The sequence below is a fragment of the Alteromonas lipotrueae genome (assembly GCF_019249255.1).
Taxonomy (GTDB): Bacteria; Pseudomonadota; Gammaproteobacteria; order Enterobacterales; family Alteromonadaceae; genus Alteromonas; species Alteromonas lipotrueae.
Map to the genome: position 1 here is coordinate 1 of NZ_JAESDJ010000015.1, position 57671 is coordinate 57671.

At 44.1% G+C, this 57671-nt stretch carries 42 protein-coding genes, 2 tRNA genes and 2 pseudogenes (1 of these 46 running past the window's edge); 26 read left to right on the forward strand and 20 right to left on the reverse strand.

The genetic code is table 11. The features are described 5' to 3' along the window. Positions 1-368 (forward strand): helicase-related protein (locus tag KYS23_RS16860; RefSeq protein ID WP_274608570.1); only part of this gene is annotated, 368 nt, incomplete at its 5' end. Between the two features lie 102 nt (positions 369-470). Here the strand turns inward: KYS23_RS16860 and KYS23_RS16865 are convergent. Both KYS23_RS16865 and KYS23_RS16870 read right to left on the reverse strand, forming a co-directional pair. Beyond that, entirely contained in the window at positions 471-803 is a 333-nt protein-coding gene (locus tag KYS23_RS16865; protein WP_013783016.1) for a hypothetical protein, read from the reverse strand. A 113-nt stretch (positions 804-916) separates the two neighbouring features. Next, the gene (locus KYS23_RS16870) at positions 917-1360 is read right to left on the reverse strand and encodes a DUF3010 family protein (protein ID WP_159532568.1); all 444 of its coding nucleotides are present in this window, start codon (positions 1358-1360) and stop codon (positions 917-919) included. 217 nt (positions 1361-1577) lie between these two features. On the opposite strand from KYS23_RS16870, the pseudogene KYS23_RS20975 reads away from it, so the two are divergent. Further along, positions 1578-1628: pseudogene (locus KYS23_RS20975) on the forward strand (hypothetical protein); the annotation flags it as partial. 111 nt (positions 1629-1739) lie between these two features. After that, on the forward strand, positions 1740-2867 hold the full coding sequence (locus KYS23_RS16875; RefSeq protein WP_218419513.1) for a toxin-antitoxin system YwqK family antitoxin: 1128 nt from the start codon (positions 1740-1742) through the stop codon (positions 2865-2867). Between the two features lie 84 nt (positions 2868-2951). Here the strand turns inward: KYS23_RS16875 and KYS23_RS16880 are convergent, their stop codons facing one another. Beyond that, the gene (locus KYS23_RS16880; protein ID WP_159532572.1) at positions 2952-6509 is read right to left on the reverse strand and encodes an ABC transporter permease/M1 family aminopeptidase; all 3558 of its coding nucleotides are present in this window, start codon (positions 6507-6509) and stop codon (positions 2952-2954) included. Positions 6510-6521: 12 nt separating this feature from the next. Further along, the gene (locus KYS23_RS16885) at positions 6522-7403 is read right to left on the reverse strand and encodes an ABC transporter ATP-binding protein (protein WP_218419515.1); all 882 of its coding nucleotides are present in this window, start codon (positions 7401-7403) and stop codon (positions 6522-6524) included. A 277-nt stretch (positions 7404-7680) separates the two neighbouring features. Between KYS23_RS16885 and KYS23_RS16890 the strand changes: the two genes are divergently transcribed. The 4 genes from KYS23_RS16890 to KYS23_RS16905 all read left to right on the forward strand — a co-directional run bounded on the left by KYS23_RS16890 (position 7681) and on the right by KYS23_RS16905 (position 9929). Continuing rightward, the gene (locus KYS23_RS16890; RefSeq protein ID WP_218419516.1) at positions 7681-8862 is read left to right on the forward strand and encodes an MFS transporter; all 1182 of its coding nucleotides are present in this window, start codon (positions 7681-7683) and stop codon (positions 8860-8862) included. Further along, a complete protein-coding gene (locus KYS23_RS20610; RefSeq protein ID WP_220100334.1) occupies positions 8855-9115 on the forward strand; it encodes a hypothetical protein in 261 nt (86 codons plus the stop codon). Before KYS23_RS16890 ends, KYS23_RS20610 begins: the two co-directional genes overlap by 8 nt. 282 nt (positions 9116-9397) lie before the next feature. After that, complete coding sequence (locus tag KYS23_RS16900) at positions 9398-9565, forward strand: DUF1328 domain-containing protein (protein ID WP_159532578.1); 168 nt, start codon at positions 9398-9400, stop codon at positions 9563-9565. Between the two features lie 118 nt (positions 9566-9683). Further along, positions 9684-9929, forward strand: coding sequence for a DUF4235 domain-containing protein (locus tag KYS23_RS16905; RefSeq protein ID WP_159532580.1), 246 nt, complete (start codon positions 9684-9686; stop codon positions 9927-9929). Between the two features lie 238 nt (positions 9930-10167). Here KYS23_RS16905 and KYS23_RS16910 read toward each other — a convergent pair whose 3' ends face one another. After that, on the reverse strand, positions 10168-11505 hold the full coding sequence (locus KYS23_RS16910) for an MATE family efflux transporter (protein WP_159532582.1): 1338 nt from the start codon (positions 11503-11505) through the stop codon (positions 10168-10170). A 236-nt stretch (positions 11506-11741) separates the two neighbouring features. Here KYS23_RS16910 and KYS23_RS16915 point away from each other — a divergent pair, with 236 nt between their 5' ends. Continuing rightward, positions 11742-11978, forward strand: coding sequence for a hypothetical protein (locus KYS23_RS16915; RefSeq protein WP_232370664.1), 237 nt, complete (start codon positions 11742-11744; stop codon positions 11976-11978). A 134-nt stretch (positions 11979-12112) separates the two neighbouring features. On the opposite strand, the gene KYS23_RS16920 is transcribed toward KYS23_RS16915, so the two are convergent. Continuing rightward, entirely contained in the window at positions 12113-13378 is a 1266-nt protein-coding gene (locus KYS23_RS16920) for a helix-turn-helix domain-containing protein (RefSeq protein ID WP_159532584.1), read from the reverse strand. A gap of 273 nt (positions 13379-13651) precedes the next feature. Between KYS23_RS16920 and KYS23_RS16925 the strand changes: the two genes are divergently transcribed. The 8 genes from KYS23_RS16925 (at position 13652) to KYS23_RS16960 (ending at position 28935) form a co-directional block, all read left to right on the forward strand. Next, positions 13652-16162: a glycoside hydrolase family 95 protein gene (locus tag KYS23_RS16925; RefSeq protein WP_218397456.1), complete on the forward strand. Its 2511-nt coding sequence runs from the start codon at positions 13652-13654 to the stop codon at positions 16160-16162. 61 nt (positions 16163-16223) lie between these two features. Continuing rightward, positions 16224-19124: a TonB-dependent receptor gene (locus KYS23_RS16930; protein WP_218419518.1), complete on the forward strand. Its 2901-nt coding sequence runs from the start codon at positions 16224-16226 to the stop codon at positions 19122-19124. Between the two features lie 99 nt (positions 19125-19223). Next, positions 19224-20927 (forward strand): DUF5597 domain-containing protein, encoded by a 1704-nt coding sequence (locus KYS23_RS16935; protein WP_218397453.1) that lies wholly within the window; start codon positions 19224-19226, stop codon positions 20925-20927. A 26-nt stretch (positions 20928-20953) separates the two neighbouring features. Further along, positions 20954-23884, forward strand: a complete 2931-nt coding sequence (locus KYS23_RS16940; RefSeq protein ID WP_232370665.1) for a glycoside hydrolase family 31 protein — start codon at positions 20954-20956, stop codon at positions 23882-23884. A 160-nt stretch (positions 23885-24044) separates the two neighbouring features. Further along, positions 24045-25343, forward strand: coding sequence for a putative glycoside hydrolase (locus tag KYS23_RS16945; RefSeq protein ID WP_218419520.1), 1299 nt, complete (start codon positions 24045-24047; stop codon positions 25341-25343). Next, entirely contained in the window at positions 25333-26535 is a 1203-nt protein-coding gene (locus KYS23_RS16950; RefSeq protein WP_218419521.1) for an SGNH/GDSL hydrolase family protein, read from the forward strand. Before KYS23_RS16945 ends, KYS23_RS16950 begins: the two co-directional genes overlap by 11 nt. Positions 26536-26613: 78 nt before the next feature. Beyond that, positions 26614-28356 carry a glycoside hydrolase family 43 protein gene (locus KYS23_RS16955; protein WP_218419523.1) on the forward strand — a complete coding sequence of 581 codons (1743 nt, stop codon included), beginning with the start codon at positions 26614-26616 and terminating at the stop codon, positions 28354-28356. Positions 28357-28497: 141 nt separating this feature from the next. After that, positions 28498-28935, forward strand: a complete 438-nt coding sequence (locus KYS23_RS16960) for a Gfo/Idh/MocA family oxidoreductase (RefSeq protein WP_218419530.1) — start codon at positions 28498-28500, stop codon at positions 28933-28935. Between the two features lie 93 nt (positions 28936-29028). Here the strand turns inward: KYS23_RS16960 and KYS23_RS16965 are convergent, their stop codons facing one another. The 7 genes from KYS23_RS16965 to rtcR form a co-directional block, all read right to left on the reverse strand. Continuing rightward, entirely contained in the window at positions 29029-29769 is a 741-nt protein-coding gene (locus KYS23_RS16965) for a 3-keto-disaccharide hydrolase (RefSeq protein WP_218419532.1), read from the reverse strand. 143 nt (positions 29770-29912) lie between these two features. Further along, entirely contained in the window at positions 29913-30182 is a 270-nt protein-coding gene (locus KYS23_RS16970; RefSeq protein WP_218419533.1) for a hypothetical protein, read from the reverse strand. Then, positions 30179-31084 carry an NHL repeat-containing protein gene (locus KYS23_RS16975; protein ID WP_218419535.1) on the reverse strand — a complete coding sequence of 302 codons (906 nt, stop codon included), beginning with the start codon at positions 31082-31084 and terminating at the stop codon, positions 30179-30181. The genes KYS23_RS16970 and KYS23_RS16975 overlap by 4 nt, the downstream gene beginning before the upstream one ends. Before the next feature lie 38 nt (positions 31085-31122). Further along, complete coding sequence (locus tag KYS23_RS16980) at positions 31123-31710, reverse strand: DUF7133 domain-containing protein (protein ID WP_218419537.1); 588 nt, start codon at positions 31708-31710, stop codon at positions 31123-31125. Next, the gene (locus tag KYS23_RS16985; protein ID WP_159532606.1) at positions 31707-32600 is read right to left on the reverse strand and encodes a c-type cytochrome; all 894 of its coding nucleotides are present in this window, start codon (positions 32598-32600) and stop codon (positions 31707-31709) included. The genes KYS23_RS16980 and KYS23_RS16985 overlap by 4 nt, the downstream gene beginning before the upstream one ends. A gap of 85 nt (positions 32601-32685) precedes the next feature. Further along, positions 32686-33714 (reverse strand): hypothetical protein, encoded by a 1029-nt coding sequence (locus tag KYS23_RS16990; protein ID WP_218419539.1) that lies wholly within the window; start codon positions 33712-33714, stop codon positions 32686-32688. A 728-nt stretch (positions 33715-34442) separates the two neighbouring features. Beyond that, positions 34443-36041, reverse strand: a complete 1599-nt coding sequence (rtcR, locus tag KYS23_RS16995; RefSeq protein ID WP_269748501.1) for an RNA repair transcriptional activator RtcR — start codon at positions 36039-36041, stop codon at positions 34443-34445. 255 nt (positions 36042-36296) lie between these two features. On the opposite strand from rtcR, the gene KYS23_RS17000 reads away from it, so the two are divergent. From KYS23_RS17000 to KYS23_RS17035, 8 genes are all read left to right on the forward strand, one after another. Then, positions 36297-36368 (forward strand) — tRNA-OTHER (locus tag KYS23_RS17000). A 1-nt stretch (position 36369) separates the two neighbouring features. Further along, positions 36370-36441 (forward strand) — tRNA-OTHER (locus tag KYS23_RS17005). A 266-nt stretch (positions 36442-36707) separates the two neighbouring features. Further along, a complete protein-coding gene (locus KYS23_RS17010; protein ID WP_232370667.1) occupies positions 36708-37880 on the forward strand; it encodes a slipin family protein in 1173 nt (390 codons plus the stop codon). Positions 37881-38004: 124 nt separating this feature from the next. Then, a complete protein-coding gene (locus KYS23_RS17015) occupies positions 38005-39231 on the forward strand; it encodes an RtcB family protein (protein ID WP_159532612.1) in 1227 nt (408 codons plus the stop codon). A 3-nt stretch (positions 39232-39234) separates the two neighbouring features. Beyond that, positions 39235-40272, forward strand: coding sequence for an RNA 3'-terminal phosphate cyclase (gene rtcA, locus KYS23_RS17020; protein WP_159532614.1), 1038 nt, complete (start codon positions 39235-39237; stop codon positions 40270-40272). Positions 40273-40291: 19 nt separating this feature from the next. Continuing rightward, positions 40292-41098, forward strand: coding sequence for a nucleotidyltransferase domain-containing protein (locus tag KYS23_RS17025; RefSeq protein WP_159532616.1), 807 nt, complete (start codon positions 40292-40294; stop codon positions 41096-41098). A 231-nt stretch (positions 41099-41329) separates the two neighbouring features. After that, positions 41330-43174, forward strand: coding sequence for a hypothetical protein (locus KYS23_RS17030; RefSeq protein WP_218419541.1), 1845 nt, complete (start codon positions 41330-41332; stop codon positions 43172-43174). A 90-nt stretch (positions 43175-43264) separates the two neighbouring features. Continuing rightward, positions 43265-45739 carry an NACHT domain-containing protein gene (locus KYS23_RS17035; protein ID WP_218419543.1) on the forward strand — a complete coding sequence of 825 codons (2475 nt, stop codon included), beginning with the start codon at positions 43265-43267 and terminating at the stop codon, positions 45737-45739. Between the two features lie 40 nt (positions 45740-45779). Here KYS23_RS17035 and KYS23_RS17040 read toward each other — a convergent pair. Further along, a pseudogene (locus KYS23_RS17040) lies at positions 45780-46219 on the reverse strand (transposase); the annotation flags it as partial. Positions 46220-46531: 312 nt separating this feature from the next. Between KYS23_RS17040 and KYS23_RS17045 the strand changes: the two are divergent. Both KYS23_RS17045 and KYS23_RS17050 read left to right on the forward strand, forming a co-directional pair. Then, on the forward strand, positions 46532-48856 hold the full coding sequence (locus tag KYS23_RS17045) for a molybdopterin cofactor-binding domain-containing protein (protein WP_159532622.1): 2325 nt from the start codon (positions 46532-46534) through the stop codon (positions 48854-48856). A gap of 3 nt (positions 48857-48859) precedes the next feature. After that, complete coding sequence (locus KYS23_RS17050) at positions 48860-49333, forward strand: (2Fe-2S)-binding protein (protein ID WP_159532624.1); 474 nt, start codon at positions 48860-48862, stop codon at positions 49331-49333. A gap of 235 nt (positions 49334-49568) precedes the next feature. Here KYS23_RS17050 and KYS23_RS17055 read toward each other — a convergent pair whose 3' ends face one another. The 6 genes from KYS23_RS17055 to KYS23_RS17080 form a co-directional block, all read right to left on the reverse strand. Then, positions 49569-50270 carry a hypothetical protein gene (locus tag KYS23_RS17055; RefSeq protein WP_159532626.1) on the reverse strand — a complete coding sequence of 234 codons (702 nt, stop codon included), beginning with the start codon at positions 50268-50270 and terminating at the stop codon, positions 49569-49571. A 234-nt stretch (positions 50271-50504) separates the two neighbouring features. Then, on the reverse strand, positions 50505-53402 hold the full coding sequence (gcvP, locus tag KYS23_RS17060; RefSeq protein WP_218419545.1) for an aminomethyl-transferring glycine dehydrogenase: 2898 nt from the start codon (positions 53400-53402) through the stop codon (positions 50505-50507). Between the two features lie 143 nt (positions 53403-53545). Then, positions 53546-53935: a glycine cleavage system protein GcvH gene (gene gcvH, locus KYS23_RS17065; RefSeq protein WP_129739833.1), complete on the reverse strand. Its 390-nt coding sequence runs from the start codon at positions 53933-53935 to the stop codon at positions 53546-53548. Positions 53936-53961: 26 nt separating this feature from the next. Next, positions 53962-55041 carry a glycine cleavage system aminomethyltransferase GcvT gene (gene gcvT, locus KYS23_RS17070; RefSeq protein WP_218397423.1) on the reverse strand — a complete coding sequence of 360 codons (1080 nt, stop codon included), beginning with the start codon at positions 55039-55041 and terminating at the stop codon, positions 53962-53964. A 227-nt stretch (positions 55042-55268) separates the two neighbouring features. Next, a complete protein-coding gene (locus tag KYS23_RS17075) occupies positions 55269-57497 on the reverse strand; it encodes an alpha-N-acetylglucosaminidase (RefSeq protein ID WP_218419547.1) in 2229 nt (742 codons plus the stop codon). Positions 57498-57575: 78 nt separating this feature from the next. Beyond that, positions 57576-57671: the final stretch of a TonB-dependent receptor gene (locus KYS23_RS17080; protein WP_218397418.1), read on the reverse strand. The gene runs 2550 nt beyond the window's last position; 96 of the gene's 2646 nt are visible here — the last part of the coding sequence; the start codon falls outside the window, past its right edge; it ends in the stop codon at positions 57576-57578.

The following is a 57671-nucleotide window of genomic DNA, read 5'->3' on the forward strand; positions in this document are numbered from 1 at the left end:
CTATTAAAGTACTTATTGGAACAGACCTAGCCGCTAGAGGCATTGATATTCAGCAATTGCCATGCGTGATTAATATTGACCTCCCCTATGTAGCTGAAGACTATATTCATAGAATAGGACGCACGGGTAGAGCATCGTCAAAGGGCTTAGCGATATCACTTTTCAGCGACGATGAAGCCAAACAATTGAAATCAATCGAACGTCTTCTTGGCAGGCAATTTAAAAAGACATTTATTACTGGGTTTACGCCAAAGCCAAAACCTAAGCCTCCTGCTGCTAAGGTAGAAGAAGACTTATACGGAAATTTTGAAGCTGACGATAAACCAAAGGGTAAAGGCCGTTCAAAAGGTCGTAGAAAGCGCCGCTAGTTCAGGAAAAGGAAATAATGGAGTCTGAGTACGTTAAACAGATAGTACACTTTAGATAACCTACGTTAAGGAATGTCCCCTGCCCCCATTATTTCAGCACTTTCATCGCTCAAAAAACACATCAACTAAATCGGCAAGGGTCTCTTCCAACTCTTCTTCGAAAACATCAATATCGATATCAAAACTATTCATATACTTGTCTGCATTCTCACGCGACACAGTAATGTTTTTCATTTGAAATTCTAGCTCAGGAAGTGACTTATCGTAACGGGGTTTCACAACCCAACGCAAACAATGACCGCGGTTGTCTTTCAGTTTTTGTTTTGCAAAAACACAAAATTCCTCGACATAGTCTGCTCCTTGCGGGCCAAGGCAGCCAGGTTCAATACGACACATCACCAACAATTTTTTGTACAGAGGGAGTCGAGTTTCCATTATATCTTTGAATAGTTTAAAAATTTGATTATCAGCAAATTCAGACCATATTGCCAGTGTAAATAAAGGAGTCGAATATTTTTGAAAAAGTAATGTACCCGGCTCCTTTTATTCTATTCTGCTTGCGAAGCGTATTCGTTATGCATTAACCATGCATAAGCGGTAGTGAAGGCAGGTTCTTGAAACTGCTTCAAACCCGTTTCGGCAAAAGGCACTGCAATTGGGTTTCTGCGTATAGACTCTTTAATATCAGTTGAGCTAAATACAACAACATCTAACCCTTCAATCAATTCAATAACCGCTTCTAATTTGAAGCCAATAGCGCTTCCAGCAAATTTACCTTTGCTTTGACGCTGGCGAATTATCACAGCATCAATTTTGTAGTCGGCAACAAGTTTAGCGAAAGTACTTTGAAAGCTTTTGAGCCCTTTAGCACTGGTATCGGCTAACGTTAACCGGCGTGTACGGCAGTCGGGAACATGAAACAAACCATCTATTAACGACAATAGACACACATTCGCTTCGTTACCTTTTAAATCTACACCACAGACTTTCATATTCATTCCTATTTACATTTATCAGCCATTATAGCGTGTTTTGCTAATGATATTTATCAACACTCAGCTTTCTTTGCCAACATCATAATTTTTGCTATGAAAATGGCAGCAGATGGCTTCCTATCAAATCACTTACTCGCTCAATTTTAAAATCATAAATGGGTTTGAACGTTTATTAAGCTGTCTTTAAGACTGTTTTACTTACGCGCAAGAAGTAGAAAGGGAATACCATGATAATGGTCAACTCCAGTTCGAAGGATTTTATATAGAAAAAAATGACGATATTATAGCCAACTACAGAAGATATTTTGAAAACGGTGAACTAGAAACTCGGTTAGTTACCGTTCCTGAAAAACCGGGGTATGAGAACTTCACAGTAGTGGATTATGTCGCCCCCGGTTTACTGTCGAGAAGCTTTACCATTGAAAATGGAAAGTTTCTGGGTGACTTCGTATTTAATGAGTATTATGAAAATGGCGATATACACACACGCATTACAGGGTCGTCAACGTTGCCGCAATTTACTTTCAAGGAATATTACAGCAACCGTAAAATTAAAACTGAAGGTACAATAGAGTTTGATAATGAAAGAAAACATCTTCATTACATCATGTATAACGCCGAGATGTTTGCCGAACAATTTATCAGTCAAAATACATCAGGCACCTTCGTTGACTATCATCCAAACGGTAATATCGCTGTTAAAGGCAGTTTTGTTGATGGGGAGGAAGAAGGGGAATTTCTGTATCTAACGCCTAACAACGAAATTTTAAAAAAATACACCGTCAAGAACGGAGAAGAAATTGGCCCAGGCGAGGTGAACACGTTTTACAGCAATGGCCAACAAAAAACTCATACAGAGACCTACAACGGCTTAAAAAGCGGCCTTTATGTAAAATTCTACGAGGATGGCCAATTAGCAGAGCGAGGATACTATTCTCAGGAAGACTTCGATGGCAACGGCCTTATAAGTTTCAAGAAGGGTATTTGGAGATATTATGAGTACCATTCAAATGGTAACTTAGCCGAAGAAACTACCTATATAAATGAATACAAGTCAGGAAAATATCAAAAGCTCGATGAAAATGGCAGAATTTTAAAAGCAGGAAAGTATTTAGCCAATGAGATGCACGGCGTGTGGCAGCTATATGATGAAGCACATGGAAAAACAATTTATGGGAAATACGACAACGGTGAGTTAATCAAAGCAGCAAATAACCTTTTCAATACGATAAAAGTGAAAAATTTATGCGATGAAACTTTATCTGTTCTTACTTTTGTAGAGGACGATTGGCAAATCGAAGGCTGGATAAGCATAGCTCCCAACTCAACTAAAAAGATTTTAGAAACCCAAGCCAGTGCTTACTTCGTTTATCTCGAAACTAATACGTTCAATTGGTCTGGCTCAGTGGAAAGACGGTATCAGGATGATGAATATGGATTCTCAGAAGTGGCGCTAGAGGACGAGTTTTATAAAGATTATACGCAAGTTATTAATTGTGATTAATGAAAAAATGGCGTCGAAAAAATAGGGGCAGAGTACTTTTTTATTAGTAATGTACTCTGCCCCCTTTTATTCCACATCTATTACTTAAAGTTGAATTACGTTATCGCCGCTGTCCCTGTCGATCATTTTCACGAAGGGGTCTACCCCCACATAGGCAGGCTTTTCTTCCACCGTAACGGTAAAAGTATTTTCTCCGCTAACGAGCTTGTGCTTCTGGTTGTAAAGCACTTTGGTGTCGCCAGACACGTCCTCGGGATCGCCGCTAAACAACGCGATATCGATGTACTCATTCACTGCGCCTTCAGTCTCACGCCCCGCGCCATCAGCCTCAAATTTCGCAGCCGCAACGGTCATGGTCACTTCGAACTTACCGTCGCTGGTTTGTTCTGCGTCTGCTGACAACATTTTCAAGTCATATAGCGTGATGCGCTCAAACAAATCGGCAATAAACTGCTGCTCTTCTTCTGTGGCCTGGGCGTTTAGCGCAGCTTGAAGATCTAGCGTAGTCGGATACGGGTTATCACTGAACTTATACTCCTCTAAGAAGTTTTTAAGCGCGGTATTAACACGTTCCTCCCCTAAACGGTCGAGAATAGCCATCATGACTACCGAGCCTTTGCGGTAGTGAATATACTGCTGGTTCTCACTACGCATGAACGGCATTTCCTCAATAAGCTCGCTGCCGCGATCGCGTAAGTAACGGTCGAGTTCGTATTTAAGGAAGCGGCGCATCTTGTCTTCGCCAAAGCGTTCACGCAGCACCATTATGGCACTGTACTGAGACAAACTTTCAATGATAATAGACTGCCCCTGCACATTCGCCGCCCCTACCTGATGTCCCCACCACTGGTGTGCAACTTCATGTGCCGTAACATAGTACACGTAGTCTATATCTTCCGGGTCGCGCAAATCCGCGATAAAACCAATTTCCTCCGAGTACGGCACGGTATTAGCAAAGCTCTGTGCAAACGAGCGATAACCTGGAAACTCTATAATGCGCATCTGTCGGTGTTGATAAGGGCCAAAGGCGTTGGTGAAATAATCCAGTGAATCCTTCACACTTTGTACCATCACATCCACGTTCCAGTTATGTTCTGGGTGATAATACACCTCGATATTTACACCGTTGTGAGCGTCCTTTTTAACGTCATGGCGTGCCGAGAGGTATGAGAAGAAATTCACGATAGGGGCATCCATTTTATAATGAAAATAGCGACGCCCGTTCTCCTGCCACTCTTTTTGCAAGTAACCAGGTGCGATAGCAATCTGATCGCTGCTAGTAGACACGGTAGTTTCAAAGTCGATAAAGGTTACGCCTTTACCAAAGCCACTTTCAGCGTAGCGTGAGGAATCTTCCAATTGATATGAACGAGGGCGTTCTGGCAGATCGCGCTTGCGTCGCTCGTGCCTATCTGCAATCAGGTATTGTGGATTGAACCCGAAAGAAGGAAACAGCGAGTAATTGTCGATGAAAGTCCCATTTTCAGCCACTTGAAGATCGAAGTTACCGTCTTTAAAGCCCTTATGCTCACGCAATACTGACACGGTTCCGGTTCGGGTTTCGCCTGGCATCAAAGGCTCTTCAAACGTCATCCATGCTGCAGAGAGTGAGTCGAAACGTTCGCTAACTTGCGCGCCGGGAATAACGATACCCCACTCAGTAGTGAATTGAGGCACGGAAATTAGGGTGCGCGAAATGGGCTCATTAAATGGATTGCTTACTGTAATGTCTGCAGATACTTCGACACGGCGGGCTTCGGGATAAATATCAACATTCGCATTAACACGGGTTACCACCGGAATGAAATCGTCCTCGTACTGAGCGAATTGCCGTTCGTATTCAGCCTGTAACTCGAAACCTTCATCTTGTGTAAGATACGTATTCACTACCTTGGTATTATAATGAATGTAGCCACCTGTAAGCACGAATACGATGAGGCTTGCCGCCAACACCGTTTTTCCGGAAGTACCTAACTGATAACCCAGTAGCTTGAAACGGTGTTTTAGTGAAACTTCCGGCCCGCGCTGCCACATGGCATAACCTACAGTGAAAAGAGCCAGCGATAGCGCGCTCCAGTAAAGCATATACCAAGCAAATGGCCCTAAGAACCAGCCCCAGCCGTTTAAGTCTGAGTACAGCACTTGTGGGGCGTCACTAAAGCTCCACATATTATGCTCAAGCCCAAGCTCAGCAAACACTAAGCTAATAATGAAGTAAGCCACAAACAGCAGCATACCCACAAATTTATTCGGGCTTAACACCTGAATAAAGAATGCCAACACGGCCAGTAGCGCCCACGGTACCCAGGACACAAAATAGATCCCAATTAGATAGGTGCCGAAATCAAAATCAAAGTAGCCCTGCGTAGCCTGATAAATGACCGCAAAAGCAATACCAATTGCGAACAGCAAAGCGGTTACTGCCCACATCGCAAGCAGCTTAGATACCCAGAACACAAGGTTAAACGCAGGTGTAGAATCGATAATATCGCCCATCCCCGATCCACGCTCGCGCCAGACAATTTCACCACTATAGTAGGTGATGACGATAAGCATCATCAGCCCGTAACTTTCGCGAATGAATTCGACCATCTTGTAAGTCAACGGCCAATTTGAAGTGCCGTAAATGCCCCCAATAGGCACGAAGTACAACGCAGTAAGGTTGAACAGCGTGAATATCATTAGCACAAGCAGCGCAGGGCTAAACATTACTTGGCGCATTTCGAAGCCGATACGGGTTAGTAACTTACTAAGCTGTTCGCCATGCTGCGATTTTATGGTTAGGTTCAGGCTTTGTGGTGGTGGAATTTTTGATGCTTTTGTGGGCTTCTCTTTACGGGCTTTCTGCTGCCAGCGCATTTGATAAATGCTGCCGACGGTTGCCAAAATAACCGCGCCTATGCCAAGCCAAATCAAACGGTTTTGTAACAACACACCTTCTAACGACACAACCGCGGTGTTCTTATCAAATACGGTCCAATAACGGGTTACCTCTCCATAGGTGCGCAGGCCAAATGGGTCTAACAGTGCACCGATAGTGCGGAATTCCGGCTCAGACGTTACCACTCCGCTTATAAGGTAAAAAATAAAGATCCCCATGGCTACCAGATACGCCGCCATCATTGAGCGAAGGCGCTGGGCAATAGCGTAAAATATCATTCCCAATGCAAGCATGCTGGGCACTGAGAAGTAGAAAAAGGTGGTCAAATAGAAGCTTAAGTTCGTGGGCCCTATCCGTTCCTGATCTATCCAAGGCATCAACGAGCCTAATAAAATAGCGATGGGGACCATAGCAAATACGCAAAGGCTGACCAGATAGGCGCCAAAAAAACGGCCTAAATGATACGGCAGCGGTGTAATGGGTCGCGTATAGACTAGTTCGCCCATGTTGCTGGAGTGATTGCGTGTAGCCGTACCGGAAACAAAGTTAACCAGCAGGAATAACGCAAAAATACTCATGATTAGCGTGGTTTGAGTGATAGCAAACGAGCCGTTATAGAGTACGTTACCACCGCCACCAATACGCACATTGTCGGTGGTTGTCGCCATAAAGGGCAATAGGAAAAACGCCAGCATGGTGACGTAAAATGAGGGTTGGCGAAGATAATATCGCCATTCAAAAGTGAGGCTGTTCAAAAACATCGTTATTCTCCCTTACGCAGCAGTCGCAGCGCGGCTGTTATGCAGCGTAGAGAAATATACGTCTTCTAGGTTAGCCGGCGCCTGTTCGAAGCCCTCTGGCGGTGTGTCTGCAATAACATGAATAACATGCTTTCCGGCAATTAGACGAGCCGAGATAATATTAAGGTGCTGTTCGAGTTCGCGGTACTCTTCTTGGCTAACCTGTTTGCGCCAGATGCGCCCTGCCAGTTCGTGTGTCAGGCTTATTGGGTTGCCTTCCATTAAGATTTGCCCCTGCCCCAACACCGCCATTTTCGGGCAAAGTTCAGACACATCATCAACAATGTGAGTAGATAATATGATGACCTTCTCTTCACCTAGGCTTACCAGCAAATTATGGAACCGGTTACGCTCTTCAGGATCAAGTCCCGCCGTAGGCTCATCAACGATAATAAGGTCGGGGTCGCCAAGTAACGCCTGAGCAATACCAAAGCGCTGACGCATACCACCAGAATAACCACTCACAGCTTTATCTCTGTGTTGCCATAAGTTTGTGTGAACTAATAGGCTTTCTACCGCCTCTTTGCGGTCTGACTTACTGTTTATTCCTTTTAATACCGCAAGATGGTCTAGCAATTTTTCAGCACTAATGCGCGGATAAACGCCGAAATCCTGTGGCAGATACCCAAGACGCTGGCGCAGCGCATTGGGATCGGCCAGAACATCGATATCGTCAAACTGGATGGAGCCTGCGTCAGGTGTTTGCAACGTGGCAATGGTTCTCATTAATGATGATTTCCCAGCACCATTCGGCCCTAGTAACCCAAACATTCCTTTGGGAATTGACAAGTCTATACCGTTCAGGGCTTTAACCCCATTTGGATACGTTTTGGTAAGGCCGATAATACTGAGCATGAACATTCCTTTAGTTTTATATTGTTCAACTTTCAGACTACGCCGTAATGGCTTGTATGTTAATTGAAAACTTGTAACAAAGTGCGAAATTTGGTCAATACAATAAAAATGAGAGCAGAGTACTTTTCAGGCAAAAAAGTATTCTGCCCCACTATTTATATTTTCAAGAACCGCAAAAGTGTTTTGTTATTAGTGCTGTTTTTCACAAACAAATTAATCGTCACACTGTGTGCACTTAAATAACGGCTCTTTTGAGCCACTTTTGTGAGGATTAACAATGCCTATTGCATTATTTGCGTTAACGTTAAGTGCGTTTGCTATTGGTACTACCGAATTTGTGATTGTGGGGTTAGTGCCCACGATAGCGTCGGATCTTGGCGTAACCCTACCCAGCGCGGGATTACTCGTTAGCCTTTACGCTGTTGGCGTGGCTGTTGGCGCCCCTGTATTAACTGCATTAACCGGTAAATGGAACAGAAAACATGTACTGCTAAGTCTTATGGCTTTGTTTGTTGCCGGTAATATCCTTGCTTGGCAGGCACCTAGTTACGAAAGCCTAATAGTGGCGCGTATCTTAACTGGCCTTGCCCATGGTGTGTTCTTTTCAATTGGCTCTACTATCGCCACCAGCTTGGTTGCTAAAGAAAAAGAAGCCAGTGCCATTGCTATTATGTTTACCGGCCTTACCGTTGCCTTGGTAACAGGTGTACCGCTTGGCACGTGGATTGGACAAAGCTTTGGATGGAGAGCGACATTCTTAGTGGTATCTGCACTAGGCACTATTGCACTTATTGGCAGTGCGTTACTTGTGCCAAACAACTTAAAACAGAGTAAACCTGCGTCGTTAGGCGAGCAAATGAAAGTATTGGTTCAGCCCCGTTTAGTCTTGGTATACCTAATGACCATTCTAGGGTATGGCGGTACCTTTACCGCGTTCACTTACCTTGCGCCTATTTTGCAACAAGAATCAGGATTCGCGCCTTCTGCGATTAGCTTGATCATGCTGGTTTACGGTGTCTCAGTTGCTGTTGGGAACATATATGGCGGTAAATTAGCTGATAAAAAAGGCCCTATTCGCGCGCTCACTATTATCTTCAGCGCTTTGGCCATTATCTTATTCGCCCTAACCTTCACCATGGGTCACAAAATTGCTGCAGTGATTACTATTCTAATGTGGGGTGCGTTTGCATTTGGAAACGTACCTGGCCTTCAAGTCTATGTTGTGCAGTTGGCGGAAAAATTCACACCAAATGCGGTAGATGTTGCTTCAGGGCTAAACATTGCAGCGTTCAACATTGGTATTGCGGTAGGTTCAATTGTTGGCGGTGCCATTGTAGAGGGCATGGAACTGTCTGATACCGCATGGATAGGCGCTGCTATTTCTGTGTCTGCGTTAGTGGTAACAAAGTACAGCGGTTACTTAGATAAACGTGACGCTTCAACTACGATAAATGCGTAAGGGTGCCATTATCAATACCAACACGTTTGATAAACTAGCAGCGCACGACTTTTCAGTAGGCGCAGAGCTTCCACTAGATAACGACTGGGCACACTTTGAGCCACAAAAGGTACGCCGTTTGGCGTACCTGATTGAACTCAACATCACAGCCGTATCTAGTTTGCAGCGTCTTATGAACGACGGAGAAGCTTTATTAAAGCGAATAACAGAGCAACGTTTAGTGGTAGAATTACCCCCAAGTTTTTGCTTTTGAAAACCTCAACGATGCGCTTCGTTATTCTATATAAGCCAAACAAAAAGCAGTGGTGACTGTTGCCCCCTTTTTTTGAGAAATATTTACAATTTTATTCGTAAGTTAGTTAGCAAATTTTGTTGTTGCGATTATTACTGCGCAAAAACGCGTTACCTTTCTTTCGTTACAATCAGGCTACAAGCCGCATTCTGACGCTATTTTAACCAATAACCTAAAAAATTTGGCAAAGTAGGCCTATGGTTTGCAGCTTTAATCGTAACTCACAAACTGAAGGGATACATTATGTTACGTTGGGCTTTAATATTTTTAGTAGTTGCATTAGTTGCGGCAGTTTTAGGATTTGGTGGAATTGCTGGTTCTGCAGCGGGTATCGCCAAAATCATATTCGGTGTTTTCGTTATCCTACTGATCATTTCAATTGTTATGAATATGGTCAGGGGTAAAAGTTAAACGAAAGCCGAATTAAAAAATTGGTTTTAAGACTTTGCGAGAGTCTGCATTAAACAGCCATTAGTCATTTGATGAATGGCTGTTTTTTTTAATTTACGCTTCATCAATGGAGACCATTATGAGCAATAAACAACGCATTACGAACGTAGGTATCGGGCTTGCCGCTGCATCTGCGGGAATTCTAGCAAGAAAAACGCTTCAAAAGTCGTGGGAAAAGGTAACTAACGCCCCCTCCCCGAAAGACAAAGGAAGTGAAAACACAGATTTTAAAGAGGCCGTAACGTGGGCTGTAGTGTCAGGTATTGGAGCAGGCGTTGCCAGAATGGCCGTTCAATATGTACTGGACAAACGCCAGTCGAAATAACACTGCCAAATTGATACCTCTTAAAAGTGTAAGCGCTTATAAGAGGTATCGAAACGTTGGGTAAATTTTCGGCCTGTTCCCCATAACATTACTGTTAAATAAACCTTCAAGATTGAATACAAGACAATTCATCGTGTAACCACCACATCACCTTATTTATCCCAATGCCTATTTTATTAACCCGCCTCTGGTTGCTAGTACAGCTGAGCTACTCTTAATACTATTTACGCTACATGCGCTATCTGCACTTAAACCCGTTTATCTCTCTTCTGGTATAAAAGAATGCAATGATAGCGCTTAAAATAACCACAGTAACGATGGTGTAGAACATAGACACCATGGGGTAGCCCCACACTATAATCAGCACATAATTTATTGAAGCGGGCACAATGAGTTGACGCGCAATACCTAAATACATGGGAAACATAGGTTTTTGCATTGCCTGCAATATAGCCACACTTTGAAACAAGACCACGTAAGCATAAAAGGCTAATGTATCAATTCTAAGATACGTTATTCCTGTATTTTTAATGGCACTGTCGTTAGTAAAAAGGCTCATTGCCAGCGGCGATAGAAAATACATAACGGGAATAGACACTATCGCCATAAAGAAACCGATTAATAACCCCTTGCGATACGTTTCAGCCACGCGGTCGTAGTTATTTACGCCCATATTCTGGCCCGCTATGGCCATTACCGCGCTATTTAACCCTAACGCTGGAAGTAACAACACTTGCTCTAGGCGCAGCCCGACGGTATACCCCGCCACATGCTCACTACCAAATTGACCGATTAGTGCCACAGTAATAAAACCACCTAAAATAATGGTGAGCATATTGAAGCTAGCGGGCACAATTTGTTTAAGTAGCTTTTGCCAACGCTCTTTATCAAAAGTGGGCATTATCGATATGTTTAAACGCTTCATCAATACGCGGAATAGGTAAAACGCGGTGGCAAACTTAATCACCACTGTGGCTAGCGCTATACCGCTTACCCCTAAGTCGAGTACGAAAGTAAAGAAGGGGTTCAGCCCAAAATTAGCAAAAAAACCAATCATGAGTGCATTTCGGTTAGATTTGGTATCGCCTAGTGCCATTAACGCGCCCGCCGCACCGAAAGATAAGGTGAAGCCTACTGAACCCGTCACCGTTACCCATAAATATTCCATCGCAAGGGGCTCGATATGAGGTTCAGCGCCAAGTAAAACCACTAGCGGGCGGGCAGCAAAATAACCTAAAACACACGACACCGCGCTAAAGGCGATGGCAAGGCCGCTAACGTTATCTAGCCAGCCTTTCACTTCGTGGGTTTCTCCCCTGCCCGCCCCCGGCGCAATCATTGCAGAAGCCCCAGTTTGAATGCCAATACCAATAGATAGCAGTAAGAAGAAAACGCTGGAAGCAATGGATAAACCGGCAAGTGCGTTATCGGACAAATAGCCCGCAAACCAAATATCTGTCAGGTTATACAGTGTATTGAAGATCATGCCCGTTGATGCCGGGATAGCAAGCCGCACCATATGACCGACAATAGCGCCTTCCGTCAACGATGGTTCAGATTTGGTGGCTTCTTGCATTTCGGCTCCTCAGCTATAACGAATACCCGCAACAACATACCGATTTTTAAGCCCACAGGAAGAGTTTTCTATCAAGAATAAAAAATTACTTTTCGAAGTGTCGCAGTGCGTTCTGCCGCTTTGGCACTGCCGTCCTTATTGTTTAACTCACATAGGAGACTGATTGATGGGGTAATTTTAACCAACAATACGCCAACCCATGAGGCCCTTATGTTGGCTTAGGCTTTTTTATCAATATGAATGAAAACGGTGAAATTCTGGGCTTTGGCCATGGCGGCGCAGATAAAGGCTTTATGTCTCAGTTATATCTTGAGTTAGATACCGACAACGGCTACTTCTTCGCCAACAACGGCAGTAGCATCCGCTTTGAAGGCATTGATAACAGTGATGGCGGACTGGTTAAAACCCTTGTGATGGATGGTAACAAACGTGGTGAACGGATAGAGTCACTGGCAAGCTTTGCCACCGAGTAAATAGTTAAATGTAGTTGAGCGGATTATAAAAGAATTGATAGGGCTTTAAATAGATCGGCGAAAGCAGTTCCCCCACTCTTTTTATAGGTAAACCATCGCTCAAATCAGAACACTAACGTGCTTCGCATCTTGTGCTAATTTGAGGCGAGTTTTTTTCTAATTAAGCGCGTCTTCGCTGTTTTTTGAGTTATCGCATGGCCTTCAACTGTATCAGTTTCGCCAGTATCTTCTTTTTTATCGGCACATGCCTCTTTGAATACCTTGGGGCTGCACCCGTACTCATTTTTAAACAACTTATTAAAATAAGGCACGTTTTTATAGCCTACGGTGTAAGCAATTTCAGACACATTTACTGCTTTGTTATCAGCAAGTAGTCGCGCCGCTTCATTCAGGCGCAACTTATTCAAATATGCGCTAAACGTCAGGCTCAATTCTTTTTTTAATATCTCATTTATTTTGTTGCGATTAATACCCGTTCGTTGAACGACAGTATCTACTTGAAGGTCGGCATTGGCATATTCAGTGGCCATCAGTTTCAACAAGGCGCTTTTTTCACGATTCTTTTGCGGCTCAATTGACAATTGCTGATACGCGATTAACGGGCGATCCTTTCTTACTTTATCTATCACTTCTTTTAACAGCGCTTTAGTACGCAGTTTAAGCACCCATATACAGGTTCCAATCCAAGCCATCGTTGCAATAAGAATAAAGATATATACCCATCGCCAGTCGCGCCCGTGTAACTCCATGTTCATTACATTTACGTTGGCTCGCTCGCTCAATGGACTCTGAATCGAACTGCCTAAGGAGAGTTTGGCGACTTTTTGAATGTTGTAATCCTGTTTACTCAACTCCGACTTATATTGTCTGTACCACCATTCCGGTGTATCGAGTAAGTGCAAGTCGATGTCATGCTTTTCCCATGTGTCGTTACAGTTAAAGTAACGCGTGGATATTCGCTGTGATCGCGGGTCGTCAATCGTCGTTATGTTTTCATCTACCGTGTATAAGGCAAACGTTAAAATATTGTTAGGGGAACACTTAACATCAAAGCTAACAGAATCGTAATTGGATAGGTCAACCGTATTGGGGTGCCCTTTTTGATTCAAAAATACCATTTCCGCCAAAGCAAACGGACTGTAGCCTTCTCGGTCATCACTCACTAAGTTTAAATGGAAATTAAGGCTGTAATTGTCATCAGCAATTTCAATCGTAGACAGGCCTCCTTCCTTAGAATCTGAATACGGAACGGCTCGCCATTTATACTTGCCATTTTCACTTTGTGAAGACAATAAAGGCTCATTCAAAAAAGCTGAATTGAATGCTGCAAAACCTAAAATAAGCGTTAGCACTAAAAGGCTTATCACAACAAGTAACGCTTTTTTGAAAAAAACAATCATCCTAATCTAACCATTTTCAAAACCAGACACTAATAAACATCCAATTTAAGTAATACAGCTTGAACCAAATAATGACAACGACATTGTTAAAATTAAGCTCCCCGAAATTCAGCGTGAAACCATTAATGCAACTTTAAAAAATCTTATACTTTTTGCATAAAAAAGTTTAACTATTCGCACAGAAACAGCTTTTTTGCCAATAGAACTAAAATTTTTCGCGGCTTCACAATATCCTCAGAATAACAATTTTCACAAATAAATAACAATCAAGAAATGCACAGTATAAAGGTTATCGTTAACAACAAAACCAAATCCCACGCCACTGTGTTTTTAGCTCAGGTTTTATGCTGTGCATGGTTAACCTTTTTGGGCGCATCAGCAACAGCGTCGGCAAGTACGGTCCCCCAAAAATTTGCGTCAAAAAACGCAAATACACATGCAGATCTAACGTTGCACTTCGATACCCCCGGTGAACATTGGGAAAATGACGCTCTGCCATTAGGTAATGGAAAAGTAGGCGCAGCGATATTAGGGCAGCCCTTGCTCGACAAAATTCAATTTAACGAAAAAACACTATGGACAGGTGGCCCGAATTCTTCTGAAGATTACCAGTACGGATTTCCAGAGAATTCCAGCGACTTCTCCGTAACCATCAAAAAAGTACAACAACAATTGAGAGAACGGCTCAATTTAACGCCAAGCGAGGTGTCTGAGCAACTAGGACACAAGCAAACAGGATATGGCAGTTTTCAATCGTTTGGCGATTTGATCCTCAGCTTTCCTAAAACGCATGGCAGCTACACCAACTATAAAAGAAGTCTCGATTTAGCCAATGCCACAGCCCGCGTTTCTTACTCAGTAAACAGTATCAATTTTACTCGTGAGTATTTTGTAAGCTATCCCGATAACAGCCTGGTCGTGCACCTTTCATCAACCGACCTAAATGCAATTACAGTCTCTGCTCGAATTAACGTACCCGACAATCGCAGCTACACACAACGCACAGCGTTTCCTCAAAGCGTTGAAGTCAGCGGCAAGCTAAACGACAACCAACTTGAATATGCGGCAATTTTAAGTGCACAGACAAAGCGAGGATCGCTGCACATTTCTAATGGCCAATTACATATAAAAGGTGCCGACAGCGTGACCTTAAAACTCACAGCGGCAACAAACTATCAGCTTAGCTACCCAAACTATCGTGGCGAGTCGGCAATTAGCCGAGTTAATGAGCAATATAAAGCCGCCAACAAATATCCTTACCCCCAATTGAAACAGCGCCATCTTCACGACTACCAAACACTTTTTAATCGTGTCAGTCTGGATATTGGGCAAAGCCAATCCGCTAGCTCAAAACAAAACCACCGCAGCGTTCTTGATGCTATTACTACTGATCAATTGTTGAATGGGTATCCGTCTGACAACGTCACGCTAAATCGCGCGTTAGAGCATCTCTACTATCAGTATGGTCGCTATTTATTAATTGCCTCTTCGCGCAAGGGCAGCTTACCCGCTAATCTGCAAGGCGTTTGGAATAAAGACAGCCAGGCACCATGGAGCGCGGATTACCACTTGAACATAAATTTGCAGATGAATTACTGGCTGGCAAACATGACCAACTTGCCAGAAACCCTGCCCCCTTTGTTTGATTTCGTGGAAAACCTGTCGGTGACTGGCAGCCAAGCGGCTGAGCGATTATTTAAATCTTCTGGTTGGGTGGTATTCCTTAACAGTAATCCATGGGGTTCTATAGGCCTAATTGATTGGCCGACTGCATTTTGGCAACCAGAAGCGGCCGCTTGGATGTCGTTGCACTTTTACTCGCACTATCAATTTAATCAAGACAGTACCTTTTTGGCTCAGCGAGCATATCCAATCATGAAATCAGCCAGTGAATTCTGGCTCGACAACTTGGTTGAAGACGCTAACTCCGGTTTGTTAGTTGCCACTCCCAGTTATTCACCTGAACACGGCAACTTTTCCGTTGGCGCAGCAATGTCACAACAAATCATCGCTGAATTGTTCGCTAGCACAAAAGAAGCCGCGCAGTTGCTGGAAGATCATAATTTTGAACAACGATTAGCGAAAGCCATTGCGCGACTTGATCAAGGATTGCGAATTGGCCGTTGGGGGCAATTACAAGAATGGCAACAAGATGTGGATGATAAAACCAGTCAGCATCGTCACGTCTCTCATTTATTTGCTTTGCATCCTGGACGTCAAATTTCGCCAACCGAAACGCCAAAACTTGCTCAAGCGGCGAGCACCACATTGAATGCGCGTGGAGACGGTGGCACGGGCTGGAGCAAGGCGTGGAAAATCAACTTTTGGGCTCGTTTATACGACGGTGACCGCGCCCACAAACTGTTATCAGAACAATTAATGCACAGTACGTTAAATAATCTTTGGTGCAATCATCCGCCTTTTCAAATCGATGGCAACTTCGGCGCAACCTCAGGCATGACCGAAATGCTGTTACAAAGTCATAAAGGCACTATCGAATTACTACCGGCGTTGCCGAGCGCATGGCCACACGGCAGCGTAACCGGTATTAAAGCCAGAGGTAATATTGAAGTCGCTATGACATGGCAACAAAACGCGCTCACCAAAGCGGTGTTTCGCGCCAATCGTAAGGGAAAAATAGAAATACAAAATAGCGAGCTTGCCAGAGAGTTTGCACTAATGCGGTTAAATCAACCAGTACCCTACGAGCGCTTAGCCAGTAACAAAATCAGATTTAGTTCTGCTGCAGACCAAGTAACCGAGTTACTTGTCAGTGGCAATTAAATATAAACAACGATAAAGCCATTAGCCTAGTAGATAATAAAAATCGATAGGGATTTTATATATGAGAAACATATACCCAGAAAATAAAACCTATAGCTTAGCAAGTTATGCCAGGACAAAAACGACAATTAGTGTGTTAGCTGCACTTGGCCTATTACTGCCCACCATAGCTTACGCCGCAGACAATGAAAAAGACGCTGTCGAAGACCCAGACATAGAAGTAATCGATGTAAAAGGCATTCGTTCCAGTGTTATTTCAGCCCAACAAGTCAAAATGGGTTCAGATAAAATTATGGATGGCATCAGCGCCGATGATATTGGTGCATTACCCGACAGGAGTGTCACTGAAACCTTGCAACGCGTAGCAGGTGTCAGTATGGACAGATACATGAGTTTAGGCGACCCCGAACGTTTCTCTGTTGAAGGTAATGGCGTTATTGTTCGTGGTTTAACTCAAGTGCGTTCTGAAATAAACGGGCGCAATACGTTCAGTGCTGATGGTGGCCGTGTGCTAAGTTTTGCTGACGTACCACCGGAGCTGCTCAAAGCAGTTAACGTATATAAAAGCCCATCTGCCGACCAAATCGAGGGCGGGATCAGTGGTACCATAGATCTCGTTACTCGATTACCTTTCCAAGAGAGTGGTCAGCGATTCGCCTTTAGCTTAACCGGCAACTACGGTGACATCATTGATGAGGTGAAACCCGCGTACTCTGTTCTTTATTCTAATACATGGGAACTAAACGACGAAGCCAAGTTTGGTCTACTCGTAGACTTTGCTCACTCTGAACTATCTACTCGCAACGACTCCATCTACGTAAGAGATTTCCACCCTAGAACCGGTATTGCCGGTCATGAAGACGAAACCGTTTATCTGCCACGCGGCGCTGACTGGCGTTCGTTGTATTTCGAGCGTGAACGCAACGGTTCATACGTTGCGTTACAATTTGCGCCTAATCAAGATCACCAGTTTACCTTCACTTATTTCGGCAGTGACTACGACATGACATGGAGCGAAGATGCCATATTCGTGCAAAATGATCCAAGTGGTGTTTTAGCCTCAGAAGACAGTGTGTACGACAGCAATAATGCCTTCAGAAAAGGGCGCATCACGCAGCAGGGTGGCTTTATGCCAATGGGCTCTGATATTCGTGCAGCGGTACAAAATGCAGTAACCAAAGATTTCGCATTGGCTTATGAATATGCTGGCGATCACTTTGCTATTGACGCGTCACTTCAACGCGTTGACTCCACCTCTGAAGGACTCGATTCAACAGTTGCGTTGGAAGTTACCATTCCTTACCTAGACGTAGACTTAACCGGAGACTTGCCGGTCATCATGTCAGATAGCGCCCACTTGGCCGACCCAAGTAATTATTATTGGGCTTTTATCATGGACAACCAATATGACAAAACGGCTGACATGACCGCCGCGGATGTAGATGTTGAATACTTCTTAGAAAATGACGTTATTGAAAGTGTTAAGTTTGGTGTGCGTTACAGCTCAGCGAATTCAAATAACGCCGACACAGGTTACAACTGGAGTCCGTTGGCGCCTGCATGGTTACAAGGCGGAATTACAGGCGGTACTGAGAACATCTATCCCGACTCTTCGGCGTTGAGCCTAAATGAATTTGAAAATTTCTTTGGCGGCGAAGTTACATCACCTTCCAATATTTTTGCGCCGCTGCGCAGCTTCGCACTTGACTACCCTAACAGCTTTAACGATTTACAAAGCAGGTTTGAATACGCCGATTGGGCCGGTTGGGCATACTGGAATCAGCGCAACCTGAATGACCAAGCTTGGCAAAATAACCAATCAGAGAAAACCTATTCAGCCTATACAATGGCTAACTTCTCATTGGATAACTTTTCCTATCCAATTACGGGTAATTTTGGCATTCGTTATGTAAGAACCGACAACACCGCGCATGGCTCGTTAACTTACCCTGAAGTTGATTTATTCGGAGGTTCAGGCACTGGAGCGGAACCGCTTGAAGCCGAACACAACTACGATAACTGGTTGCCAAGTTTAAACATAAAAGTAGAGCTGTCTGATGAGCTATTACTTCGTTTTGCAGCATCTAAAGCGATGGCTCGGCCAGACTTTAACAAGCTTGCAGCCTCAATAAACCTGAATGCATCGCTGAAGGATGAATGTAACAGTGGTGATGCAACAGCGTGCCTGCCAATTGGCCCCGAAGACTACAACCTAACTTTAGAGTCTTCGACGAACCCTTATTTAGACCCTATGGAGTCAACCCAGTTTGACGTTTCGTTAGAGTGGTATTACGCAGAAGACAGTTCAGCTTACGTCGCGCTTTTCAGCAAAGATATTTCCGGTTACCAGGTTACGCTGGATTCACAGGTTGATTTTGGCGGTTATACGTATAATGCCAGATGGCCAATTAGTGACGCTGAAGCCGATATCAAAGGTTTGGAGCTTTCGGTTAACCACTTCTTCCACTCCCTTCCCGCACCATTTAATGGCCTAGGTCTACAAGCAAACTACACCTATATCGATAGCAGTACAGATACACAATTGAGTGCATCACCGGTTGATACTGACGGCTCAACATACGACACACAGCCCTTTGCTGCGTTGTCAGAAAACTCATTAAACCTCATCGGTATTTATGAGTACGGTGATATCTCTGTGCGCTTTGCTTACAACTGGCGTAGTGAGTACTTAGTTTCAGTAGGACCTAATGGTTACAACGGTAACCGAATTGATGGCGGTACATACGCGTTACCCGTTTACAACGCCCCAGCGGGCTATTTAGACGGCTCAGTATCTTACCGTATCAATGACAGCCTGTCGGTTGTACTTGAAGCCAACAACATATTGAACACGGTAACTGAAATCGAAACTAAGCAAAATGCATCGGGTAACTATCGCTCAACGTTCCACGCAAACGACGTCCGCTATGCGCTGTCTATTCGCGGTAACTTTGAACTCTAGATTCAACCTCTTGAATATGAAATCAACCTACAGCACTGGCAAAACCAGTGCTGTAGTGACTGAGATTAATTCGTTTAACCTTATTAAAGCTAAAAAGTTATGAATTTAAAGTTACCCGTATTGGCAACAACCTTAACATGTCTCATTCTAATTGGCTGTCAAAGTACCTTACCTGTAACCAACGACTCGCCAAGCAACTCCACTAGAGCCCTGCCCCAAGTCATTAGCAAAGAGGGGCGCCACCAGTTTCAGGTCGATGGAAAACCTTATTTATTGTTGGGAGCTCAAACCAATAATTCAGCCAACTATCCAAGTGCACTAAATGACGTATGGCCCGTGTTTGACAAAATGCACGCTAACACACTCGGTATTCCCGTTGCTTGGGAGCAGATTGAACCGGAGCAAGGTAAATTTGACTTTAGCTACCTAGACACTTTGATAGCCGAGGCCAAAGAACGTGATGTAAGAGTGGTGTTACTGTGGTTTGCCACATGGAAAAACAACTCACCTAAATACGCGCCTTCTTGGGTTAAGTTAGACAACAAAACATATCCGAGAGTGATCACTAGAGACGGAAAGATCCTTAACTCTCTGTCCCCTCTGGCAAGAAGCACACTTGATGCAGATAAAACGGCCTTTAAAGCCCTAATGACTTACTTACGCGATAACGATCCAACACATCAAGTCATTATGGTTCAAGTGCAAAACGAAGTCGGCACCTATGGCGCTAAACGTGACTTTTCGCCAATGGCGCAAAAAGTGTTTGAGCAAGCAGTCCCTAAACAATTAACGGATGCCTTAGGTAAACCCTCAGGCACGTGGCTACAAGTATTTGGCAAAGATGCCGACGAGTTCTTCCATGCTTGGCATATCGGCACCTACGTAGATGAAATTGCGGCCGCTGGCAAAAAAATCAAGAACCTGCCCATGAACGTAAACGTGGCGTTGCGAAATCCGTTCAACCCAGGAGAGGGATATTCCATGGGAGGCCCAACCGACAACGTTATCGATTTATGGAAAGTAGCGGCACCTAACATCGACATGATTTCGCCTGATATTTATTTTAGGGATTATAAAACCGTGGCCGCAGTCTTAGCGCTGTATTCGCGACCAGACAACCCTTTGTTTGTTGCGGAAATTGGTAACGACCAACCCTACGCTCGCTACTTCTTTTCTACACTCGGTCAGCAAGGCATTGGGTTTGCGCCATTCGGTATGGACTATACCGACTACGTTAACTTTCCATTGGGCGCTAAAGACATGAGCGATGCCACCATCAAACCATTTGCCGACAATTACGCACTCATGGAATCGTGGTCTTCTACGTGGGCAGAACTCAGCTTTAGTACTGAAACATGGGGAGTTGCAGAGCCACTCAACACAGCCGAAGACCAAGCAGTTTGGAACGCCGAAGTATCTGCAGCACTAGCCCAAGAAAAATCAAAGCAATATACACAAGAACTCGATCTAGGTCGTTGGAAAGCAACCGTAACCTATGGTCGTCCGATGTTTTGGATTTCGCCGCCAAAGGGCAATGACCCATCATCAGGTGGTGCACTAATCGCCAAACTTTCTGAAAACGAATATTTGGTCACAGGCGTTCGTTGCCGCGTTGAGCTTACCCCTTCTGACGAAATCGATGGCTTACCATTTATGATCGACCGCGTGGAGGAGGGTTATTTTGATGACGCGGGTACATGGGTATTTGAACGGGTTTGGAACGGTGACCAAACCGATTGGGGCCTTAATTTCACATCAGAGCACCACATTTTGAAAATCAAAATGGCAACTTACGAACACTAAAAAGAACACAAATTGGACTATTAATTATGATGAACAAAAAACTACTCGCTCACAGTGTCGCATTAGGCTTAATGTCTATCACTGTATTGTCAGGATGTTCAAAAGATGCAACGCAAACTTCATCAGCACAAGTCGAAAGTGCAGGTACCGTTCAGCATATAGAGCACGGGGTGATTGTGACCCCCACACAAGGCCAAGCCAAAGCGGTTCGCTTGCAAGTGATGGCCGACAATATAATCCGTGTCACCGCAATTCCTCATAGCAAGCTTAATGCTGTGGCCGATAGCCTGATTGTGAATATGCCTGCTGCTGGTCAATTTACCACGGCGCGCTCAAACAACTTACTACAACTTAGAACACGAGAAATGACGGCGGAAGTGTCACTAATAAACGGCACAGTCACCGTAAAAAATGCAGCGGGGGAAATCTTACTTAGCGAAGAAAATAGCGGTGAATTTAGCACAGTGACGCAAGAAACCATCACCCCAGATTTCGACTCTTACGCCATTAATCAGCAGTGGAACAGAGGAAGCGACGAAGGATTCTTCGGTTTGGGTCAACATCAAAATGGGCAAATTAACTACGCTGGCGAATCAGTTCGTCTGCTTACTCATAACTTATCAATCGCCATTCCGTACGTTATTTCTACGCGTAATTACGGCGTGTTATGGGACAACGCATCGATTACCAATTTTGGTGATCCACAACCAGCAACAGGTTTAGGCCAAGAGTTAATTTTATACGATGCCAACGGCAACCCAGGTGGCTTAACAGCAAACTACTACGACGGTGACACGTTAGTTTTTAGCCGCGTTGAATCTGATCCAGACTATAAATTTCTTAGCAACAACTCGGTACGTGAAAAACCAATGCCACAGGAAGTTAGTCACGTTAAGCAACCACGAGTGGTATGGACCGGTAGCATCGAAGCCAAAGCCACTGGATTACATCGATTCCGGATGTACAACAGTGGTTACGCTACATTGTCAATTGGCGGTAAAGAGTTGCTCAACCGCTGGCGGATGAACTGGAATCCTTGGTACCACAACACTGAAATTGAGCTGGAGAAAGGCAAAAAGGTGGCGATTAACATCGATTGGGACTCTCAAGACGGTTTCTTTCGCTTAGCGCACAGCGACCCGCAACCCAAAGATGACCGTTTCAGTCTTTCTTTCACGTCTGAAACGGGCAAAGCCAAAGACTACTACGTCGTTGTTGGTGAAAACAAAGATGCGCTTATTTCCGGTTACCGCACCCTAACAGGCAAATCTGTAATGCTGCCTAAATGGGCCTATGGCTTCTGGCAAAGCCGCGAACGATATAAGACGCAAGATGAATTACTCAACGTATTAAAAGAATACCGCGCGCGCCAACTACCAATCGATAACATCGTACTCGACTGGTCTTACTGGCCAAGCGATGCCTGGGGCAGCCATGACTTTGATCCGCAGTACTTCCCAGACCCAATCAAAATGACACAAACAGTGCATGATTTAAATGCCACTATCATGATTTCCATCTGGCCAAAATTTTATCCAACAACCGATAATTACAAAGAGTTAGATGCCAAAGGTTACATGTTGACCAACAATGTCCTGAAAGAGAAAAACCTAGACTGGATAGCGCCCGGTTACTTAAATGGTTTCTACGATCCGTATCCCGTGGAATCGCAACAAATTTTTTGGCGTCAACTCAATGAAAAACTGAACGTTAAAGGATTTGACGCTTGGTGGTTAGATGCTTCAGAGCCAGATATACATTCAAACTTATCTTATCAGAAGCGCAAAGAGAACATGAACGAACTCTCTGTTGGTAGCGGCGCTGAGTTCTTTAACTCTTATGCATTGCCCAACGCCGAAGGGGTATACAAAGGTGAACGAAAAACTGACGGGCACAAGCGCAGCTTTATCCTAACGCGCAGCGGCTTTGCCGGAATTCAACGCACCGGTAGTGCAATTTGGAGTGGTGACATAGTACCTCGCTGGTCAAACCTGAAAGAACAAATTGCCGCAGGTGTCGGGGTGAGTTTAGCGGGTGTACCTAACTGGACCATGGACATTGGTGGCTTTACACCAGAAGATCACTACAGGACAGGTCCGAATGGTTTTGTTGGACACTATTCAGAGATGGCTAAAGAATACCAAGCACAATGGCAAGAAATGCAAACCCGCTGGTTTCAATTTGGTGCATTTGTTCCACTGTTCCGCTCCCATGGTCAAAATCCGTATCGCGAAATCTTTAATATCGCCGACGAAGATTCTGAGGCCTATGCCAGTATGGTGTATTACCTCAAGCTACGTTATCGCTTAATGCCTTACATCTACTCTATTGCGGGTGACATATACCACAAAGATGGCACGATGATGCGCGGCTTAGTCATGGACTTCCCAGAAGACAAAATTGCCATAAACCTAAACGACGCTTACATGTTTGGTAAAGCGTTGCTCATCAACCCAGTATACGAATACGAAGCGCGTACTAGAGACGTTTATTTACCTGCTGGCACCGACTGGTATGATTTTTATAGCGGCGAGAAATACACCGGAGGTCAAACTATCAAAGCGGATGCACCGCTCGTCAAAATGCCCTTGTATGTAAAGGCCGGCGCTATAATCCCGACCGGAGAAAACATTCAGTACGTTTACGACAAGCCAACCGGCGCTTATACCATCAATGTATTCACTGGCGCTGACGGCTCGTTCGAGATCTACGAAGATGACGGCAAAACATACGACTATGAAAGCGGTGAGTACAGCTATATTCCACTGACTTACGACGAAAGCCTGCAAACCCTCACTATTGGTGAAAGGCGAGGCACGTTTGAAGGTGTGTTAGAAAACCGTACTTATCACATTCGTTGGATTTCAGAAGGGATTGTGCCTGATAACTTCGACGCAAAGCCAGCGACAACAATCACTTATTCAGGTAAAACTGTCTCACTCACAAGAACGCCGTAGATGACTGTGTTGCCCCCCCTGCTTGCCCACCAACGCCAAATCTGGGCGAACAGGGGCTGGTGACCGTGTTACCTATAGGTGATTCAAACGCTTTAAAGCGCTGTAGAATGTCGCCGGGGCAATCCGAGCGATCCGAAAAGGAAACAAATTGGAGCAAACAATGAAGATTAAAATAGCATTACTCTCATTAGTGACCGCATCCATGGTACTGCCCTTACACGGCTGCAGTACAAAAGTTGACAATGCGGCCCAACCTGTCGACAAAGACATCGCGCTGTATCAGGGGCGTCCTTTGCAACCTTGGCACATAGTTATAGACAACCAAGGCAACAACCAATTGCTGAACGGCGCTTTCGCTCGCTTATCTGACGAAACCATTACGATCACAACATCAGACAAGCTTTTTAAAGACGACGCGTTAACGGTTAAATTTGAAGAGGCGTGGGACGGCGAAGTTTACATGTCGCACGGTCGCCCACTTGACCTAACCCAGTACATAGAAAAAGGCACATTAGCGTTTGATTTCAATAGTATTGACATGAAGAGCGCCAATTTACAAACTTCCATAAATTGTGGTGACAATTGCAATAACGTGATTGATCTGTGGCCGTATGCCAAGGAGTTTGAAGGTAAAGGCTGGCAAAAAATCGCTATTCCGCTGTCTTGTTTTGCATCTAGCAGGGCCGATTTCAGCGCCGTAGCCAAACCTTTTGCGATCACATTCTCTGGCACCGGCGAGTTCTCTTTTTCCAACATAACCATAACGCGTGAAAGCACCGCCAATTTTGACTGCCCTAATCAAGACACGCTGACCACTCACCCACAACCACTACGTGCATTTTGGGCCGATGAATGGTGGCCAAACCGCGTTGAAGAGAAAAAAACAACACAATCTGGTGATGAAAAATTACTACTAGTGGGAGACTCTATTACCCATGGCTGGGAACAAGACAGCGGCCAAGCAGTTTGGCAAAAACACTTTTCAGACGTCAGTACGCTCAACCTAGGCTTTGGAGGTAATCGCACCGAAAATGTGTTGTGGTTGGCCGAACAAGGCTTACTCGACAACCTCAACGCCAAGCTAACGGTAATTATGATAGGGACCAATAATACGGGTCACCGTATGGACTCGCCTGAGTCTATTCATGATGGTGTAAAGGCGATCGTTCAGACAGTCACACAAAAAATACCAACCAGTAAGGTATTGCTGTTGGCTATTTTTCCTCGCGGCACTGATGACAACGACAAGCTAAGAATCAACAATCAAAAAACCAACGTATTGCTTAAAAAGCTGGCTAAAAATCAAGGCATTTTATTTGCCGATATTAACGCTAGTTTTTTAACCAAAGACAAGATTTTGAGCAAAGACATCATGCCGGATTTACTGCACCCTAATGCTAAGGGTTACGAAATTTGGGCGCAACAACTAACGCCATATGTAGACAAATATGTACGCTAATAACTTTTACGATGCTTTTATCACAGGGCTGCAGACGGGGTTGAGAAAGACGTTGCGTTTAGTAGCTTCATCCATTTTCTTCGTGCTGTTGAGTCAATCGGCTTTCAGTAAAGTAGCACTTGCAGATACTACACTAAGCCAGCCGGCACAACACGCGCTAACTCAATTCATTCCGGCTAGCCACCCTGCTCTACTATACTCAGGCCGGATCGACACTACGGATACCAACCGCCCCTACCTTTCGTGGCCCGGCAGCAGTGTGAGTTTCAAGTTTACTGGCGCCAAGTTAGTCCTTCGGCTTACTGACGATAAAGGACTGAATTATTATAATGTTATCTTCAATCATCAGGATGCTTACCCCTACGTGTTGGCCGCGCAAAAAGGTACCCACGAATACGATTTAAGCCACATGATTGAAAAACCAGTAACCGAAGTCACGTTATTTAAGCGTACTGAAGGGGAAGAAGGCGGCAGCTATATTGGAGGCTTAATTTTGCAGGCACGTGCCAAGTTACTGACGCCAACGCCTTTACCTCAACGGCGTATTGCTTTTTATGGCGATTCAGTCACCGTCGGGATGGGTAATGAGGCCGCCCACAATGCACCAGACAATAATCCTGCTGAGAAAAATCACTACCTCTCATATGCAGCCATTGCCGCTCGCGATCTGAACGCAGAATTTCACTCCATCGCTAAAAGTGGCATTGGTGTTTTGGTCAGTTGGTTTGATTTCACCATGCCTGCCTATTTTGACCAACTGCGTGCCGAATCCAATAACGATTCAAAATGGGATTTTAGTCAATGGCAGCCCCACGTCGTTGTGGTGAATTTGCTACAAAATGACAGTTGGTTAATAGATAACGAAAAACGCCTTACCGCCACGCCTGCAGAAATCTCGCAGGCCTATTATGAATTTATTCAAACCTTGCGCAGTAAACACCCTGATGCTCACTTTATATGTGCCCTTGGCAGCATGGATATTACACGCGACAACCAATGGCCAGGCTACGTCACCCAAGCTATAAAGCAAATAAAACAGCAAGATGCAGGGGCAAAAATTGACCAAATAGAATTTGATTATACTGGCTACGGTGCGCATCCAAGAGTAGAGCAACACCTAAAAAATGCGAAAAAACTCAGCGCCTTTATCCGTCAAAAAACAGCTTGGTCAGATGATGGTTCAACTCAGTGATAGCCTTGCCGGTATACAGTCAGACGTTATCAGGCAACGTAAATCTTAAATTTAATCCCGAATATGAGCGAGGGAATAATGACCTGCAATACCCATAAATACCATTTTGCGCTACTAGCCATCGCTGTATTTTTATCGGCGTGTAATATGCCCGCCCCCTCTCAAAACCAAACGCCGAAGGCTTCACCAAATGCCATATTCGACGACTTTAGCTATCAAGGTAAAGATACTATCTTTAATCAACCGCTGGCTAAAACAAAAATTCAAAATCCTATACTGAACGGCTTCTACCCAGATCCGAGCATAGTGCGAGTAGGTCATGACTACTACATGGTGAATTCTACGTTTAGCTTGTTTCCTGGTTTACCTATTTTTCACAGCAAAGATTTGGCGCATTGGCAACAGTTAGGTAACGCAATAAATCGGCCGGAACAGCTCAATTTTGATGGTTTACACATAGGCTACAACGGTATTTACGCCCCGGCGATTGAATATAGACAGGGCACGTTTTATATCATTACCACCTGCGTTGGATGTGGCGGCAACTTTATCATCACCGCAACCGACCCCGCAGGCCCTTGGTCTGATCCGATTTGGTTGCCAGAACTCGCAGGCATTGACCCATCATTGTTTTTTGACGACGACGGCAAAGTTTATATTGTCCACCATAAAGATCCTGCCAATAAGAAGTATCCAGCCCATACCTCCATTGCAATAATGGAAGTAGACGCCAACACTTTTCAGCCTATTTCAAAAGATGTTGAATTAGTAAATGGTGACGACCCCGCGCCTTGGCACACTGAGTATTTGGAAGGGCCGCATATTTATAAAGTGAAAAACAAATATTATTTGTCAGCATCGGGCGGTGGAACCGAGTATTTTCATAGCTATTTGCTTTACCGAGCCGATTCTATTTTGGGTCCATATGAAGCGAATCAAGAGAATCCCGTTCTTACTCAAATTGGTTTACCCAAAGACCGCGAATTCCCGATCACGGCAGCTGGACATGGCGATCTGTTTGACGACCCAAATGGAGACTGGTGGGTGGTATTTTTAGCCAATCGCGTTTATGACCTAGACAAAACTGACATTGGACACTTTCACACAGGAAGAGAACCCTTCTTATTGCCAGTGACTTGGAACGATGGTTGGCCAACAATATTACCCGTTCACGCCCCCATTCCTTATCAAATTGACCGCCCTGCTTTACCTCAAATCCCATCAAACAATGAATTCAAACGTGGTAATTACACACAAATTTATGATTTTGAATCGAACCAAGTGCCACTCGAGTGGCTATTTATCCGAACCCCTCGAACACAATGGTGGAAGATTGAAAATGGCCGTCTTTTTATGTCGGCTCGAAAAGATAGACTAGGTGAAAATAATCAACCGTCTTTTATTGGGCGCAGACTGGCTCATATGAAGGCCACGTATTCGGTAAAATTGCAGTTTCCCGAACTACATCCAGGTCTGGAAGCTGGAATGATGTCGATGCAAAATGACGATAACTATATTGCCTTTGGTTTGAGCCAAAATTCACAGGGCGACAAAGTACTGCAGGTGCGGCGAAAAGCCAATACCCCAGAACTTGTTCAAGGGGTAACAATTAAAGAGCAGAGAATTACGTTGCAGCGTGCACAGCAAATTGAATTAAGAGTAGATATAGATAAAGCGAATATGGATTTCTACTATCGAATTGAAGAACAACCTTATCAACCCTTAATCATGTCTGTGAACTCATCAGTGCTATCCAGCTTTGAAGCTGGTGGCTTTACCGGCGCTATCGTGGGAATGTACTCACAAGACAACAACCGCTAGCGTGCGGTCTATACATGAATGGTGACAGATGTTCCCGCTAATCCAGAAAGTCGGAAAATAGCGTCGGCAAAGAGGGAAAGCTAGTCTACAGCGCTAACTTTCCCTATACTTTTTGCAAACTGTTTAAAAAAGGAACAAGGAATGTATCGATTTGGCATTGTCGGCGCTGGCATGATCGCGGATTTTCATGCTCAGGCCATTAACGCTATACCTAATGCAGAGCTAACAGGAATTTATTCACGTTCAATCGATAAAGCGAACGCCTTCGCACAGAAACATAACTGCACACCTTTTGACGGCTGTGGGAGGTCGCTAATGAAAGTGAACATGACAATGAAATTAGACAGCAATATGGTCTTAATGAAAACGAAGCCGGTTCAGGCGCAGCCGACCCTTCAGCCATCGACTTTGTTTGGCACCAAAGAAATTTCGAAGACGTTTTACATGCGCTTGAAAACGGCACTAAACCATTGGTTGATGGTTTCGAAGGTCGCCGCTCTATTGCCTTGCTTAACGCAATTTATCGTTCAGCGGCAAAAGGTGGTGAAAAAGAACTTGTTTAAACTGCCACTTAGTTAGGGGCAGTTAGGGGGCCAGAGTACTTTTCTATAGTGTCAGTCTTTATGAGAAAAAGTACTCTGCCCCATTATTCTTATTAACCGTTTTTAGTAACTACAAATGCCTTACCCAAATGTTTCTGAAACTTATAGGGTCTCCATGGTCTTGAAGAACGAGAGGTTCACATCCGTGGGCAACCGGATAGCTAGGCTCACCTCTGTAAAGTGTTGTACCTTTCACTTCAAAGTTATGTTGCACAACAACACCGTTGATAAAGACGGTAATGTGGGCAGGCGTTGCTAACTCCCCCTCTTCAGTAAATCTAGGGGCTTTGTAAACAATATCGTACTCTTGCCACTGACCGGCTGGCATCAGCGCATCTACGAATGGTGGCGATTGCTTATAGACAGAGCCCGCAATACCATTCACATAAAACGGATTGCCGTAGGTTTCTAAAATCTGAACTTCATAACGCTTTTGAAAAATGATGCCACTGTTAGCGATATGGCTGGAGGGGTTCTTAGGAGCCTTCCACTCCAAGTGCAATTGCATATCACAGAATGATGCTTTGGTATGGAGCGAACTAGACTTGGGTAAGACGGTCAACTCGCCTCTCTCAAAAAACCATTTCACGGTATCACCATTTACATGCTGCCAATTTTCATCTACGCCTTTCTCATCGTCGCCCAACAATGCAATGGCATCAGAAGGAATGCCATCTAAGGTGACTTTGGGTGGAACAGGCTCCCATACTTCCGTGAGTTTTGGGTTGGGTTTCTCTTCTAATGCGTATCCCATAGAGGACAAAAGACTCAGCGATACTAAGGCGAGTTTATTAAACACTATGCTTTTCATGTTGCTACTCCGTTTTCAATGTTCTTATCCACTGATATCGCGTTGAGCGATCTTTCTTGGATGCCAAGAAGCCATCTTTTTTTGCATCGGTAGGCCAATTGAAGTCATAAATTTCAATTGCCAAAATAAGCGCCATGGGTTTTTCACATGGGATACTGGGCACAAATGATATTGCGGGTATCCCATATTTGACTTAACTCATCCCCTTCAAATTCATCTGAAAGTGTTTCAACGAGTGACCAACGCTGTGTTAAAAGCTGCTTGCTAGCCCCATCTTCCCCACTAACAAATGGATGCGTTTGTGCTTCACCTTGGGCGTTAACGTTCAAGCTAGCAATTAGAAGAAGAACGATTAGCCCCCCGCTATTTAACCAACGTATCGCATCATTTTGTCCAAACATATTGCGCTTCATTGTGAGTCTCTTGCTCGTTTGTTCAGGTTGTACCGTAAAACAGTGCCCATTAAAGGTTTACCGTTCACGCTAACCATTTCACCTAGGTCTATAGTGTAAAGACTATTCTCGGCCAGGCTGTCTAAGGTAATAAAAAGCTGCTTTCTCGATTTATCTAAGGTGAGTTTGGCTGGAACTACATTAGTTACATCCACCTTTTCTGAACCGTATTTGGCATGATAGTGATAGGTATGGTGGGTTATTGAAACAGCATCTGGCAGAGCCTCGATGGGCTCATTAGCGGTAATTTGAAACCCGTCTTTATGAAGCGTTACACTTTCAATAAGAAAAGGCGCTTTTTTCTTAGTGATTTTGAGCAAGCCCTCTCCACCTGCCCAATTCATGTGTACTTTGCCGACCCACAATGCGCCATCTGAAGAGAAGTCCATCGTGTAATTTCCAATGCCAAGCGCGTTGCCCCCTACAAAAGGAATGAGTGTTCCTTGCAATGTTCCATCAATTTCATCGGGTAAATATCGAATGAGATGATTTTTATTCATATCACCTAAGAGCATTTCTCCCTCTGGAAGACCAAAAAGAGATTTAGCGATAGTTTTAACCGGTTTCGTTGGTGAATTCGCCAGCTCTCCATGTGGAAACAATGCCGCTGCGGGTTTGCGCAACGGTAATAAATCTGACGCTTCTATTTCAGAATGGGGCTTTTGCCAACCTTTTTTCCAATGCAAAGAAGCGGGATGTCCCGCAAAATCTCCCTCGCTGACATGATACAAAGGGCTTGTTCCTATCCAGTCACCTTGATTATCCGTTACCCATAGGCGCCCGTTATCATCGAATCCCATTCCAGCTGGCGACCGAAACCCTGAGGCAAAAGGCGTAACCTCACCGTCAGGCGCTATCTTCATTACCCACCCTCGATAAGGCGCACAAGAAAACATGCGAGTTACGTTCTTCCGATACCCCTGTTTCCATTTTCAAAGTCATGCCACTGCTGCATCTTGCCTTTAGGAGGACATAAATCACTGTTTTCCCCCCTTATATACTCAAAAACGCCATTAAAATTAGATGCTACATTAAGCGCAACAAATATATTTCCTTCAGTGTCAACCACCGGACCAAACGCAAATTCGTGGTAGTTTCCCGTCATTCCAAAATCATCGTATACCGTCTGATACTGATCTGCCTTGCCATCACTATCAGTGTCAATTAACCGCGTAAGCTCCGGCTTTTGAATAACCAAAAATTGTCCCGGCTTCTCCTCTACAATACCAAGTGGCATATGCAGCCCCGACGCAAACACGTCCCATGTTTCAGACTCAGGATCGTAAATAACCACGTCTCCGTGCATCACAGTAAGCGCTAGTCGGCCGTCTTTCATTGCCGTTAAACCACCGACTTGAGGGTCAATTTCAATTGGGTAATCAACCCGATCAATGGCGTAGTAGTCATGCCAATCTGCTTTTGCTATTGCAAAAAACATAAGGTGGGAAAGAAGCGCCACCAGCAGCGCTGCGGATAAAAGGGTATTCATAATTCCACCTCAATGCTGAAGCTCGACACTTGCTCAGTGGACAAGTGAACGTTATCGTCGGTTAGAGGTTTTCCATTAAGGCGTATTGAAGATAAAGACGAATGGTCAAGAGTAAGTACTACATCTTGTTTTACGCCTGTTATTGTAAACTCACGAACGAACGATCTTTCGTTACTCCCTAAATGAATACGTTCTTTTACTTCAACGTTGCCGACCTGATAATGAAACTCTGGCTCCCCCTTAATCAACTGGTATCCTTTGAACATAATCTCCTTATTTTCAACAAACGAAAATAAAACCTCGCTTTCTTCTGAATACATTATGGCTTTCGCATTTTCCTCTCGTCTTTTTTCTCCGTCAAAATTAGCGCCAGTGGGGTACACATAGCGTAATTTTGCTATGGTGGTATCCCATACCACTGTTAGTTCAGAATTTAGAGCAATAGCGATTGATGCGGGGCTAGTGAAAGGCAGATAGTGTCTCAACACCTGAGGATAAGGTCGCTGTGGCGGCTTGTAAGGTGCGAATTTAGGTTTTTCCCCCTCTTGTTTTTGGTCCTTACTCACATCCAATATGTAAAGGTGAATAGCTGCAAGCGTATCGTTGTCCAAATAGGTAATCGCAGGCATTTGGATCATATCAGGGTTTTTCTTACCCGGACTTTTCACCCAGGCTAAAAATGCCTCCCGTTTAGCCTGTGGGTAGTGCTCGCCAATATAAACTAACGATGGACCTGTACTATTTTGCTTTAGATCGTGACAGGCGCCACAATTTTCTTTAAATGCCTTTACGCCCATATCATTGGCGTAAAGGTCAACAGACAAAGTCATTAGCAACAGCACAAAACCGATAGTGCAAACACTATTGCTGGCCATCATGAGAAAACTCAAGTTGTATCCTCTTTTTTTACATCCACATTTGTTTTCATTGTGTTCCCATTGCAGAATACGGTCGAAAGCCTGCTACCTGCCAACGCTATATTGGCATTACCGAATTTCCCAGAAACCGGCGGAATTTTTGGGGGTTACCGTGTTCATCTCCCTCAAGCAGAAAAAACACCATCCCAGCATCAGACAAGTCAGCCTTTTTCTTAGGATTGTGCTGCATTCGTTCCCACAACCAACGCAACGAAGGGTCATCGTGGGTTTTAAGCCATTTAAAAGGTTCAAATGATTTTGAGCACCATAGCGTTGCGGGTTTGTCACACGCGTTCTGATCTATAATTTTTTTGTAATGGATACGATTGCCACTTAGCAGCAACACATCTGACATTGTATGATGCGCTTGTCTTCTCAAATGGTTGTCGTTGTACCCACTATGAGAAACAACATATACATGAGAAAGTGACGCAACCTTTTCTCTATCGATGACCCGTGCAACGGCCTGATAAAGAAATTCTGAAGGGCCCATATGGATAAAATACAGAGGGTTGTGTTCACTAGATTTTGCAATCTCACGTGCCAGATGTTCAATTGCCCTATCTGTATTTTTCGACACATCGAAGAACGGTGATTTAGGAAAGTTCCACCGCTTGATTGCACCAGTGACAGAGTCTGCCATGTAGTTTGTTTCGCTGGTATGCGGTGGTGCATCAATGAAGTTGTTGAAGGAATAATGTACCAACTTATCTTGCAGCCCTTTTTTGGCAAGCATTGCTAGTGTTGCGGCTGTACCTGCCCAATCATCCTCGTCAGCTCGCGGCCAGCGTGCTTCAGTGTGATGATCAGCTTGATTGTTACCATCTGCACTAATTGCTATTCGTTCACCGTTGTACTGGTATCCCTCCGTAATAAACGCAGATACAGCTTTAACGCTGCCATTGTGAGTAAATACAGAAGAAAGTGAACTGGTTGATTCAACCCCGTAAAGGCTAACTTGATTATCTAGCGTATTGGCAACAACCCATGCACTGTTGACACAAAGTACTGTGCTGACGACAGCCGCTGTTTTGCGCTGAATCCTAGGTAATATTATAGATTGAAGACGGGTTATGCAGCGAAACATAAATAGAGGGCCCAGAAATCGTACGCGTTATAAATATAGAATTAGACTACCCCTCAATCACAATTCAGCCAACATTTCACATACATATTGTTAACATTAAAACTTGAAGCGCAAGATTTTGAAAAGACTCCCAGCTTCAGATTTGCTGTTATTTATCGTACGTGCTTGAATCGCACCCGCTAATAATCAAAAAGTTAAATATCTACCTGATACAATCAAAGTTGTGAATAGAACGGTGCGAATACACCAAAGATTTATAGGCAACCGGCGACAAAATATGACTATCTTGTTTAGTGTTCTTATTCAATGATTCGTAAGTATTTGATGGTTGACATCACATTTTTTCAGTACATCGATTCAATACCTTAGCTCAGGGCTATCGCCTGTCGAATACGGGTTAGCATGCGACAATGGAAAGCGGCACTCGAGTGGTACAGCTCCTTAGTAGACGAAGCCTGGGGTGGAGGTACATGAAATTAAATTCGTGGGGATCCCTCAGACTCAGCTCCCTTTGTTTAATTACCCTGGCTCTCAATAAGCTTATGACCACATTCTGAGCAATATTTTCCCGCTTGAATTTGTTCTGTACCATAACTTAGTTAATTCATGATTTTCCTTGCAAGCCCATATGACTACATAAATACAAACCCATAAAGCTTGTAAAGTACCTTAACTCAATGTGCCACTATAATTCTTTGATAATCAGATTATTGTTTAAAGCAAAAAATTCATCGATCCATCAACTGTGACCAATTCAGACCAAACTTATGAAGATACTTTTGTAGCCTTGTTGAATCGTTAGTTTGCGCCTTTTTGGTACGACTGACATGAAACAACTCCCTTCCGGCTGAGGCCATACTCCGGTGTTGACTACAAACCTGTAACACATAGTTGAGTTGATGCGCATCGAAATGATCCATCTGCTCAATTGCTGTTTGTGAAAAGTACTTTTGTAACACTGAGACTGAAGTAGAGTGTTCGGATGATTGCCAAGCTTGCTTAAGCCGTTCAATTTCATCCTTTACATCATCAACTGAAATCCGAGAAGAATCAGCCAGAGTGCATAATCTCGTAATTGCCGAGCTCAAATCCCGAAAGTTTCCAGACCAAATGGCAGTTGCTGATGTCGCGAATTGCTCAAACGTATCCCGCGCTTCTTTGTTGAACTGAATCCTCTGACCTGTTTTTTGTTCATACAGACTCACTTCATAATCAATGTTAGCCGGTATGTCTTCTCGCCTGTCTTTTAACGCGGGAAGCTCATAAGTCCACAAATTTATCCTTGCCAGCAGATCTTCCCGAAAACGAGCATTTTCGACTTCTGATTTAAGGTCTTTATTGGTGCCTGCAATCAATTGAAAGTCACTGCTAACGGTTTGATCACTTCCTACCGGATGAAAGGTTTTATTCTCGATGGCGTGAAGTAACATGGCTTGCTCTTCTAATCCCAACTCACCTATCTCATCCAGGAATAACATGCCTTTGTTCGCCGTCATCAGGTAACCACTGCGTTCTTTCTGTGCCCCAGTAAATGCCCCCTTGGTATGGCCAAACAACGCCGCCATGGCATTTTCACCTTTCAATGTTGCGCAATTTACCGAGACAAAATCACCTTTCAGCATGGCCCTTTTTTTCTTCAGTTGGAACACACGAGTCGCCAGTTGACTCTTACCCGCACCGGTGGGCCCAGTCAGCAACATGGGATCGCTAGAGCGAATAGCAACCTTTTCAATTTGGGTAATTAAACGGTTAAAAGCCGTGTTCTTAGTTTGAATACCGCCTTTAAGAAATTCTTTACCTTCTAAATGTTCCCGATCAAAACGTGTGGCGAGTTGGTCATACTTTGACAAGTCCAGATCAATGATCTGAGTTTTACCAATGGCTTTATTTTTGTTGCTTCTATCCGGTGAGGTTTGTATTAATCGTCCCGGAAAATGGCCGCTTTCCGTTAGCAAGAAACTACATATCTGAACGACGTGCGTACCCGTTGTAATATGAAAAAGGTAATCATTGTGATCGGTATCAAAGACTTGTTGATGACACCAATCATATAGCTTTGAATAAACTTCTTCGAAATCCCAAGGATCGTTAAAATTCACATTGTGCAAAACCACGTTGGTTTCCGGCGATACACTTCCAATATCAACCGCAACGTTATTCGCTAATCGGGAACTGTGGTTGTCATGCAGCATGTGCAGTTGACTAACTATCAAATCATCCTGGCTACATAGGCTGACATTAGGCCGCCATTTGGCCCAGCGATCCACTCGCTTTCCAACATAATCCAACTGTGTGCCAATCAGGCTTACCACCACGCTACACTTCACCAAATCATATCCATATAGATAATTAAATATCCATTAAATTATTATTTTTGTTTTAAGTCAAATTATGAAAATACATCCACACTAACAAAAATACAAACATAACCATAATAAACAATAAGTTATGAAAATAAAAAAATAAAAACCAAGGTTGGCACATTGATTGATATACAAAAAGTGTCTGATTAAACGGTTGTGATTTAAAACGTCACACTGGTGCGCTGAACTCTGTGACTGCGTATGCCTAATCAAACAACCTATTAAGTAGCTCAGTTGGAAGAGCAGCGAATTGATATTCGTCGGTCATGGGTTCGTTTCCCATCTTAATATTATTTAAGTAGCTCAAGCGGATAGAGCAACGGCGTAATACCCGTTGGCGAAGGTTCGAATCCTTCCTTAAATACAGGTAGCTCAAATTGGTAGAGCATCGAACATTTACTTCGATTGTTGTGGGTTCAAGTCCCACCCTAAAAACACATTGTAAAAAGCACGTTAGTAAGTCGTTTTTGCCAATGACTGACGAGCGCTAAAGAGAAACGACAAGCAGCAAGCCGGATGCTCCCTGCTATTCAACGCTCCGGTGCCCTTGTCAGTGAAGCAATAAACCCTTGCTAACACCACTTAGCTACAAGACGTTGCGAAAGTGGATGAAATGATAAAAGGAAATTAATGATGTTTAAAAATAACCTAATGAGAAAAACGGTGACAGTCGCTGAAAACCAAAGAATGTTGATGTTTAAAAATCAACTATTGACTGACGTCCTATTGCCAGGAAAGCATAAAATGTGGGATCTCAAAAATGAACTCGAATTTATAACTTTTGACATCAATGAACTGTATTTTTCTGAGAAAAATGCCGACAGACTTTATCGAAACAGTGAAACCTTGCGCGACCATATTTCACACTGGAAGTTGTCGAGCAATGAAGTTGGATTGCTATACGTAGATGATTTGCTACAAGGTATTGTTGCACCAAGTGAACATATCTACCTCTGGAAAGATGCAGGCGAATTGAGGTTAGAAACGCTCTCGATAGATGACAATTTAACCGTCGACGAAAAGCTGCTGTTCCTGATTAACCGGGCAGGAGCCAATAGCGCTTCAAGGTTGATTAGAAGTAGCCGAACTGTTGCTTTAAAGCCTATCGCTGATGTGGCGGTAGCGAAAGAACATGTTGGTCTGTTGTATGTGAATGGAAAATTCATTCGTAGACTGGAACCCGGTCAACACGCGTTCTGGCAGTTCAATCACACGATTGAAGTAAAGGCGTTTGATTGCAAAACGCAGATGCTGGATATTTCCGGACAGGAAATCCTGAGTAAGGACAGAGTGAGTCTCAGAATAAATCTGAGTGCGAGCATCAAAGTGCAGGACCCAGAACTTGCCGCCCGCAGCGTTGATAAGGTGGATGACTATGTCTATAAAACCTTGCAACTAGCGCTAAGAGAGGCAGTGGGTACTAAATCGTTAGACGATATCCTGCTAGATAAGTTGTACGTCAATGAAACGGTAAAGGAATTAGTATCGGGGCAACTTAACGACATAGGTATATCGCTGATGAATGTAGGTGTGAAGGACATCATTTTGCCTGGCGAAATGAAGGCCATCCTGAATCAGGTGGTAGAAGCGCAAAAAGCCGCAGAAGCCAATGTGATTAAACGGCGAGAGGAAACTTCAGCTACCAGAAGTTTGCACAACACCGCCAAGGTGATGGAAAACAACCCTACCCTGATGCGGCTGAAAGAGCTCGAAGCGCTTGAAAAGCTGTCGGATAAAATCGGCAACCTGACGGTGTATGGAGGCCTGGAAGGCCTGATGAATGGCGTAGTGAAAATAGCATAGAGAACCGCGTAGTAAAAATAGGAAGCGGGAAGGACTGCGGCGAAAAGGTGTCGCAGTCCGCTATTGAAATCTCGCAGATATAAATCGAATAAAACAAAATAAGTAATAAATTAAGGAGTAAATAATGTGTAGCAACTACAACATTATCGAAAGCAAAGGACGGGCAACCATTAAGGCGTGGACCAAAGGTGTTCCGTTTGAAGACAAAGCTCAGGAGCAGTTAAATAACATCGCCAGCATGCCATTGGTTCACTCCCATATTGCCGTTATGCCTGACGTGCATATGGGCAAAGGGGCAACCATAGGCAGTGTTATCCCCTCTGTTGATGCGGTCATCCCGGCGGCAGTAGGAGTCGACATCGGATGCGGTATGGTGGCCACAAAAACCACGTTATCCGCCAGTCAGCTTCCGGATAATTTGTCAGGTATTAGAAGCGCCTTTGAAGCTGCTATCCCGCACGGTAGAAGTGCGAGAGCCAGAGGTTCACGGGATAAAGGTGCCTGGCACAACATACCGGATGTGGTCGCCGCTGAATGGAAAAAACTGGAGGCTCGGTTTAAACGCATTTGTGAAAAACACCCAGCAATCAGGAAGAGCAATCACGTAAACCATTTAGGTACGATGGGAACAGGCAACCACTTTCTTGAGCTGTGTTTAGATGAAAACAACGCAGTGTGGATAATGCTGCACTCGGGTAGTCGTGGCGTAGGTAATCGTATCGGTACCTATTTTATTGAACTGGCCAAAAAGGAAATGGAGCGTCATCAGATTAATCTGCCAGATAGGGATTTGGCCTACCTAGAAGAAGGCAGTGAATATTTTGATGACTATGTTGAAGCCGTGGAATGGGCACAAGACTATGCCGCGAAAAACCGTGAGATCATGATGATTAATGCCATTGCCGCATTGAGAAAACAGGTCCCAACGACATTTTCGACAGCAGAACTCGCTGTGAACTGCCACCATAACTACATTTCCCGTGAGCGGCATTTTGGCAAAGACTGCTTTGTGACTCGTAAAGGTGCTGTGCGGGCTCAGAAAGGCGAAATGGGGATCATTCCAGGCAGCATGGGTGCGCGATCCTTCATCGTAAGAGGCCTAGGAAACCCTGAAAGTTTCAATAGCTGTAGTCATGGCGCAGGGCGTGTCATGTCGCGGACACAGGCGAAAAAGATCTACAACATTAAAGATCAAATTGAAGCGACTCAGGGCGTGGAATGCCGTAAGGATGAATCTGTGATTGATGAAATCCCACATGCTTATAAGGATATTGATAAAGTCATGGATGCCCAGAAAGATCTGGTTGAAGTGGTTTACACCTTAAAACAGGTGGTGTGTGTAAAGGGGTAAACGATGAAGTACTTACACATTGATGGTGCGCAAGGTGAAGGCGGCGGACAGGTGTTAAGGACAGCCTTAACCTTGTCCATCCTCACTAAGCAGCCTATTGAAATAGTAAACATACGTGCCAAACGCAGAAAGCCAGGTTTACTGCGTCAGCACCTCACCTCGGTTTTGGCCGCGCAAAGGATATGCGGCGCGACCACGGAGGGTGTGGAATTAGGCGCTGGTCGAATACGGTTTTCACCCGGAGAGGTTGTACCGGGTGATTACCATTTTTCGATAGGCACGGCGGGTAGCACCGTACTGGTTTGCCAAACTATTTTACCGGTGTTGGCCTTGGCAAACACCTGTTCAAGTGTGACCTTTGAAGGTGGCACACATAATGGCATGTCACCGTCACTGTGCTTTCTGGAGCAATCCTATTTGCCGCTGTTGCATAAGATGGGAATACATTGCCAGGTTGAAAGGTCAGCACTGGGTTTTTATCCCGCCGGAGGCGGCAAGTGGAAAATCAATATCCAACCGACCAAAGGCTTGAGCCGGATTGAACTAACAGAAGCTGCTAGCAACTTTGCGGTAGCACCTGAAAACTGTCGGCTAAATGCCTTGGTCAGTCAGTTACCGCCTTCGATTGGCGAACGAGAAATAGAAACTGCAAGAGCCATATTGAACTGGAACACTTCAGTAGGCACACTGACAGAGGTAGATTCACTAGGGCCTGGTAATAGCTTTCAGTTGAAAATTGAAAGTAATACGCACACAAGTCTATTTGAAGTGGTCGGCGAACTGGGCGTTTCCGGAGAACGGGTCGCTAAGCGATGTGCTGGCCGCGTGAGAAAGTTGATTCATTCGCAAGCGGCGGTGGAAGAGCAACTGGCAGACCAATTACTCATTCCAATGGTATTGGCTGGCAGTGGGAGTTACACCACCACAAAACCAACGCTGCATACGACCACCAATATTGACGTCATCCAGCAGTTTGTGGATACAAATATCAAATTGAAAAAGCACAATGATGTGTGCTGGAAAATCACTATAGATAGATAAATTATTGGAGCTGTACAACATGGAAAACAAACACGCACCGGACGCGATAGAGCCGGAAATAAGAGCAGAAATACTGCGGCGAATAGCCGCAGCAGAACATGAACACAATGTAAAAATACTATACGCCGTGGAGTCAGGCAGTCGCGCATGGGGATTTGCTAGTCCCAACAGTGACTACGATGTGCGGTTTATCTATGCGCATCCTAAAGACTGGTATTTAACCGTGGATGTGGAAGATAGGCGCGACGTCATCGAATATCCGATAGTGGATGAAATCGATATCAACGGTTGGGATATCAGAAAGGCCCTTAAGCTATTTTGGAAATCCAACCCAGCTTTTATCGAATGGCTTCAGTCCTCTATCGTGTATGTTGATGATGGGCACTTTGCAGTAAGAGCCCGAGAAATGATGCCGCGTATAGCATCTTCACATAAAGGGATGTACCACTACTTGCATATGGCCAAAGGCAACTATCGCGAGTACTTAAAAAAGGACGTCGTGCCGCTTAAAAAGTACTTTTATGTGTTACGACCGCTGCTCGCCATCATGTGGTTGGAGCGTTATGACAAACCGGCCCCTATTGAGTTTGACGTATTACGTAAATTGGTTGCGAATAACACATTGTTGAATGAAGCGATAACTGACCTTTTGGCTCGTAAGAAAGTGAGCCTTGAAAAGGAATACGCTAGTGCAGTGCCTGTGATAAACGATTTCATCGAATCAGAATTGAAACGTCACGAGTTTTATGCCGCTAACGTTACTGAGAGGGACGCCAATTTTGATGAACTGAACACCTTGTTTAAGTCTGTATTTGCATATATTTAAACCAGAGCAGCTGGAAAGTGTCTAGTTTATTGATGGCGATTCACCAATTACATTTCAACTGTTGGACTTAAGCCCTCTTCTTTCGCAAGTTGAGGCCACTCAAAGCTCTTATCGCAACTGCACTTCCACCACAAATCAAGATAAAAGTTCAAAAATTCCACAGCGAGGTGTATGGTTACTACTTAAGTATAATAAAAAGTGAGTTTCAGCTCACAATATCAAGGATGATTTATGAAGCTTTCAAGCATACTTTCACTGGTGAACCAGGTCGAAAAGTCGAAGTTCATTAATGCCATTGACCGCATATGTAGTGATGCAGTTAAGCATGATAAGAAGATTGCTGCACAACTAGACAAGTTAGACGGCCAGATAAAAAACGCATCTAGCACTGACATTACACAGCTGTTTAAAATAGTCCTCCCTTATTTCGAAAAATCTGTTCGTGAACAGTTAGCGATGTTAGGGGCGCAGGCCACTCTACTTACAAATATACTCAGCCGCGATGGTAACTGCATAGCCAGAATCAATTGGGTTGAATCGCTATACGCTAAAGAATGGACTGTCATCGATACAAGAGCGAATGAACTAAAATCAGAGATTGAAACCGTTGAAGAAGGTGAAATATTTTCCGATGGAAAACGCCTTGGTATTTATCACGCTTGTTTAAAAGAAGCTTACTCGAATGATGAACGAAGTAATCGTGAATCGAAGATTACGGATGATGAACGCGGCATTCTTAACGTTTTAGCAAAAAGCTTAGATGTTACAGCAGACGACCAAGCGGGTGTAGAGCACTTGATAGATCAGACACCCAAGAATGGTGTTCAAGATGCGCTAAACGAATTAAGAGAGATTGGTCTAATCTTTGTAAGCCGTAAGCTTCAAACCGTTTACGTGCCAGATGAAATTGTTAACTTGCTTCACAGACTGCAAGGCAAAGAACTAGCTGACAAACACTTTCTTCGAATACTACGCACTTTTAGCGACGCTGAGCTTTCCAATATACTTAAAAATCACAGAAAGAAAATTCGTGGTATTGAGCGCAAACAGAAAATTCAAAACGTTATGAAATTAGGCGTTGCGGTATCCCAAGTACTGCAATCCGATTTATATGCCGAAGACACACCGCTTAATGATAGAAAGGAGCGACTCAAAAACCTAATCTCGGACTTAGACTTAGATTTAGATAAGTTAGGTACCACACTTGAAGAACGTACCTCTATCATCCTAAATACACTAAATACCTGTACTGAGCGTGAGTTTAACGCCCTAAGCGCTACAGGCTTCAAAGAACTTTTCTCTGCATTGCAAAACCACTTCCCTTCCCTATCAACAGTATTGAAACACGAGTTTGAACTAGAAGAACAAGAAGAGTTAGACGTAGAGAAATTAAGAGCGCTAAGCATTACGCCCTACGACATTCTCTACATGCTTACTAACGACGAAGTTAAAGCGGTTGTTGAAAGCATGGGCATTAAAAAACGCGGAAACCTGCGCTTAAACATTTTAAACAGCTTTGCCGATGCCACCGATAAGTTAATAGATAACTATGCAGCACTGGCAAGACGCGATTTGGCAGCGTTAAAAGCTGAGAATGTCGAAATTGCCGAAGCAGATATCGGCGTTAAGTTTGAAGAAGTAACAAAGGCTATTTTCGAACAACTGGGCATGGCCGTAGATGAAGATCTTCGCCGCTCTATAAATACCTCAAAAGACAAAGCCGACATATTAATTTCGCTCAGCGAAATTGATGTAATTGTAGGTGAAGCCAAAACCTGTAAGAACGGTGACTTCGCAAAATACTCCACTACATCACGGCAAGTAAAAGCATACGTAAACCGGTGTGAGCAAGCTGGCAAACGTGTAGCGCAAGTTTTAATAGTAGCCCCTACCTTCTCGGATGATTTTGTAGAAAGCGCAGAAATGGATACAGAAGTAAATATTTCACTGTTAGAAGCTAGCGGTTTGAAGAAAATACTTGATGCCTATGAAGCAAGGCGGAATCCAAAGTTTTCCGCGAAATTGTTTACTAAGGGTGGGTTATTGAAGGCTGATTTGATAGCGAAGAATATATGAGGGTAGCGAAAAAACAGGCATAGTAATTTTAAGTCAATAATAAACTCCCTTAAATGATCCCTTTTTTCACGATATTCGGCAAATGTAACTATGATAGAAAAACTAATAAATTTTGAAGAGAATGAACTGTCAAAAAAAATACTTCTCCCATTATTCGAAAAAATTTACAGCTGCCGAGTCGCCTTTACAGGCGGTGTATACGAGAAAGGCCGTGATATAGTCATATATCATGAAACACCTTTGGGACAGTCAGATGTTATAGGTGTGCAGGTAAAGAAAATTAGAGCAACTCCAAACTCTTCAAACAAAAGCTTTCAACAGCTAATTACTCAACTAGACCAACTTAAGTCTGAACCAGTCATTTGCCCACAGACCGGAAACAAGATACCTGTTAAGACTAGGATTTTTATCACGCCGTTTGAGATATCAGAAAAAAGTTTTGATACTCACCCTGGAGCATTCAAGAAGATAATTGATGATGGAGTGACAATAATTGACGGAAGGGAAATAATTCGATTAATAAGAAAGCATCATCCAGAACTCGAACGAGTTGTTAGCGGAGATGAAGCCTATGTTGGAGAAAAACTAAAGCCTAATTTGAATAATAAAGCATTACTTAATGCTTTATATCTTTCAAATTCAAAAAACCTCTGCGATATATACTGTGAAGCCAGTATAAATCTAGGTTTTCGAAAAATAAAATCAAACCTATATTACTACTCAAGTAATTCTAACTCGGTAAATCTTAGCCCTAATGACATATACGATGCTGAATTATTAAATAAACTATGTTTATATACCCTTGGCTACGAATTCTATGATGAGACTGTACTTTTCGAAGCAAGGAAGTCTTTTCGTTTACTTGAAAATTTACGGTCAAAAATCAGACATAAAGCTGGTTCTATTGCATCCCAAATGTCGGCAATTAGAAAGAAATTGCAAGAAAGTAGATACAAAAGATTCTATCCCGAACAGTTAGACGATGAATTTGAGAAGTTCATAAACTCAGGATTTAGAAAAGTCACATTAGATGACAATGAATTTATAGAATTTAATAAAGAACTTAATTGCATTAAAAGCCAATATAAAAATGTATTAAAGGCTAGAAAAGATCTTAGTAATGAGCGTTCAAAACAGGATGACTTGCCAAATTCGATAGATATCTTTGTTAATTCCGAAAAACTGGCTAAAGAATTTAATTTACATATCTCAGAAATATCTAGAGTTGAATCCACATCTCACATTGACTCAGAAAATTACTTGAAATTAACTAAAAAAATTGATTCCGCATTGAGAATTATAAATTTTCACAGCAAAATCTTTTTTGAACAAGAAAATTTCGTTAAAAGAAGCCCGCCAAAAATCTCTATTGATGAAGTTTTCAACTCAAGGCAAAACGTAATTATTTTAGGTGATGCAGGCTCAGGAAAAACTACTAACCTCCAGATCTTTACCAAGAAAGCACTAGAGGCCGGTGATGATATACTTACAATTTATTTAACCTTAAGTGAACTAGCACTCCATATCAAAAAAAATAATGGAGGAGATATCATTGAAGGTATTCATTCATACCTTAATGAAATAGGAATAAACTCTTATTCTCTTGAGTCACTCAGAAATCACTTTACAAATGATAGAACATGCTTGGTTTTAGATAGTATTGATGAAGCAATTGTACAATACGATTTTATATTAGATTCATTGAGAAAATTCTCTTATTTTTATCGTAGCTGTCAAATTATTACTTCTTCTCGATTTACAGTTGAGAATTTACCATCACTAGGTTTTGTAAATGTCTCCTTACTGCCATTTTCGCCAGAACAAAAAAAGGAATTTTTTAATAAATGGTTCCATGGAAAGAACGAGCTTGTTGAACCAATTATCTCTCATTTGAAAAGTCACCCCGAGTTAGACGAAGTTATAACAAATCCTTTGTCCGCTACTATAATGGCTTCATTACAGGAGTCATCTATACCTTTACCTAGCTCTGAAGCTAATTTGTATAGAAAGAGATTTGACCTTCTTAGTGGCGTTTTCGATAAATTCAAGGGAATCAACAGGATGGTTTCCTCTCCAGATGATGTGCTCACTTGCAGCAAGCATATTGCTTTCAAAATGCATCAGATGAAAAAAAGAGAGCTACCTCGTGAGCAGATTAAAGCGATAATGGTCGATAGAGTTTCTTCTCGTCTCAAAGTTGATATTCTGTTCGATGAACTTGTAGCCCCATGCGAGATCCTTCTTGTCAACCCAAATGGAAAATATGGATTTGGTCATCTTAGATTTCAAGAATATTTAGCATCAGTACAATTAAATGAAGTAAGAAAGGCTTCTTTCGACAAAATGTTAAAATCGTCGTGGTGGCACGATGTATTCCTATTGTACTCGCAGCATGCATATGAGATTGATTGGCTAGTCGATTATGTAACTAACAATGAACTCTCAAAGAGCACGCATGAACTTATTAATCGCATGATAGGTTACAGATTAGATTCAGTTGAGAAAAATAGACTTACTCAACAGCTTGAAATTGCTTTATTAAGAGAGATCTCACCGGATGAATGAATCTCATCAATGTCATGGTGGTATTTTTGGGGGAAAGGTCATACTCATTGAGAGCACGCATAAACCAACTGATATCAAACAGCCGCTTGCGCCAGACTGCTGCTGTTTCCCTACCGTTTTAATCTGTGTTTCGTGCAAGTCCTTGCGTAACTCTGGGGATAGGTAGCGCTGTGTGAGCAAGGTGCCTTTATACAGCGTGTGCCAACGTTGAATTACGTCTTCTGTGCTAAATGCTTCCGCCTTATCCATAGCAACATGCAGCACCACATGCGTATGATTGCTCATCACCGCATAGGCGCATACATCAATAGCAAACACTTCACTTAGGGTATGAATTCGGTCTTCCCCCCATTGGCGACGATGCTCAAAGCTTTTGCCGTCTTGTTCACCACATAAGAATGTGCGGCGTACACAGCGAGAAACGCAGTGATAATATGGCGTATCCAATAAACTAATTTGCGATTTTCTGGCTTTAGGCATCAGGATTTTCTAACGTTGGTTTACTCCTTTAACAGTGTGAATAGCTAACCAAATTAAAGAAAGTGTACTGCGGTACAGTTTGGGTGCCACGTGTTATGCCTGTCTTATTAGCTCAACTCACAAAAAATATGCTCCTTACACTAGGGGAGCCCCCAACTTTAGTATTACTTACCATTAATGTTTAAAAAACTATACTTTATGATAACATCCGGTTAACAGATATTTAGCAAGCTGCAAATGCCTGCGTTAAATAAACGACTTTTCTTAAGCTTAAGTTAACGATCGAAGGTCTTGAACTGAAAAGGAGAATTTATGACAAAAAGCAACCATGCAGAACAAATAGAGACGATTACCTCCTCACAGAAACATGATCAATCCGATAGTGATGACGAACACATTGTCGAGACAGAAAACACCGGACGAAGAAAGTTTATTGGTTACATGCTCAAGGGTTCGAGTTTTGCCGTTGCGTTACATATAACCGGCGGTGCTCTACGACCTCAGGATGCCAACGCCCAGTTGTTAGGAATACCGGAGCTTGCAGATGAACTGGATTTAACAGACCTGCTGCTCATCTCCGGTGACCCTTTCTACTACGATTATTTAATTAAGATAACGAGTGATAACCGTGTCCGTTTTGAGCTTCCACGAATGGAAGTGGGGCAAGGTATATTAACCGCTGCAATGATGATTCTTGCCGAAGAGCTGGACGTTGAAATGTCCTCCATTGATGCGACTTTATCTCCGGCAGAAATCAGACGAGCGACTGGTCAAATTACAGGAGGCTCTCACGCCATAACCTCTCTTTGGGATCCGCTGCGCAAGGTCGCGGCAGCTCTGTTACTTAAGATAAAATTATCAGCCGCAGTGCATTTCGGGCTTTCTGTGAACGAAATTAGCACAGAAAATGGCTTTGCGATTGATAACGATGGCAGCCGCATTGCTTACTCTGAGCTCACCGCAGGTGTTGAAGGACGCAACGATGCCGCTCGACTGGCACAGCCTAAAGATCCGTCACAATACAAAATTATCGGTACGCAGCAAAAGCGGGTTGACGCGCGCGATATCGTTACCGGCAAACTAGATTTCGCGATGGATCTCGACGTAGTACCAGATGCGATGCCCACTTTGGTCGCTAGGCCACCCAGCTTAGGTGGTCGCGTGATCACGTTTGACGATTCTGAGGCAATAGGCCTGCCCGGCGTCCTTGCCATCAAAGAAGTTCCGCTGGATGTTGATGCAAATTCCTCTGGCGTGGCCGTTGTTGCGCGTTCCTTTGGCGAAGCATTTCGTGCGCGTGATGCACTTAATATTTCATGGAGTGTGGGTGCTGCCGAAAATCTATCTGACGCCGAGGTCATTGAGCAGTTACGTGCGATAAACCTGCCAACCTTACCTAATATTCCTCTGGCTACCGATTCGGTTGGCGGCGAGTTCATCTTTCCTTATTTGGCACATGCCCCCATGGAAACCATGACAGCAGTTGCCGATGCAACCGGCTCAAAGGTCAGGGTATGGACTGGTGCCAAGACGCCACTTGCAGCACAAGCCAAAATTGCGCGTGACCTTGGAGTCTTACCCACTGACGTCGAGTTGAATGTAATTCAGAGCGGCGGCTCATTTGGCCGTCGCTTATTTTTTGATGCAGCAGTTGAAGGCGCTCGTATTTCACAAATTGTAAACCGACCCATCAAACTTATGTTTACTCGACAGGACGACACAAAGTTTGGCCGCGCACGACCGCTCAGCTTGCATAACGTAAAAGCGACTTACACTAGAGGTTTTTTAATTGGCAAAAAAGTGTTGTCGTTTGACCATCGCGCTGCGACCGCTGAATTGGATCTCGAACATGGCTTTGGCGACGGTATTACTGCATTGGGAGGAGAATTAGCGCCCGCTGCTTTCAGCCAGACAATCTGGCACTCAACGCAACTAGTGCAATATAAGTTTGGTGTAACTTCCTTGCTGCTAAACGAAAAAAAATTCGTTGTGCCAACCTCCTCTTGGCGCGGCATCTACTCCGGCACAGCTGCCGTCGCAAACGAGATAGTTGTTGACGAATTGGCACGCGCAATGAACAAGGATGAATACCAGTTCAGGTTACAAATGCTGGATGATGATCGCTCCAAAGCTGTTCTGCGGAAAGTTTCTCAAGAGGGCAATTGGGGAAGGAGTATGGAAAAAGGACGTGCCCAGGGCCTCGGGTTGCATAAAGAGTATAAGTCTCGAGCTGCCGTGCTTGTTGAATTACAAACGTTCAAAGATCCGGAGAAAGAAAGTAAAGTCACCAAGATTGTTGTCGCGCTGGATGTGAACCGAGTATTGAATCCCACCGGCCTTGAGGCGCAAGTTATCGGTGCGGCAACCGATGCCATTACCTACATGATTCGCACCAGTTTACACCTCGACAATGGCGCAATACGCGAGAGCAGTTACGGCGATTTTGAAATTGCTCGAATGCGCAACACGCCACCGGATATTGAAGTGCATTTTATGCCGCCTAACGGAGAAACACCGGGAGGTGCAGGCGAGTTGGTAGTGCCTGCGGCGGCAGCGGCGATAGCCAACGCATTTGCCAGGGCGACGGGTATTGCACCACGTCGTTTTCCACTTCGTGACTTCTATCCAGAGGGTTAATTCATGCCACAAATTACATTTAATGTTAACAATAACCCGGTTTCTATCGACGCTGAAAACGACGATGAGCTCCTGTATCTCTTGCGTGATCGGCTTGGTATTACTGGCCCAAAATATGGTTGCGGTGTTGGCGTGTGTGGCGCTTGCACTATCTTTAAAGACGGTGAGCTAGTCCGCCCATGCATTGTTCCGATGGAAGAAGTGGAGGGTGCATCGCTAACCACTATTGAAGGGCTTGCGGTCGATGACATTCTGCATCCGGTGCAAGAAGCATGGATAAACGAAGATGTCGCTCAGTGTGGGTTTTGTCAGGCGGGACAAATTTTAACCGCCGTCAAACTCTTGGAGTCTAATCCCAATCCCAACGAGGATGACATTGATGAAGCTATGAGCGACAATATCTGTCGCTGTGGTACCTATCATAGGATTCGAAAAGCCATTAAACATGCTGCAGCTTTGATTCAGCAGACGACATAAGAGGCTAATTTTTGGGAAAACGGGTTGGGCTGAGAAGAACACCTTAATTTGTATAAGCTCAGATCTAATCTGAGTATTTCACCTATAGGGTCGGTAGTCTTGTAGACTGCTTAAAGCGAATTGCAGGAATTTCACCTGCTTTTAATTGGAGGGCTGCTCTACGTACACAGCTGTCCAACAGCGAGCCTTGACGGGCATCAAAAGACAAACAGCAGAATTTGATAACAGTCAGCAGTCAAATTCTTGTTCCAATTAAAAAGGAGCAGTTCTCGGGCAAGCTCCCCGCATTTAAAGACACCAGCTCCACAAAATCTATTTCACTTACCTTGTCAGCGTCCCTAAACCGCTTTATTTCAAAATAATAGTCTGCATAAGTAGCTCCTTTCTTTTTCAATTCTAAAAAAGGGTACTGTCTATATTTCCACACACCAATAACCATATCAGTGCCCGTGCTTTTTGTAGCCATTTCAAGAGTGAAAGAGCCATCCTTATGAAGATATAAAGAAGTAGCTTCACTACAGTCTTTAGCCTCGTATTCGTTCACTAAATCTTGTCGGAAAAACATTCGTTTATTGTCTTTGTTTTTGGGCAATAGAAATAGAGCCATTGAATTTTTTGTATACCAATGATTTCCTTTACTCAAACCTTCAATTCGCTGTATTGTGAAACCGGCAGTAGCTGATATGTAAGAGGCTATATCAATAGCTTCAGGTTCAAGTAAAATTAATGAGTAGAGAAGAGTATTTTCGGTAACACTCGCGGGAAAGTCGAATTCATTCAATTGAACGCGATATTTTTGAGACGAATCAAAAGCGTTGCTAATTTCGTCTCTTTGAGTGCTATCTAGGTATTTTGCATAAACATGAACGGTAGTTTTGCTCGCACACCCCGATAATAAAAGCACTAAGAAAACTAAAGTATGGTTTAAGATTTTCATCCATGAACTCTGATGGTGAAGCTGATTACAAGTGTAATCCAAAGTTTATGATTAAACAATAATGCTATTTTTGCTTACAAACTCCGTTGTTCCCCAGTGTCCGCTTCACGTACACAGCAGTCGACTAAATACTAGCAAGGCATAAACTGGAACAAAAAAGCGAGCCAAATGGCTCGCCTTTCAAATAACTCAGCACTAGCAGCAACGCTGCTAGCTCAAAAACAACCTACTCCCCTACCCCTCAATATAACTCTCTATACTAGGGCAAGAACAAATCAAATTACGGTCACCAAACACATCATCAATGCGGTTAACCGACGGCCAGAATTTATTTCTGTGTACTTCTGGTACTGGGTACGCCGCTAGGTTGCGGTCGTAGCTGCGGTTCCAGTCGCTGTCACAAATATCGGCTAGCGTATGTGGTGCATTGTGTAACGGGTTGTCAGTGGCATCCCACTCGCCGCTTTCTACTTTCGCTACTTCTTGGCGAATGCTTATCATGGCATTTACGAAGCGGTCTAGCTCGTATTTTGCTTCCGATTCAGTCGGCTCAATCATTAGCGTGCCGGCTACTGGGAAGCTCATAGTTGGTGCGTGGAAACCGTAGTCGTTCAAGCGTTTTGCTATATCTACTTCGGTTACACCACTGGCTTCTTTTAATGGGCGTAAGTCAATAATACATTCATGGGCTACGCGGCCGTTTCGGCCTTTGTACAGTACGTTGTAGTGCCCTTCTAATGCCTTGGCTACGTAGTTGGCATTAAGTATGGCTACTTCGGTTGCCTTACGTAGGCCAGCCGAGCCCATCATTTTAATGTACATGTAGCTTATTGGCAGAATAGACGCACTGCCCCATGGTGCAGCTGAAACCGCACCGCAGTCTTTACCTGCTGTTTCAATATTTACTACCGTGTGGTTTGGTAAGAAAGGCGCAAGGTGCGACTTAACACCAATTGGCCCCATACCTGGGCCGCCACCACCGTGTGGAATGCAGAAGGTTTTGTGTAGGTTTAAGTGCGATACGTCTGAGCCTATATAACCAGGTGACGTAATGCCCACCTGCGCGTTCATGTTCGCGCCATCCATGTACACTTGGCCGCCGTACTGGTGCACAATTTCACACATTTCACGAATGGTTTCTTCGTACACGCCGTGGGTAGATGGGTAAGTGATCATAGCGCACGATAAGTTATCGCCCACTTCTTCGGCTTTCTTGCGAAGGTCGTCTAAGTCTACGTTACCGTTGTTGTCACACTTTACTACCACTACGTTCAGGCTAACCATTTGTGCCGAAGCTGGGTTAGTGCCGTGTGCTGAACTTGGAATTAAGCATACGTTTCTGTGCCCTTCGCCGCGGCTTTCATGGTAACGCTGTATGGCCAATAAGCCTGCGTACTCACCTTGTGCGCCTGAGTTAGGTTGCATAGAAAGGTTGTCGTACCCAGTAACGTTAATTAACCACTCGGCTAGCTCGGCAATCATTTCTTGATAGCCTTCTGCTTGGTTTAGTGGTGCAAACGGGTGAATTTGGCCAAACTCTGCCCAAGTTACAGGAATCATTTCCGCGGTAGCGTTTAGCTTCATGGTGCACGAACCCAATGAAATCATTGAGTGGTTCAAGGCTAAATCTTTATTCTCTAGGCTTTTAATATAACGCAGCATTTCAGTTTCTGAATGGTACTGGTTAAACACTTCGTGCGTAAGAATATCGCTGGTGCGTAGTAGGTTTTCTGGAATGGCGCTAGCAGGCTGCGTGGTTACATCGGCATCTAGTGCTTCTACGCTTAAGCCGTGGTCGCTGCCTAGAATAACGTTAAACAAGGTAGCAATGTCTTCACGGGTAGTGGTTTCATCAAGTGAAACCCCTACTGCACCTTCTAAATCGGCACGTAGGTTTAGGCCGTGTTCGTAGCCTTTGTTTAGTACAGCGTCTTTGTTATCTACCAATACAGTTAGGGTATCGAAGTAGGTGCTGTGCTTAAGGGTTACACCCTTGTTTGTAAGCCCTGCCGCTAAAATATTGGTTAAGCGGTGTATGCGCTGAGCAATGGCTTTTAAGCCTTTAGGGCCGTGGTATACGGCGTAAAAGCTGGCCATGTTAGCTAGCAATACTTGCGCGGTACAAATGTTCGAGTTGGCTTTTTCGCGACGAATATGTTGCTCGCGAGTTTGCAATGCCATACGTAGTGCTGGGCGGCCGCGAGTATCTTTACTTACGCCAATAATACGGCCAGGCAATGAACGCTTGTAGCTGTCGCGTGTTGCGAAGAAGGCAGCATGTGGGCCACCGTAACCCATTGGCACACCAAAGCGTTGTGCGCTACCTAGGGCAACGTCTGCGCCTAGTTCACCGGGCGATTTTAATAACACCAAGCTCATTAGGTCGGCGGCTACTGCCACTATGCCTTTTTTGGCTTGTACTGCGGCAATAATGTCTGAAATATCGCTAACTTCACCGGTAGTGCTTGGGTATTGCAGTAATGCACCAAATACATCGTGATCGGCAGCTTCGCTAGCTGGGCCGGTAATAATACCAAAACCAAACATTTCAGCGCGTGTGGCTACTACGTCGTGAGTTTGTGGGTGTACGTCGTCAGCAATAAAGTAACTGCTGGCTTTTTTGTTTTTTGATACACGCTTTGCCAATGTCATGGCTTCAGCGGCGGCGGTGCCTTCATCAAGTAATGAAGCAGACGCTAGCTCTAAACCGGTTAAATCAATGGTTAACTGTTGGAAGTTAAGAATAGCTTCTAAACGGCCTTGGGCAATTTCTGGCTGATACGGGGTGTAGGCGGTGTACCAACCTGGGTTTTCCAATACATTGCGCAAAATAACGTTAGGCACGTGGGTGTCGTAATAGCCCATACCAATGAAAGATCGGTTCACTACGTTTTTGCCAGCAACTGATTTTAATGCGGCTAGTGCATCTACTTCGGTTGCCCCTTCGCCTACTTTTAGCGGCTCGGGTAGCGCTATGCCAGCCGGTACGGTTTGCGCAATTAAATCGTCTAACGATGTTGCGTCAATGGCCGACAGCATTTGTTGAATTTCTTCTTCGCCTGGGCCTACGTGGCGGCGAATGAATGCGTCTTTTTGCTCTAGTTGAGCTAATGTAGGAGAAGTATTCGACATAACGTTGTTAAGCACTCGCAATGTATTGCCCCGAAAGGCAGGATAAAACACAAATAAAAACGTAAAGATAAAAAGGGGCCAATTAGAAGCCCCTTTTTAATTATTACTGGTTACTACGCTCCGGTTTAGAAGCAACGAATGAATTACTCTTCGTCAATGCTGTTTTCGTAACCGTCAGCGTCTAACAAGCCTTCAACTTCTTCGGCATCATCAGCTTTAATTTTGAATAACCAGCCATCGCCGTAAGGGTCTGAGTTTACAAGCTCAGGTGAATCTTCTAGGTCTTCATTAACGCCAACGACTTCACCGCTAATAGGCGCGTAAACATCTGAAGCCGCTTTTACCGATTCAGCAACAGCGATATCGTCGCCAGTACTTACGGTGTCGCCAACGTCTGGCAGTTCTACAAATACCATATCGCCAAGCAAGCCTTGAGCGTGCTCAGAAATACCTACTGTGAATACCCCGTCACCTTCTGGGCGAACCCATTCGTGGGTAGATGCGTAACGTAAATCTGTTGGAATGTTGCTCATAATCGTTCCTGTTATTCTCTGTTAACTTATAAAACACTTTTTCCGTTGCGAACAAAGGAGGGCTTAACCACTTTTACTGTAACCCACTTTTTGCGCATTTCCACCTCAACAGTTTCGCCAACATCTGAAGGTACTCGTGCTAACGCAACAGAGTGGCCTAATGTAGGTGAAAATGTGCCCGAGGTAATAATGCCTTCGCCGCTTTCGGTTTTAATTTTTTGACCGTGGCGCAACACGCCTTTATCTGTCATCACTAAGCCTACTAACTTGTCGGTACCGACTTCACGCTGTGCTTCTAGTGCGCTGCGGCCAACAAAGTTACGATCGCTTGGTTCCCACGTAATGGTCCAGCCCATGTTAGCGGCTAATGGCGATACGGTTTCATCCATATCTTGGCCGTACAAGTTCATGCCTGCTTCTAAACGAAGTGTGTCACGTGCACCTAAACCACAAGGTTTCACGCCTGCATCTAGCAAGTCTTGCCAGAAGCCTGCGGCTTGCGCGGTTGGTACCATAATTTCGTAGCCTGCTTCACCGGTGTACCCAGTGGTAGCAATAAATAAATCTTCAGCTTGTACGCCGAAAAATGGCTTCATGCCTGCAACCGCTTCTTTTTGCGCGGCGCTGAAAAGCGTTGCGGCTTTTTCTTTGGCGTTAGGGCCTTGCACGGCAATCATGGCGAATTCTGGGCGTTCGGTAATAGATACGTCGAAACCTTCAGCGTTGCTATTAAGCCAGTTCATGTCTTTTTCGCGTGTGGCTGAATTTACTACTAGGCGATAGTTAGTTTCATCGAAGTAATACACGATTAAATCGTCTACCACGCCGCCTTCTTCATTAAGCATGCCGCTGTATAGCGCTTTGCCTTTTACTTGAAGTTTAGCAACGTCGTTGGCAAGAAGGTGTTGAAGGTATGCTTTGGCTTGTGTGCCTTTTACATCAACAATGGTCATGTGCGACACGTCGAACATGCCTGCATCTTGGCGAACTGCGTGATGCTCTTCTATTTGTGAACCATAGTTAATTGGCATATCCCAGCCAAAGAAATCAACCATTTTGGCACCAGATTCTAGGTGCTTTGCATGTAGGGCGGTGGTGTTAGACATTCCACTTTCTCTTAGGTAAGGGTAGAAAACACCATCGAGTATAGTGAGTGAAATAAGGCACAACAAATTGAAAATTCTTATCAATACATTTATAAAGTTAATGCATACGATTTACTACATCAGGAATTCAAATGAAGATTTGCGCGGTAAATAAAAAAATACCCACCTAATTGTGTATCAGGTGGGTATGACGATATTGCTTATAACAGGTTTATGCTAAGCCAACTTTATTGGCTCTGTGTAACTTCGTTCATTGCTTTTTTTGCTAGTGCGATGGGTGCTTCTGGTTCAATCAATGGCGGAATTGAAAGGTCGTTAATCCACTCACTTTCCCACTCAATTAAGGCCTGCTGCTGCGCTGCATCATCAAAATCCACGCCATCTTCCCTTGCCGTACGGTAGGCTGTTAAATATTGCTTCCAGCGCGGGAAGTAGTAGGTTGCATACATGCCCTGCCAAGCTTTAGAGGCATAGTCTTTCAGCTTAGGCCCACCCCACTGGGTTATTTGCAGCCGCGCGTTTTTAACGTAATAGGCCGATTCTTCTTGTGTTTCGCCATAAGCACTGGCGTCACTTAACCATGAATGCAAACTTTCTTGATGCACGCCTAGCAAGGTGTCTAGGTTCTGCACTGCTAACTCTGCCGCTTTTAATTGTGTATTGCCTTTCTCGAACTGCTTTTGCTGGTATGCGCGTAGGGCTTCCTGAAGCATACTGTCTATATGTAGCGATACAGACTGTTTAATTAAATCGACAAGATCGTAGGTAAATAACGGCGAATCACTATATTCGTGTGCAATGGCAAGTAACTGGTTAATGCCTTTATCTAATTGTTCAAGATTTCCCGGGTGCCCTTCAAATTGAGTCATGGCAATACTCGGGCGCTTAAACAATAGGTAAGCTCCGGCAGACCCTTCCCACCAGCGACTTTGCCAATAGTTAACAGAGAATACCCCTTCAACTACATGTTCCCATGCCGCCATAAGCTCAGGTGAGCTTTGGCCATATCTAGCCTGCGTGTACGTAGACAACCACGCCTGCATGTTCGGTTCTGGGTTCCATGGCAGGTCGAACAAAAACTCGTATGCTACTGAATTATTGTGAATTCCTTCTGGGAATACCCCAAAACCAGTTAGCATGCCTGCATTTTCTGACTGGGTGACAACACGTAGCTGTTCAACATAGTCGGCAAAATCGGCGTATACGGGGTCGGAACCCCCATAATTATGTATAAAACCGAATATCCACGGCTTGCCTTTAAAGCCCTCTGTTCGTTGCCACACATGATAGCGGTCGTTGCCAATATCGTGGATCATAGCTTTGTTGTCTGGCACATCTTTTAGAAAGGCTTCTATAGAATCTAAATCCCAGAACTCTTCGTCGGCACCAAACATCCACCCTTGCATTACCCACACCGCATTGGGCGCTGCTTGCTGAATAGATGCATAAATACGTTTACCGTAAGAAGCAAGATCGGCATAGCGGGTTTCCTCCGACACAGGCGGTAACATTTCATTGAAGGCGTCTGAAAGGTAATACTGTTGTTCGCCGTATTCGGCGGTATAAATGTCGATGAAGCGCTTAGCGACTTTATTGAATAGCGGGTCGGCAGGGTCTAGCCAATAGGTTGCGTTCTCAAAGCCTGTCCAACGTGGCATTTCATATATTTTGGCCTCTGGGTGTTTATCTACGAAGGCTTTAGGCACATAACCACTGAATGCCGGCACCACGGGCTTCATATCTAATTCGCTCATTCGGGCTAAAATTCGTTTTTGCAGCGCGTGCTTTTTATCTATCCAACGTTGCGGTAACGGCCCTTCGTGGCCTTCTATGTTGCCCATGCGTTGCCACGGCGTAAAAGCAGGCCCTGAAAAATAGTCAGCCAGTTGTGCGTCGTTTATACCAAATTCTTTCCATAAGGCTTGCCATACATATTCTTGGCCTTCCATAGCAACCGGGTTATTTATCCCGTGTATCGCCATCCAATCAATCTCTTGTTCCCATCGCTGCCATGTCCACCATGGAGTGGTATAACCGTACGCGCACACGTTTAAATAGGCTCTTTGCTGGAATGGTGTTTCTATTTTTTTACCATCATATGCAGGAAAAAAATCAGGAAATTCAACACGGCTGCCTTCCCAGCTTACCGACAACGCCCCTTGACTACGCAAATACTGATATGCGCCGTACGCCAATGCGGTGTTACTGTTGGCCACCACTTCGGCCTTCCCATCGGTAACATCTACTTCGTACCAGTCGCTACCGGCATCGGTTACTTTCCGTGTGGTTATATTAGGTACCTGCCCGTTAGATACTCGCTTCAGCACGTCTTGCACGCTTGATTGCTCTTCTCCTGCTACAGCTGCGGCGCTTTCCACTTGTGTTTCACAACCTAAAAGCACTGTTGCAACACCAAAGCACACTATGCGAAAAGAAGATGACCACGTTTTTTTCATTGTGTTAATTCCTGACACCAAACAAATTTTAAGTGTTATACACTGCCACCACCCATGTGATGGCGGCAGTGTCATTTATTAAAATGCGTAAACCGCACTTAGGTAATAACTCGAACCGATAATACTGGTGGTCTGCCACACTGGCTTCTCATCGGTAAAGTAGGCTTCTTCGTT

What these genes read in the sequence shown, in the direction of transcription:
- KYS23_RS16865 (WP_013783016.1), bottom strand. Translation starts at nt 803, where the DNA reads ATGGAAACTCGACTCCCTCTGTACAAAAAATTGTTGGTGATGTGTCGT.
- KYS23_RS16870 (WP_159532568.1), bottom strand. Translation starts at nt 1,360, where the DNA reads ATGAAAGTCTGTGGTGTAGATTTAAAAGGTAACGAAGCGAATGTGTGT.
- KYS23_RS16880 (WP_159532572.1), bottom strand. Translation starts at nt 6,509, where the DNA reads ATGTTTTTGAACAGCCTCACTTTTGAATGGCGATATTATCTTCGCCAA.
- KYS23_RS16885 (WP_218419515.1), bottom strand. Translation starts at nt 7,403, where the DNA reads ATGCTCAGTATTATCGGCCTTACCAAAACGTATCCAAATGGGGTTAAA.
- KYS23_RS16890 (WP_218419516.1), top strand. Translation starts at nt 7,681, where the DNA reads ATGCCTATTGCATTATTTGCGTTAACGTTAAGTGCGTTTGCTATTGGT.
- KYS23_RS20610 (WP_220100334.1), top strand. Translation starts at nt 8,855, where the DNA reads ATGCGTAAGGGTGCCATTATCAATACCAACACGTTTGATAAACTAGCA.
- KYS23_RS16900 (WP_159532578.1), top strand. Translation starts at nt 9,398, where the DNA reads ATGTTACGTTGGGCTTTAATATTTTTAGTAGTTGCATTAGTTGCGGCA.
- KYS23_RS16905 (WP_159532580.1), top strand. Translation starts at nt 9,684, where the DNA reads ATGAGCAATAAACAACGCATTACGAACGTAGGTATCGGGCTTGCCGCT.
- KYS23_RS16910 (WP_159532582.1), bottom strand. Translation starts at nt 11,505, where the DNA reads ATGCAAGAAGCCACCAAATCTGAACCATCGTTGACGGAAGGCGCTATT.
- KYS23_RS16915 (WP_232370664.1), top strand. Translation starts at nt 11,742, where the DNA reads ATGAATGAAAACGGTGAAATTCTGGGCTTTGGCCATGGCGGCGCAGAT.
- KYS23_RS16920 (WP_159532584.1), bottom strand. Translation starts at nt 13,378, where the DNA reads ATGATTGTTTTTTTCAAAAAAGCGTTACTTGTTGTGATAAGCCTTTTA.
- KYS23_RS16925 (WP_218397456.1), top strand. Translation starts at nt 13,652, where the DNA reads ATGCACAGTATAAAGGTTATCGTTAACAACAAAACCAAATCCCACGCC.
- KYS23_RS16930 (WP_218419518.1), top strand. Translation starts at nt 16,224, where the DNA reads ATGAGAAACATATACCCAGAAAATAAAACCTATAGCTTAGCAAGTTAT.
- KYS23_RS16935 (WP_218397453.1), top strand. Translation starts at nt 19,224, where the DNA reads ATGAATTTAAAGTTACCCGTATTGGCAACAACCTTAACATGTCTCATT.
- KYS23_RS16940 (WP_232370665.1), top strand. Translation starts at nt 20,954, where the DNA reads ATGATGAACAAAAAACTACTCGCTCACAGTGTCGCATTAGGCTTAATG.
- KYS23_RS16945 (WP_218419520.1), top strand. Translation starts at nt 24,045, where the DNA reads ATGAAGATTAAAATAGCATTACTCTCATTAGTGACCGCATCCATGGTA.
- KYS23_RS16950 (WP_218419521.1), top strand. Translation starts at nt 25,333, where the DNA reads ATGTACGCTAATAACTTTTACGATGCTTTTATCACAGGGCTGCAGACG.
- KYS23_RS16955 (WP_218419523.1), top strand. Translation starts at nt 26,614, where the DNA reads ATGACCTGCAATACCCATAAATACCATTTTGCGCTACTAGCCATCGCT.
- KYS23_RS16960 (WP_218419530.1), top strand. Translation starts at nt 28,498, where the DNA reads ATGTATCGATTTGGCATTGTCGGCGCTGGCATGATCGCGGATTTTCAT.
- KYS23_RS16965 (WP_218419532.1), bottom strand. Translation starts at nt 29,769, where the DNA reads ATGAAAAGCATAGTGTTTAATAAACTCGCCTTAGTATCGCTGAGTCTT.
- KYS23_RS16970 (WP_218419533.1), bottom strand. Translation starts at nt 30,182, where the DNA reads ATGAAGCGCAATATGTTTGGACAAAATGATGCGATACGTTGGTTAAAT.
- KYS23_RS16975 (WP_218419535.1), bottom strand. Translation starts at nt 31,084, where the DNA reads ATGAAGATAGCGCCTGACGGTGAGGTTACGCCTTTTGCCTCAGGGTTT.
- KYS23_RS16980 (WP_218419537.1), bottom strand. Translation starts at nt 31,710, where the DNA reads ATGAATACCCTTTTATCCGCAGCGCTGCTGGTGGCGCTTCTTTCCCAC.
- KYS23_RS16990 (WP_218419539.1), bottom strand. Translation starts at nt 33,714, where the DNA reads ATGTTTCGCTGCATAACCCGTCTTCAATCTATAATATTACCTAGGATT.
- KYS23_RS17010 (WP_232370667.1), top strand. Translation starts at nt 36,708, where the DNA reads ATGATGTTTAAAAATAACCTAATGAGAAAAACGGTGACAGTCGCTGAA.
- KYS23_RS17015 (WP_159532612.1), top strand. Translation starts at nt 38,005, where the DNA reads ATGTGTAGCAACTACAACATTATCGAAAGCAAAGGACGGGCAACCATT.
- rtcA (WP_159532614.1), top strand. Translation starts at nt 39,235, where the DNA reads ATGAAGTACTTACACATTGATGGTGCGCAAGGTGAAGGCGGCGGACAG.
- KYS23_RS17025 (WP_159532616.1), top strand. Translation starts at nt 40,292, where the DNA reads ATGGAAAACAAACACGCACCGGACGCGATAGAGCCGGAAATAAGAGCA.
- KYS23_RS17030 (WP_218419541.1), top strand. Translation starts at nt 41,330, where the DNA reads ATGAAGCTTTCAAGCATACTTTCACTGGTGAACCAGGTCGAAAAGTCG.
- KYS23_RS17035 (WP_218419543.1), top strand. Translation starts at nt 43,265, where the DNA reads ATGATAGAAAAACTAATAAATTTTGAAGAGAATGAACTGTCAAAAAAA.
- KYS23_RS17045 (WP_159532622.1), top strand. Translation starts at nt 46,532, where the DNA reads ATGACAAAAAGCAACCATGCAGAACAAATAGAGACGATTACCTCCTCA.
- KYS23_RS17050 (WP_159532624.1), top strand. Translation starts at nt 48,860, where the DNA reads ATGCCACAAATTACATTTAATGTTAACAATAACCCGGTTTCTATCGAC.
- KYS23_RS17055 (WP_159532626.1), bottom strand. Translation starts at nt 50,270, where the DNA reads ATGAAAATCTTAAACCATACTTTAGTTTTCTTAGTGCTTTTATTATCG.
- gcvP (WP_218419545.1), bottom strand. Translation starts at nt 53,402, where the DNA reads ATGTCGAATACTTCTCCTACATTAGCTCAACTAGAGCAAAAAGACGCA.
- gcvH (WP_129739833.1), bottom strand. Translation starts at nt 53,935, where the DNA reads ATGAGCAACATTCCAACAGATTTACGTTACGCATCTACCCACGAATGG.
- gcvT (WP_218397423.1), bottom strand. Translation starts at nt 55,041, where the DNA reads ATGTCTAACACCACCGCCCTACATGCAAAGCACCTAGAATCTGGTGCC.
- KYS23_RS17075 (WP_218419547.1), bottom strand. Translation starts at nt 57,497, where the DNA reads ATGAAAAAAACGTGGTCATCTTCTTTTCGCATAGTGTGCTTTGGTGTT.